The 57,671-nt window shown below is 42.5% G+C and carries 48 protein-coding genes and 2 tRNA genes (2 of these 50 cut by a window edge); 34 read left to right on the forward strand and 16 right to left on the reverse strand.

The window, feature by feature from the left end; all coding sequences use genetic code 11:
- The 4 genes in view from coaBC to OU421_RS12170 are tightly spaced (at most 1 nt apart) and all read left to right on the forward strand, a layout consistent with a single transcriptional unit that may run on beyond the window.
- Positions 1 to 1,069, forward strand: the 3' portion of a protein-coding gene (gene coaBC / locus OU421_RS12155) for a bifunctional phosphopantothenoylcysteine decarboxylase/phosphopantothenate--cysteine ligase CoaBC (protein WP_268186368.1). It extends 86 nt beyond the left edge of the window; 1,069 of the gene's 1,155 nt are visible here — the last part of the coding sequence; the start codon falls outside the window, past its left edge; its stop codon occupies positions 1,067 to 1,069.
- Positions 1,051 to 1,911, forward strand: a complete 861-nt coding sequence (locus OU421_RS12160; RefSeq protein ID WP_268186369.1) for a pantoate kinase — start codon at positions 1,051 to 1,053, stop codon at positions 1,909 to 1,911. Before coaBC ends, OU421_RS12160 begins: the two co-directional genes overlap by 19 nt.
- A 1-nt stretch (position 1,912) precedes the next feature.
- Positions 1,913 to 2,644 (forward strand): 4-phosphopantoate--beta-alanine ligase, encoded by a 732-nt coding sequence (locus tag OU421_RS12165; RefSeq protein ID WP_268186370.1) that lies wholly within the window; start codon positions 1,913 to 1,915, stop codon positions 2,642 to 2,644.
- Positions 2,631 to 3,635: an AAA family ATPase gene (locus tag OU421_RS12170; protein ID WP_268186371.1), complete on the forward strand. Its 1,005-nt coding sequence runs from the start codon at positions 2,631 to 2,633 to the stop codon at positions 3,633 to 3,635. Before OU421_RS12165 ends, OU421_RS12170 begins: the two co-directional genes overlap by 14 nt.
- Before the next feature lie 3 nt (positions 3,636 to 3,638).
- On the opposite strand, the gene OU421_RS12175 is transcribed toward OU421_RS12170, so the two are convergent.
- Positions 3,639 to 4,967 (reverse strand): AIR synthase-related protein, encoded by a 1,329-nt coding sequence (locus OU421_RS12175; RefSeq protein ID WP_268186372.1) that lies wholly within the window; start codon positions 4,965 to 4,967, stop codon positions 3,639 to 3,641.
- 74 nt (positions 4,968 to 5,041) lie between these two features.
- On the opposite strand from OU421_RS12175, the gene thiD reads away from it, so the two are divergent.
- The 7 genes from thiD to OU421_RS13095 all read left to right on the forward strand — a co-directional run bounded on the left by thiD (position 5,042) and on the right by OU421_RS13095 (position 8,870).
- Positions 5,042 to 5,857 carry a bifunctional hydroxymethylpyrimidine kinase/phosphomethylpyrimidine kinase gene (gene thiD / locus OU421_RS12180; RefSeq protein ID WP_268186373.1) on the forward strand — a complete coding sequence of 272 codons (816 nt, stop codon included), beginning with the start codon at positions 5,042 to 5,044 and terminating at the stop codon, positions 5,855 to 5,857.
- A gap of 97 nt (positions 5,858 to 5,954) precedes the next feature.
- Positions 5,955 to 6,407, forward strand: coding sequence for an Lrp/AsnC family transcriptional regulator (locus tag OU421_RS12185; RefSeq protein WP_268186374.1), 453 nt, complete (start codon positions 5,955 to 5,957; stop codon positions 6,405 to 6,407).
- A complete protein-coding gene (locus tag OU421_RS12190) occupies positions 6,400 to 6,687 on the forward strand; it encodes a hypothetical protein (protein ID WP_268186375.1) in 288 nt (95 codons plus the stop codon). The genes OU421_RS12185 and OU421_RS12190 overlap by 8 nt, the downstream gene beginning before the upstream one ends.
- 7 nt (positions 6,688 to 6,694) lie before the next feature.
- Complete coding sequence (locus tag OU421_RS12195) at positions 6,695 to 7,126, forward strand: hypothetical protein (protein WP_268186376.1); 432 nt, start codon at positions 6,695 to 6,697, stop codon at positions 7,124 to 7,126.
- 326 nt (positions 7,127 to 7,452) lie between these two features.
- Entirely contained in the window at positions 7,453 to 7,866 is a 414-nt protein-coding gene (locus OU421_RS12200; protein ID WP_268186377.1) for a type IV pilin N-terminal domain-containing protein, read from the forward strand.
- Positions 7,867 to 8,449: 583 nt separating this feature from the next.
- The gene (locus OU421_RS12205; protein WP_268186378.1) at positions 8,450 to 8,797 is read left to right on the forward strand and encodes a hypothetical protein; all 348 of its coding nucleotides are present in this window, start codon (positions 8,450 to 8,452) and stop codon (positions 8,795 to 8,797) included.
- A complete protein-coding gene (locus OU421_RS13095; RefSeq protein ID WP_407659802.1) occupies positions 8,793 to 8,870 on the forward strand; it encodes a reverse transcriptase N-terminal domain-containing protein in 78 nt (25 codons plus the stop codon). The genes OU421_RS12205 and OU421_RS13095 overlap by 5 nt, the downstream gene beginning before the upstream one ends.
- Positions 8,871 to 9,252: 382 nt before the next feature.
- On the opposite strand, the gene OU421_RS12210 is transcribed toward OU421_RS13095, so the two are convergent.
- The 3 genes from OU421_RS12210 to OU421_RS12220 are packed head-to-tail and all read right to left on the reverse strand — an operon-like array spanning position 9,253 to position 11,808.
- The gene (locus OU421_RS12210; RefSeq protein WP_326493505.1) at positions 9,253 to 9,867 is read right to left on the reverse strand and encodes a DUF447 domain-containing protein; all 615 of its coding nucleotides are present in this window, start codon (positions 9,865 to 9,867) and stop codon (positions 9,253 to 9,255) included.
- The gene (locus OU421_RS12215; RefSeq protein WP_326493506.1) at positions 9,837 to 10,655 is read right to left on the reverse strand and encodes a triphosphoribosyl-dephospho-CoA synthase; all 819 of its coding nucleotides are present in this window, start codon (positions 10,653 to 10,655) and stop codon (positions 9,837 to 9,839) included. Before OU421_RS12215 ends, OU421_RS12210 begins: the two co-directional genes overlap by 31 nt.
- Complete coding sequence (locus OU421_RS12220) at positions 10,642 to 11,808, reverse strand: methanogenesis marker 9 domain-containing protein (protein WP_268186381.1); 1,167 nt, start codon at positions 11,806 to 11,808, stop codon at positions 10,642 to 10,644. Before OU421_RS12220 ends, OU421_RS12215 begins: the two co-directional genes overlap by 14 nt.
- A gap of 1,274 nt (positions 11,809 to 13,082) precedes the next feature.
- On the opposite strand from OU421_RS12220, the gene cfbA reads away from it, so the two are divergent.
- The 10 genes from cfbA (at position 13,083) to OU421_RS12270 (ending at position 25,041) form a co-directional block, all read left to right on the forward strand.
- Positions 13,083 to 13,490: a sirohydrochlorin nickelochelatase gene (cfbA, locus tag OU421_RS12225; RefSeq protein ID WP_268186382.1), complete on the forward strand. Its 408-nt coding sequence runs from the start codon at positions 13,083 to 13,085 to the stop codon at positions 13,488 to 13,490.
- Positions 13,491 to 13,495: 5 nt separating this feature from the next.
- On the forward strand, positions 13,496 to 14,695 hold the full coding sequence (gene cfbE, locus OU421_RS12230) for a coenzyme F430 synthase (protein ID WP_268186383.1): 1,200 nt from the start codon (positions 13,496 to 13,498) through the stop codon (positions 14,693 to 14,695).
- Positions 14,696 to 14,700: 5 nt separating this feature from the next.
- Positions 14,701 to 15,765, forward strand: a complete 1,065-nt coding sequence (gene cfbD / locus OU421_RS12235) for a Ni-sirohydrochlorin a,c-diamide reductive cyclase catalytic subunit (RefSeq protein WP_268186384.1) — start codon at positions 14,701 to 14,703, stop codon at positions 15,763 to 15,765.
- Positions 15,762 to 17,141 carry a Ni-sirohydrochlorin a,c-diamide synthase gene (gene cfbB / locus OU421_RS12240; RefSeq protein ID WP_268186385.1) on the forward strand — a complete coding sequence of 460 codons (1,380 nt, stop codon included), beginning with the start codon at positions 15,762 to 15,764 and terminating at the stop codon, positions 17,139 to 17,141. Before cfbD ends, cfbB begins: the two co-directional genes overlap by 4 nt.
- A 62-nt stretch (positions 17,142 to 17,203) precedes the next feature.
- Positions 17,204 to 18,070: a branched-chain-amino-acid transaminase gene (gene ilvE / locus OU421_RS12245; RefSeq protein WP_268186386.1), complete on the forward strand. Its 867-nt coding sequence runs from the start codon at positions 17,204 to 17,206 to the stop codon at positions 18,068 to 18,070.
- Between the two features lie 98 nt (positions 18,071 to 18,168).
- Positions 18,169 to 18,241 (forward strand) — tRNA-Glu (locus OU421_RS12250).
- Between the two features lie 1,386 nt (positions 18,242 to 19,627).
- Entirely contained in the window at positions 19,628 to 20,713 is a 1,086-nt protein-coding gene (locus OU421_RS12255; RefSeq protein WP_268186387.1) for a glycosyltransferase family 2 protein, read from the forward strand.
- Positions 20,714 to 21,124 carry a hypothetical protein gene (locus tag OU421_RS12260; protein ID WP_268186388.1) on the forward strand — a complete coding sequence of 137 codons (411 nt, stop codon included), beginning with the start codon at positions 20,714 to 20,716 and terminating at the stop codon, positions 21,122 to 21,124.
- 68 nt (positions 21,125 to 21,192) lie between these two features.
- A complete protein-coding gene (locus OU421_RS12265) occupies positions 21,193 to 23,394 on the forward strand; it encodes a DUF2206 domain-containing protein (protein WP_268186389.1) in 2,202 nt (733 codons plus the stop codon).
- 183 nt (positions 23,395 to 23,577) lie between these two features.
- Positions 23,578 to 25,041: an oligosaccharide flippase family protein gene (locus tag OU421_RS12270; protein WP_268186390.1), complete on the forward strand. Its 1,464-nt coding sequence runs from the start codon at positions 23,578 to 23,580 to the stop codon at positions 25,039 to 25,041.
- Positions 25,042 to 25,168: 127 nt separating this feature from the next.
- On the opposite strand, the gene OU421_RS12275 is transcribed toward OU421_RS12270, so the two are convergent.
- The 11 genes from OU421_RS12275 to OU421_RS12325 form a co-directional block, all read right to left on the reverse strand.
- Positions 25,169 to 26,254, reverse strand: coding sequence for a glycosyltransferase family 2 protein (locus tag OU421_RS12275; RefSeq protein WP_268186391.1), 1,086 nt, complete (start codon positions 26,252 to 26,254; stop codon positions 25,169 to 25,171).
- Between the two features lie 106 nt (positions 26,255 to 26,360).
- Positions 26,361 to 27,653, reverse strand: a complete 1,293-nt coding sequence (locus OU421_RS12280) for a glycosyltransferase family protein (RefSeq protein WP_268186392.1) — start codon at positions 27,651 to 27,653, stop codon at positions 26,361 to 26,363.
- 129 nt (positions 27,654 to 27,782) lie between these two features.
- Positions 27,783 to 28,496 carry a sugar phosphate nucleotidyltransferase gene (locus OU421_RS12285; RefSeq protein ID WP_268186393.1) on the reverse strand — a complete coding sequence of 238 codons (714 nt, stop codon included), beginning with the start codon at positions 28,494 to 28,496 and terminating at the stop codon, positions 27,783 to 27,785.
- On the reverse strand, positions 28,493 to 29,302 hold the full coding sequence (rfbD, locus tag OU421_RS12290) for a dTDP-4-dehydrorhamnose reductase (RefSeq protein ID WP_268186395.1): 810 nt from the start codon (positions 29,300 to 29,302) through the stop codon (positions 28,493 to 28,495). The genes OU421_RS12285 and rfbD overlap by 4 nt, the downstream gene beginning before the upstream one ends.
- The gene (rfbB, locus tag OU421_RS12295) at positions 29,302 to 30,273 is read right to left on the reverse strand and encodes a dTDP-glucose 4,6-dehydratase (protein WP_268186396.1); all 972 of its coding nucleotides are present in this window, start codon (positions 30,271 to 30,273) and stop codon (positions 29,302 to 29,304) included. The genes rfbD and rfbB overlap by 1 nt, the downstream gene beginning before the upstream one ends.
- A gap of 22 nt (positions 30,274 to 30,295) precedes the next feature.
- Positions 30,296 to 30,772 (reverse strand): dTDP-4-dehydrorhamnose 3,5-epimerase family protein, encoded by a 477-nt coding sequence (locus OU421_RS12300; protein WP_268186397.1) that lies wholly within the window; start codon positions 30,770 to 30,772, stop codon positions 30,296 to 30,298.
- A gap of 688 nt (positions 30,773 to 31,460) precedes the next feature.
- Positions 31,461 to 34,988, reverse strand: a complete 3,528-nt coding sequence (locus tag OU421_RS12305) for a PKD domain-containing protein (RefSeq protein ID WP_268186398.1) — start codon at positions 34,986 to 34,988, stop codon at positions 31,461 to 31,463.
- A 1,099-nt stretch (positions 34,989 to 36,087) separates the two neighbouring features.
- Positions 36,088 to 37,674, reverse strand: coding sequence for a right-handed parallel beta-helix repeat-containing protein (locus tag OU421_RS12310; protein WP_268186399.1), 1,587 nt, complete (start codon positions 37,672 to 37,674; stop codon positions 36,088 to 36,090).
- A 219-nt stretch (positions 37,675 to 37,893) separates the two neighbouring features.
- Positions 37,894 to 38,412, reverse strand: a complete 519-nt coding sequence (locus OU421_RS12315) for a DUF1616 domain-containing protein (RefSeq protein ID WP_268186400.1) — start codon at positions 38,410 to 38,412, stop codon at positions 37,894 to 37,896.
- Between the two features lie 1,139 nt (positions 38,413 to 39,551).
- Positions 39,552 to 40,709, reverse strand: a complete 1,158-nt coding sequence (locus OU421_RS12320) for a PAS domain-containing protein (RefSeq protein ID WP_268187925.1) — start codon at positions 40,707 to 40,709, stop codon at positions 39,552 to 39,554.
- Between the two features lie 66 nt (positions 40,710 to 40,775).
- Positions 40,776 to 41,936, reverse strand: a complete 1,161-nt coding sequence (locus tag OU421_RS12325) for an iron-containing alcohol dehydrogenase (protein WP_268186401.1) — start codon at positions 41,934 to 41,936, stop codon at positions 40,776 to 40,778.
- Positions 41,937 to 42,225: 289 nt separating this feature from the next.
- On the opposite strand from OU421_RS12325, the gene OU421_RS12330 reads away from it, so the two are divergent.
- The gene (locus tag OU421_RS12330; RefSeq protein WP_268186402.1) at positions 42,226 to 42,591 is read left to right on the forward strand and encodes a hypothetical protein; all 366 of its coding nucleotides are present in this window, start codon (positions 42,226 to 42,228) and stop codon (positions 42,589 to 42,591) included.
- Between the two features lie 274 nt (positions 42,592 to 42,865).
- Entirely contained in the window at positions 42,866 to 43,534 is a 669-nt protein-coding gene (locus OU421_RS12335) for a flavodoxin family protein (protein WP_268186403.1), read from the forward strand.
- Positions 43,535 to 43,536: 2 nt separating this feature from the next.
- On the opposite strand, the gene amrS is transcribed toward OU421_RS12335, so the two are convergent.
- A complete protein-coding gene (gene amrS, locus OU421_RS12340; RefSeq protein WP_268187926.1) occupies positions 43,537 to 44,526 on the reverse strand; it encodes an AmmeMemoRadiSam system radical SAM enzyme in 990 nt (329 codons plus the stop codon).
- Positions 44,527 to 44,636: 110 nt separating this feature from the next.
- Between amrS and pyrH the strand changes: the two genes are divergently transcribed.
- From pyrH to OU421_RS12395, 11 genes are all read left to right on the forward strand, one after another.
- Positions 44,637 to 45,338 (forward strand): UMP kinase, encoded by a 702-nt coding sequence (gene pyrH / locus OU421_RS12345; protein ID WP_268186404.1) that lies wholly within the window; start codon positions 44,637 to 44,639, stop codon positions 45,336 to 45,338.
- A 56-nt stretch (positions 45,339 to 45,394) separates the two neighbouring features.
- Positions 45,395 to 45,469, forward strand: a tRNA-Pro gene (locus tag OU421_RS12350).
- A gap of 9 nt (positions 45,470 to 45,478) precedes the next feature.
- Complete coding sequence (gene nth / locus OU421_RS12355) at positions 45,479 to 46,120, forward strand: endonuclease III (RefSeq protein WP_268186405.1); 642 nt, start codon at positions 45,479 to 45,481, stop codon at positions 46,118 to 46,120.
- Positions 46,121 to 46,224: 104 nt separating this feature from the next.
- A complete protein-coding gene (locus OU421_RS12360) occupies positions 46,225 to 47,988 on the forward strand; it encodes a hypothetical protein (RefSeq protein WP_268186406.1) in 1,764 nt (587 codons plus the stop codon).
- A 428-nt stretch (positions 47,989 to 48,416) separates the two neighbouring features.
- Positions 48,417 to 49,859, forward strand: coding sequence for a lipopolysaccharide biosynthesis protein (locus tag OU421_RS12365; protein ID WP_268186407.1), 1,443 nt, complete (start codon positions 48,417 to 48,419; stop codon positions 49,857 to 49,859).
- Positions 49,860 to 51,530, forward strand: a complete 1,671-nt coding sequence (locus tag OU421_RS12370; protein ID WP_268186408.1) for an asparagine synthetase B family protein — start codon at positions 49,860 to 49,862, stop codon at positions 51,528 to 51,530.
- A gap of 1,001 nt (positions 51,531 to 52,531) precedes the next feature.
- The gene (locus tag OU421_RS12375; protein WP_268186409.1) at positions 52,532 to 53,626 is read left to right on the forward strand and encodes a glycosyltransferase family 4 protein; all 1,095 of its coding nucleotides are present in this window, start codon (positions 52,532 to 52,534) and stop codon (positions 53,624 to 53,626) included.
- A gap of 370 nt (positions 53,627 to 53,996) precedes the next feature.
- Entirely contained in the window at positions 53,997 to 55,133 is a 1,137-nt protein-coding gene (locus OU421_RS12380; RefSeq protein ID WP_268186410.1) for a glycosyltransferase family 4 protein, read from the forward strand.
- Complete coding sequence (locus OU421_RS12385) at positions 55,130 to 56,401, forward strand: UDP-glucose dehydrogenase family protein (RefSeq protein WP_268186412.1); 1,272 nt, start codon at positions 55,130 to 55,132, stop codon at positions 56,399 to 56,401. The genes OU421_RS12380 and OU421_RS12385 overlap by 4 nt, the downstream gene beginning before the upstream one ends.
- The gene (locus tag OU421_RS12390) at positions 56,401 to 57,237 is read left to right on the forward strand and encodes a UTP--glucose-1-phosphate uridylyltransferase (protein ID WP_268186413.1); all 837 of its coding nucleotides are present in this window, start codon (positions 56,401 to 56,403) and stop codon (positions 57,235 to 57,237) included. Before OU421_RS12385 ends, OU421_RS12390 begins: the two co-directional genes overlap by 1 nt.
- 3 nt (positions 57,238 to 57,240) lie before the next feature.
- Positions 57,241 to 57,671: the start of an SDR family oxidoreductase gene (locus OU421_RS12395; protein ID WP_268186414.1), read on the forward strand. The gene runs 526 nt beyond the window's last position; the window shows 431 of its 957 coding nt (coding positions 1–431); the start codon lies at positions 57,241 to 57,243; the stop codon falls past the right edge of the window.

The raw sequence follows: 57,671 nt of genomic DNA on the forward strand, positions 1-57,671 counted from the left end.
CGCACACGCGCTCCGGCGCCTGGGGGCTGATGTGCAGGGAGTAATGACGACTGCTGCCTGTGGAATTCTGCATGCTGATGCAATCACCTATGCAACCGGTCATGAGACGATTACCCGGTGCGGGGGACTTGTTGAGCATGTCACCTACTGCGGGGACGGGGGAAGTGCAGATCTGCTGTTAATTGCCCCTGCAACGGCAAATACGATCTGCAAGATTGCACATGGTATCGACGATACCCCGGTTACCACCTTTGCCACCACTGCCATCGGGAGCGGTATGCCTGTTGTTCTGGTGCCTGCGATGCATGAGAGTATGTACCGCCATCCCGGAGTATGTGCCTGCCTTGAAACTCTCAAAACGTGGGGAATAACGATTGTTGATCCCCGGATAGAAGAGGGGAAGGCAAAAATCGCAGCTATTGACACCATTGTGCATAAAACGGAACGGGCGCTCTCCGGCCTGCCTCTTGCAGGAAAGACTGTTCTCATAACCAGCGGGCCATGCCGTGAGCGCCTGGATGATGTACGGGTGCTCACCGCACGCTCCTCAGGTATTATGGGAAAAGAACTCGCACGTGAGGCCTCCCGACTGGGGGCGGAGGTTTGGATCGTGCATGGGGATACGCTCTCTGTGCCGCATGTACACAATGTATATGCAGAGTCTGCCGGCGAGATGCTCACCGCCATCCGGACACTGTGTGAAAGGCAGACCTTTGATTATTATCTCAGTGCCGCGGCAATCTCTGACTTTGCACCGGCGCCCAGAGAGGGAAAAATACCGAGCGGAGAGAATGTGACGGTAGAACTGCTCGTGCAGCCCAAAATTATTCTGGATGTTATGCAGGGAAAAAACCGTCCCAAAGTGATAGTCGCGTTTAAACTGGGATGGGACAGCAGAACAGAGGCAGAAAACCTGCTTGAAGCAGGGGCGGATATGGTTGCCGCAAATACTCCTGATGTACTGGGAAGGGATACCGGTGCATATGATCTTATTCGCAGAGATTGGTGCGTCCACGTAGAGGGCACAAAGACAGAGGTGGCAGAAACGCTATGGCAGAATCTGCTGTAGGATTTTCACCCGGACATATATCCGGGTATTTCCGGAGATTTGACGGGGACAGCATGGAGTCCACCGGAAGTTGCGGCGGGGGAATTGTGATTGACAAGGGGGTGTACGCAGTGGTCACGCCTGCTCGTGAGACCTCGGTTTCGGTTAATGTTGCACGAAGTGCAGATGAAGATACCTGTATTGCACGCACATCACCGCCAATCGAGTATGCACTGGAGAGACTCGGCGTAACGGCAACGGTGAAAACCATCACGTCCCTGCCGCCCGGAGCCGGATTCGGTCTCTCTGCTGCTGCACTTCTTGCAACCCTTACAGCTGCAAATGCGCTTTTTGAAACCGGACTCACAGATGATGCCATTGCCCGGCTTGCACACATTTCCGAACTGGAGCATCAGACCGGACTCGGTGATGTGGCTGCGTGCACCGGGGGCGGGATTGTGTGCAGGAAAGAGCCCGGAATTTCATCTTCTATTATCCGAATGAATGGCAGCGGGGTCACGCTTTCTGCGCTGAGTTATGGCGGGCTCTCCACCGCTGACGTCATCACCTCCCCTGCACAGATGGCCCGTGTCAAAGAGGCATATTCTGCGGAATGCGCTAAAAGCCCGCAGGATTTTTTCCGTATATCACGTGAGTTTGCAGAGAAGAGCGGGCTTATTCCGGAAGAAATTCGCCCGATACTGGATGCATGTGATGAACATGGAATACCTGCATCCATGACCATGCTTGGGAAGGGTGTTTTTGCCCTTGGCGACCAATCATTCTCTGTATTATCTGAATTCGGAATTCCCTGTGAACTGCATGTGGCAGAAGAGGGATTTCGGCTTATCGAAGTGAAATAACATGATACCTGACAATCATCCCCGGTACCGGTCGCTTGTGGCACGCGAACGTATTGCAGACGCGGTGCGTTCAGGAATTGTCGTCGTCGAGGGGGCAAGTGCGCATGGAAGAGGGGAGGCATTTGACTATCTCCTTTGTGAAAAAACATCGGAGTCAGCGTTGTTAGCGGAAAAAACGGCTGCAGCATATCTTATGGCGGCAGACCGGGCGATCATATCTGTTAACGGGAATACAGCAGCCCTTGCTGCAGATGAAATCCGTGAGCTCGCAGAGGCATCCGGGGCTGCGGTGGAAGTGAACCTCTTCCACCGGACCGATGAACGGATGGCGGCAATCACTGCCCACCTGAAGGCAGCGGGTGTCACCGTCCTTGAAGGGACGCCTGAACGTCTTCTTCCCCTTTCCCATGACCGTGCGCTCTGCCTGAGAGACGGCATCGGTACGGCTGATGTGGTGCTGGTGCCGCTGGAGGACGGGGATCGGTGTGAAGCACTGGTCGCCATGGGAAAGACGGTCATCACGATCGATTTAAATCCTCTCTCACGCACTGCACAGACGGCTACCGTGACGATTGTTGATGAACTGACACGTGCACTGCCGAATATCACCCGTGCATGCCGGGACATGACCCCTGAAACCGGAAACCAGCTGGTTGCGGCCCACGACAATACGGCCCTTCTCCGTGCCGCACTCAGGCAAATACAGGAGACTCTTGCCGATGCTCTGGATTGAAAAATACCGGCCGGAAACATTTGAAGATATCCGTGGGCAGGATGCCGTTGTCGGGATGCTGAAGGCGTTTTCCGCAGATTCACTGATTCCGCATCTCCTCATCAGCGGCCGCCACGGGACCGGAAAGAGCGTTGCTGTGGAGTGCCTCGCAAAAGAACTGTATGGGGAATTCTGGAAAGAGAATATGACGGTCATCCAGACCGGTGCACTCTTTCGGGGGGGGAAATCCTATCTGGAGAATGAGGAGAAATTTTCCCATCTTTACAAAAAGGATGCCAGCCTGATTAATAATTTCAAGTATATCGTGCGCTGGTTTGCCTCGGTGAAACCACTGGATGCCGAGTTTAAACTGATGGTCTTTGATGAGGCGGAGGCCCTGACGTTTGAAGCGCAGCAGGCACTCAGGAGAATGATGGAACGATTTTCCGGGACATGCCGGTTCATCTTCATTACCCGGACGCAGAGCGCGATTATCCCGGCCATTGCCTCCCGTGCCCTTCCGCTCTTTTTCCGGCCGCTCTCTGACGAGATTGTTCTTGAACTGATGACAGCGATCCTCGCACAGGAGAATGTTCCTGCATCCGCATATAATGAGGAGGAAACGGAACTGATCGCCGCCGCGGCACAGGGAGATGCACGTAAGGCAATCCTCTTCTGTCAGATGAACTGTGACAGCCGGATTGAAGGCGGGTTTGAGGAATATCTCGAATCAGAGACCGGCAATATCGCACGATCCGTCTTCCGGGTGCTCAGGAAGGGGGATATCGAAAAGGCAAAATCGGTCATTGAAATTCTTATGCTGGAATATGGCCTCTCCGGGCCGGAAGTGCTGGAAGAACTCTCACGTGCGAGGAAACAGGAGTACAACGATCCCCGTATCACTGTCGCTCTCGCGAATGCGGATATGATGATGCGGGATGCGGGCAATGAATATATCCAGATGGACGCCCTGCTCTCTTCAATTGTAAAAGAAGTATTTTTGGTGGAATAACAGTTATTCTGCCTGTCTGAGAGATGCAAGCACTCTCTCTTTTTTATCGCGTGCGGCATCTGCCGCCTGTTCCACCCGCTCCTTCATTGCGTCGAAGTCGTGGGGTGTTGTATCGACGACTTTCTTGATCGGTGTGTACGCCGATTCCCGGAAGCGGGGGATGAAGTCTGTCATCTCGCCGCCGGAGATCAATTTTGCATCTCCCGGCCCTTCGGTCACATAGCCAATCTTCTTCATGGTTACCCCGGTGGACGCAACCACATTAATGACCGCGTCTGCATCCTCAGGCCGTGTCACGACAAGCAGGGCATCAAGGGATACGCCCAGATAATCGATTTCGAGAGCGTCCAGCATGTTGAGCACGTCCGGGTCGACAAGAGATCGCAGGTCATCTTCAACAATTACGATGTCACACCCTGCTGTCTCTGCCATTTCATAGGCATCTCCCCGCAGACCGCCGTTCGTCACATCTGTCATGGTGTGTATTTTGGGGAGCACGTCACTTTTGAGGAGAGCTTCACATGCACGGAGGAACTGAATGTTGATGGTCTTCTCCACAACATCCGGGAACCCGGAATAAATGGCCGCGGTTGCAATTGTGCCGCCACCCGCCCCTTCGGTCATGAGGATGCAGTCGCCGGGTTCTGTTGCGGTTCGTGCGGTGAGATGATCGGCAACGCCGACTGCACCCACGCACCCGGTCATTCTGCTGCCAAGGACCATGTCGCCTCCGATTCTCAGTGTTGAGCCGGTCACAAGGGGGATATCCATTGCTTCACTGACAACCGAGATGCCTGCGGTATAATCGAATATCTTTGCCACATCGCCGTCATCCCCGACATGAATGTCAGAGAGCATGGCGACCGGTTTTGCACCCATGACATAGACATCACGCAGGGTGGCACGGGTGACATGGAATCCCGCAAGGAAGGGGTAATCCGAGAGGCGGGAGTGCATGCCGTCAACGGTGGTGATGATATATTTCCCGCCGGCTTCAACAGCGCCCGCATCGTCCATCTCATCGACGCCGACTGACGCACCGCTGCCACCGATTATTTTCGGGAACTGCCGGTGAGCAAAGAAATCCCCGATACCACGTGAACCTACACCAAATTCGCCCATGGTTACATCCGCTTTGGTATATTCAGTGAGTGCGGATGTGGCCAGATTGCTGTTTTTGACTTCTTCTACAACTGCACGGGCCATGGAGAGCGCATAGTCAGATGATGCACCCGGCTTCATCGAAAGAATCTGTTCTTTGAGATGGTGGGCACAGGTCTCTTCATCTGTTCCTGCTGAGAGGCATCGCCGTGTCAGCTCTTCAATATCCATAGGAAAGTGTTGTCTGCCACGTAACATAAAACCGGCATAAACCTTCAATCTGTATCGGGTGAAATACTACGGGTATGGAAGGACAGCGGGTACCGTTTGCATGTACGATTGCGGGTTCTGATTCCGGCGGAGGTGCCGGGATTCAGGCAGATCTAAAGACATTTGCCGCTCTTGGTGTGTGGGGATGTACGGTTGTCACCGCAGTGACCGCCCAGAATACCGTTGACGTGCTCGCCAGCCTGACTGTGGATACGCATATCATCTCCCGCCAGATGGAGGCAGTGTTTCAGGATTTTCCCATCCGGGCAGCAAAAACCGGTATGCTGCCGGATGCCGCAACGATCCGAACGGTTGCAGAGCATCTTCCTCCTGAGGTGTCCCTGGTGGTCGATCCGGTGATGGTTGCGACATCCGGGCGCCGCCTTGCGTCACCGGAAAGCCTGTCCGCGGTATGTGCACACCTGATACCCCGGGCTGCACTGATCACTCCCAATATTCCTGAACTATGTGTTCTCACCGGAAGGAAGACAATTACAACAACGGATGAGATGATCGCCGCCGGGCAGGAGATTCTTGCAATGGGTGCGGGGGCAGTGCTTATGAAAGGTGGACACCTGACCACAGAGAGGTCACCGGATGTTTTTCTGAGCGCTGATGAACAGTTCATCATCGACGGTCCCCGGTATCCCTATGAGGTGCATGGCTCGGGCTGCTCTCTTGCAGCTGCAATCACGGCATATCTGGTGCGGGGGGAAGCACTGCCGGATGCATGTCGTGAGGGGAAGATGTTTGTCTCCTGTGCCATCCGGGATGCGGTGCCCGCCCTTTCCGGGAGACGGATGGTTAATCCCGGAAGTATGATCTCTGATGCGATCCCCCGCCGGAAGTGAAAAATATTCACTCAATATTCTTTTTTTGAAAAAATTCTGCACAAATTATATCAGTGTTGATGAATGAAACATTCAATATAATGGTGTTGGGGAACGTATGGATACTATTGACCACGCGATTTTGAGTGAACTTGCCCGTGATGGCAGAATATCTATGGCAGAATTGGGGAAGCAGCTTGATATTGCTCCTTCCACTGTGTTCAAACGGATTGAAAAACTGAAAACATCCGGGGTAATTGAAGGGTTTACGATCGCAATTAACCCGGATTACTTCGCTGACAGCCTCATCTCGTTTCTGACAATCACTGTCTCCCCTGATGACAAAGAGGAGGTTGCATCCTTTCTTGCGAACCACGATAGTATCCTCGAGTTGTATGAGACGCTGGAGCCCAGTGATTTCATGGCAAAGGTGGTTGTGTCGTCGATTACCAACCTGAAAAATGAAATTCTGATCCCCTTATCCCGGTTCGCCGGGGTAAAAGAGATAAAACCGTTTATAACGGTAAAACGAATCAAAGAACAGAACTGGAGCGTCCGCCGTTATGATTGAGTCACAATTTATCCTCATTCAGCAGATTCTTGCTGTCGTCACCCTGATATTGGGTGGAGCCCTGATTATCTTCATTTACGATGCCTATAAAGTTGTAAAACAGCCGACCCTGCTATATTTCACAATCGGGCTGTTTACACTTGTGATCGGCATCGTTCTCCCGGACATTGTGCAGATGGCGGGGCCGGGAATTACGGGGTTGTACTGGGGAGAAGTGTTGTCCCGGATTCTTGAGATCATTGGCATTGGTGTGATGAATTTCGCTGTACTGCGGGGATGAATATCCGATGAAAAAAGGGCAGTTCTCACGTGACTGGTCCCTCCTGAAACTCGCCCGTACCTGGGAACCACGGGATATCGGTGGTGAGGTGGTTGAACGGGTGCTGCGGGAAGGGTCTCCGGAAGCAGTAGCGGATATACTCGATGTGATTGGGACAATCGGGTTTGAAGATGGCGAGAAGGCGAAAGAGCGGATGCCGTCCCTCATGCAGCCGGTGGAGATCATTGAGAGTACTCTTTTAGTGGCGGGTGTGGAGACCGAACGTCTGGACGGGGAGGAACGGCCCACCATCATGATAAATCTTGAGGCGCATGATCTCTTTGGCTACCCGTTTAGTATGACAGAGCCTGCTGTCGCCTATATAACCGGATTTGTTCAGGCCGTTTCCGGGGGTGCCGCAGTCTCACAATCCGAAGATCATCTTCTGATCCGGTTTTGATACGTAAAATGAGTATTAATGGGTATTTCCGCTCTATCTCAATATAAAGATGTTTGCAATTCCGACCAGAAGAAATAATATTCACTTTGTATGCCGCTATTAAGGTTGGTATTGATAACCAATAGATTAAAGCCGCCTTCCACGGGTGGAAATATTATTTCCCAAACACTGAATATGTGTGGCAAATATTTCCAATTATGGTGTGCAAATATCACATATTCGCTCTATCAAGAATTCATACACAAAGCATTTATATGGGTGGTGGAAATCTATAACTGCCTGAAGCGGATGTGACGTGTCACTCTGTGAGGGAGAGGTGAATTAATATGAGATTCCACGAAAATGAAGAAGCGGTTTCACCGGTTATCGGTGTAATCCTTATGGTCGCCATCACGGTGATCCTCGCAGCGGTTATCGCTGTGTTTGTGTTCGGTATGACCGACAATGTTGAGACAACTAAGACTGTGGCTGTAACTGCGAAAGTAAGCGATGATGATGTCCTTATTACGTTCCAGGGTGGACCAGATGCAGCTAAAGTATCAACATTAAACGCAACTGTTTATGATGCAGCTGGTGCTCTAGCTAATGGTACTGATAGTTATGGAAATATGAGTACACCGATTGTTGGTGATACATCAATAATTAAAGGTGTTGCCACTGCTGATGGGCAGGAACGTGTTCTTGTTACTGCTACTTTCAATGATGGTACCAAACAGGTAATTCTTGACAAGTTTGTCTAATATCATCCATTTTTTATTTTCAGCACATTGTTCTAATGTTGGAATGTGATAATCCCGACAGTCCATGATTATTTTTCATATGTCCCTTAATTGAGCAATTCTCCAATTGCATATCTCAGGATTTTGTTCCATCGAAATATCAATATTCTAAACTGCAAAGATACTGTACAGGAACGCATTGGCATACAAGTCTGTTAATTATCTTCGTCAAATATAAAGAAAAGAAAGTATTTATTTATTAGTTATTCGTTGTAGAACGCCATCAGGCGATTAGACGGCACTTTTTCAAGGGGGGATGGGCAGGCATCCTGTGTGACAAGAAGTCATATCAGAGATTGCGAACACACCGCCGCATCATCCGTTCGATGTGTTCCTACTCTGCCGTGCATCGCGAGTAATCGCTTTGTTCGAAGCGCAGACGACAACGCGGATGAAGTAGAAAGTCTGTTTCTACAATTCTGCAAGGGAAAGACGACATGGGCAAGCATACGCTGAATCACTACAGGATCGTAATGTCCGACAGGCGAAATCAGACTGAAACGCCTGAACCAAAATGGTATGAGACTCAGATGAATTGGTTGGGATGACAATTCACCGAACGGATATTGTAGTCTTCGGTCCAGAGGTGGGCCCTAAATCGTCAGAATTATCTCTGATATGGAACTTGGTAACCCGTATTGCCCCCTCAAAGAGGTATGAACTTCGCGAGAAGAACAAATGGACAAGACGGGAGAGGAAGCAGCAAAAAAGCCAAAGCCTGCCTGTAATGGGTAGGATAGGTGTGTCTACTCTAACCCGAAATGGTGCAGACTTGCTGCTGGTTCTTTACGGCATTGAAAGGAGGTATATCGATGAATGTACAGCATTCAATTACGCCACAGAGCGAGAAGCGTACAGACAGAGACCTTGCCAGAAAATGGAATTCCATTGACTGGAAAAGTGTTGAAGAATTTGTTAATCGACTACAGACCCGAATCGCAAAGGCTGTGCAAAAAGAGCAATGAAATTTGAAAAAAAATATGGAAATTCCGGCGCCCAGACAAAATTGTCCGATTTTTGCACTACCGCCCTAATTTAGGGTTGTGAAGAGCCTGAGCCCGGTGCCTCGAAAGGGGCACGCCGGGTTCTTAGAAGACGGGAGAGGAAGTAATTCCTCTCTTGTTATTCGACCCCTTGCTCCTCTGTTGTATGGACTTTGCCAAGTGGGGGAGATACAATGTTTAGATAATTATGAAATTGTCTGGATTATTCGTTGCAAAACGCCAGCAGGAGATCAAGGGCCACCCAGAAATAAGATCGGTTGTAGTTTCGAATGTGAGAAAAAAATAGTTTAATTCAGAGAACTGGCAGATGGAGAATTATCAAAATTTCTAAATCAAATGTTTTTCATTCCTGACAAAACGCAATCAACACCTCAAGCGCCGCCACATGCTCTTCTCCGCCGCATTTCCTCACTATCTCGGCTGATTGCTCAATCAATGCCCACAATTCCGGATCACGCGTCATCACATACCGTGTCGCATGTACTGTTGCCTCAATGATCCCTGCAAAGGCCCGGTTGGGAGGATGCGGCTGCAGGTCAAGAATTTCAGATGCAACCGGTGTTAATTCCACCACCAGCGTCTTCGGGTTGTCGCTCACAATGGTGGTGGTGAAGGCCTCCCATGCCTCACATCCTTCACCGACAGATAACCGTTGCATGGTCACCGGAATATCCACACCTTCGGTTAATATTTTGGTTGATATTTCGGTAAATGCTTCATCCGGCAGATCACCAAACGCTGACTCTACATATACCATCGGGTCAAACGTGAGGTTTGCCACCACCCACCCGGACGCCCGGATGTTTGCCTCGGTATGTGTGCCGTGAAAGAGTTGCATCATCGTGCGGCCGCGGCGAGCGATGATCCCCATCGGTGCCGCGTTGGGGATACCGGTTTCGGGGTTCACGGTCGTTGCGATGACTTCGTTTATGCCGTCTGCGAGGATTCCCAATTCCATCCCTCTCTGAGTGCAAGATAAATGCCTGCTATGGTGATGTCCGCAATCGATCCCGGATTGATGCCCCGTGCGAGGCATTCCTCATCGAAGTCCTCCGCACTGCGAATACCGGCAGATACCTCTTTTGCCTGTTTCATTGTCCATTCCGCAATATCCCTGCCATGCTTCTTGATAATGAAGGTGTCCGGCTCCGATTCGAGAAGTGAGAAGAATGCCCGGACTATGGCCTGTTTGCCGTCCGGTGCCGCAAGGAGGAAATCCGCTACCCGGCGGCTGAGGGCAAACCCGTTCAGCCACTCCCGGCAGACCATATCTCCCGGTGCAGAGTAGGAGATGATATCTTTGAGTGTCAGCTTCTCGTCACGGATGTGGCGGGCAGATTCCGGATCATTGACATCCAGATCATCAGTCTTATTCATCCGGACTTCTGTGAGACCGAAGGCCTCATAAAAATTAAGAGCATCTTCGACCGTTGTCCGTGCAGTGATATCCAGCGCTCCTTCGATACCATCCCCCATGATCAGGGGGAACAACAGAATATACGCGCCAAAATGAGTATTGCCGCCTTCATGTACCGCAGTCAGGGAGACCGCTTCTTTGAGGCATGCCCCCAGCCCTGCAGTACTGTATTCTGCTGTCACAAAAGCAGGGCGTGCAAGAATCGCTGATGCCAGAAAATGCTCAAGCCATGTATCTTCATAATCATGGCACCGGTCCACATTCCCCGGTTTGGGGTATGCACAGACCTCAAGCATCATCGCTATCTGTGCACATTCACTCCGTCGCATAGAACGCATCGCCTTCAAACACCCGCTTCATCAGTTTTTCCGAAAGACGCCTCTTATATCGCATGTAGTCAGGCAAACTCAGACCAGCCTCCTGCAGGGCCATATTGCGGAAGATACACGGCGTCGAACTCTTGCAGCACCAGGCAAGACTCCCGAAACAGGTATTCTCCCCTCCTTCGATGGGCGTGTTTTTCACTCCATTGAGTTTCAGGGACATGAATTCATTCCGTGAAATCCCGAGGGTTTCAAGAACCGGCAGAAGGGGACATTTTTTCACCGGCATGCAGCAGAAGGTCAGGCTGCGGATATCTCCGCCGCGGCAGAGTTGCTTCGGGGCGTTGTACCATCCCGTTTCATCCGCATACGCTGCAATCTTCTCGTTTAGGGACGCGAGTGTTTCCGGGTCTGCATGACGTGCAAGAGAGATCAGATCCGCCCCATGGGCAAGCATGTCCTTTGCAACCGAAAATGACGAGATGGAATTGTTTGCAATCAGAATAAGCGGGCATGCATTGCGGATCTGGCGGAGTTTGGTATGGCCGAAATCCATCAGGTCGATGTGCAGGATATCTGCACCGGCCTGCCAGAGAGCACGGGCCAGCGCACGGTCATCGTCCGCTACACCGGCACGAATCTTCACCGAAACCGTAACATTCTCTGCTTTCAGTGCCCGGACGGTCTCCTCCAGTTTCCCGGTGTCATGCAGCAGCGCTTCGCCACACCCTGTCGCAATTATGGGCTCCTGCCTGCAGTGCGCATCAATTTCATACACAAGGCCGGGACCGACTGCCCGCGCCACCGCTGCAAATGATTCCGGTGCACTTCCGCGCATATTTACCGCGACAACAAGACCGCTCTCAACAAGGATCTGTGCCTGTGCACGAATTTCAGCAATCGGGTTGTCTGTGAGGAATTCTTCCCTTCCTGACTCCACAAGAAGGCGGGATGCTGCCATTGTGGCTTCGTCAATTGAATACCCCCCGATACAGACCATGCCTGCATTTTCACTGCGTGCCAGTGCATATTCAGCATCAACCACACCAGCCATTGATGCCAGTGCAATGGGGGTCTGTACAACCGTCCCATTTACCATCAGTTCATACCGATCATAGGGGTCCATAATCATCCTATTGTATTCATTTTTCTTCGGCATATGTAATGGCTTCCTATATGCTCTCCCGTACGGATATCAATACCGTGGTGCGGGAAATAACTCTCTTTACCCATATCTTCGGGTATCGCTGGATAATACCGAATGGTGCTTTCCTTCATATAATACCGCCTTCGCATTGCTCCCTTGTGCGAACATATCTCGTGCTCCCGATTTACCGGATAATTCGTTCACAATTTTTCCACAGGGGATACTTCCAGCGCACAAAAACGTCTGCAATAATACCAGAAACAGCACGGAAGGCCTTCCCTTTCAGTGATGTATAGTACTGTGGGTTTATCAGAAGGAGGCATCCCTCCCACTCTGTTTGAATCTGCCATGCCGGTTTTTTGTCTGCTGATATTTTTTGCAGGTTCCTGAATTCGGGAGAACCTATGGCTGATCCGAATGTTGAGGGGGTGTTTGCGTGTATCTCTTAGCGCACACAGGTTGAAATGAATAGACAGATCATTATATACGAAAACACGCTGGAATTGTCTGTTTGTGCCAGAAATGATTTACTTTTCACCATATGGCGAAGAAATATGAAATAATCATATATCATTGTGTAAATAACCGGATGGTATCGTATGGGATAATTCTGTTTTCTCCTTTTTTTAATCGCCATTTTTCGGGAATTAGAGGATAAAATGGACGTATTTCAGATTCATCTTTTGTGAGTGAAATAATACCTGCAAATTGGCATTTATTTGTAAAAATGATGGATTATTGCGAGTTACTGTGCGGCCGTAACCCACAGATAATTTGAGAGGATGTATTCGTTGTCTGCAGATGAGATCAGACAACTCCGGGCTTCTGTGTGGATTTGATTTTTCTGATCAAATAGACGTCATAGATCCTGTTTAACCGAAGAATTGTCTCATTTTGGTATTTTTCAAATTGGTGCTGATCCAAATTTGGATTTGCAGGGGTGAGACTGGAGGGGGGTTCTATTCCTCTCATCCGGCGTGTCAGGTTATTTAAGATAAACTCAGGGACAAATAATCGGGTTCAGACGAATGAATTTGTTCATTAACGGCAGTTTATTGTCTAAGGGTCCGGTACATCATTGGTAGTGTCACCATATTGTGTAGGTAACCGGGACTCATAATAAAATATGTTCTCCCCAGGGGCCTGATTCAATAGAAAAATCCTTCTATACACAGACAATTTCCTGCCAAAAACAGCAAATGATTAATGTATAAATTAATGTATAAATGGGGAATTATGAAAAAACCGGTAACTATTTTACTAAATATCGTATTACATAGTATTATATGGCAAAGACAGGATTCTTACTGGTTGGACATGGTAGCAAGAAACCGTACAATAAAGAACTCATTGAAACAACAGCAGACCTGGTTGCATCAAAAGAAGACAGATTCCTCGTGAAATCCGGATTCATGAGCATTAACGAACCAACGGTGCAGGAAAAACTTGAGGAATTTAAGGGAGAAGACATCGAAAAACTCGTTGTTGTGCCACTCTTCCTCGCAAAAGGTATCCACATCTTAGTCGACATTCCTGAAATCCTCGGACTTGCTGAAGGTTCAAATGCCGGCACGTTCGCCCTTGCAAACGGAACCGAAATTCCTCTGCTCTACGCACAGCCTATTGGCAGTGACCCGATGCTTGCTGATCTGATGATTAAAAACGCAGATGCAGTACTGAACAATCAGTCCTGATTCATATGTATATTCTGGTGGTTGACACCATCCATGGCGGGACCGAAATATCCCGCCATCTTTTATTGCAGGGTCATCGTGTTGACACTGTTGATGTGTACCGTGGAGACGGCAGTATCTCAGTTGATGAGGCACTGAAACGGACATATGATATCATCGCAGCACCGGTCCATCTCGACCCTGGCCATCCCCTGATGCAGATGACAGCACAGTACCGGACGCATCACCAGATGACTCCCTTTTGTCTGGGAAAAACCTGTCCCCGTTTTACCGTAGAAATCACCGGAGCACGGGGGAAAACGACCACGGCGCATGCACTTGCATCTATTCTTCCGGGATCCGGTATTCTGCTCTCTTCTGTCGGGATTACTGAATTTCCGTCACAAACGGTGTTAGGCAAAAAAAGCATCACCCCTGCATCGACCATTGTCGCAGCAAAGATGGCCATTGCCTCCGGTGGCTGGCTGATTGCAGAGGAATCTCTGGGGGTCAGTGGCATAGGTACTCTTGGCATTCTGACATCAGATGAGGATTACCTCTGTGCAGGCGGAAAAAAGCATGCAGCAGAGATCAAAAAGGGGATGCTTCTCTCCTGCAAGACCATTCTCGCCGCACCCGGCATATCCTGGGAGGATGAGCGAATCCTCCACGCAGAAGATATTGTCTCCTGCGAAGATGCGGTTTGCACATGGTCATACAAGGGGAGGGAGGGATCATTCACCAATTCCCTCCTCTGTCTCACCGCTTACCGAAATGCCATACAGACTGCCGCCGCTGCAGCATGCATTTTGGGATACTCACCAGATCTTCTCAGAACATTTACCGCCCTTCCGGGAAGACTCCATGCCACGCCGGTTGGCTCATCGGTACTAATTGATGACGCAAATTCCGGTACATCACAAAAAACCGCCATTGAAGCAGTCCGATATGGTAGGACTATCCTCCCGGAATCACCGGTGCATCTTGTTATCGGTGCTGAAGCAGAGAATATCTGCGAAGGCTTTTCTCTCACAGATATCAAACACGTAATTGAAACAACTGAACCGGACTCTGTTATACTGGTGGGCAGTGCCTACCCGGATGATACAGAATCCCAGTTGTCATACCCATGCGTCCATCTTTCTACCCTTGCAGAGGGGGAGGAATATGCCAAGACCATATCACATGCAGGAGTTATCGTGCTCGCTGTGAAAACCTGGAGATAAAACATATGCAGTACATTCAGCCACGACCCAGTTCGATTGTTGCCGCCCTCTATACCGCCCGTGATCTGGGATGTGACCTTGCCATTCTACACGGACCATCAGGATGCTCGTTTAAACATGCACGCCTCCTCGAAGAAGACGGACTGCGGGTACTGACAACATCCCTTGGCGACAATGAGTTCATCTTCGGGGGACAGGACGCACTTGAACGTGTCCTGAGATATGCAGAAGAAACCTTTTCGCCCTCACGAATTGCGGTTGTCGGCACCTGTGTCTCGATGATCATCGGTGAGGATATGGAGGCGGCCATCCGCGATTCCGGAATCCATACACCAGCAATTGCTATGGATATTCATGCAGGATTTCGGGAAAATATTGATGGAGTCATGGCGGCACTCCGTCCTGCTGCAGATGCCGGATGGATTAGTGTTGAAGAACTGGACCGTCAGAAACGGCTCCTTATCGGTGCAAATGAAGTTGAACGGACACGGGGGGCTGCATGCAAACCATATATCGAACCTTCCCGCGGTGATCTCAAACATATTGCAGCAGGGCGCCTCCTCGAATGCATCGGTGCCGGAAAAAAAGGGCTTGTAATCCTGAATGCAAAAAAGGAGACCGCATATATGTTCGCAGACATTATGGTTGCCGTCCATGAATCGTCTCCTGAGGCGGACATCCGGTACTATGCAAATCTCTCTGATCTGGGCCTTGCAAAGGTACGACGGGATGCGGAAAATATCAGGAATGGTCTGAAGGCGCATGATATCGAACCGATTCTGACCGGTGCCCTTGATGAATATGGTGTCCTGGGAGATGCGCTGGGAGAAATCATACAGAAAGCCAAACCGGATTTCGCTGTTGTGGCAGGCGTACCTCATGCAATTCCCCCGCAATACACCGAAGGAGTTGAGATGTTTTCCATTACTAACGGTCCCCGGCAGGTTGAACCGTTACGTGACATCGGCCACCAGCACGTCGTTGTAGAAATTGACCTGCACCCGAAAACGCTTGGCGTTCATGAAATTGTTGCAAGTGAATTCGGGGAGACGATACGGAGTCTTTTATGAAGAGTCTTCTCATCACCGGAGACCGTTCAGGAAGTGGGAAAACAAGCATCACCCTTGCGATAGCAGCACTGCTTTCCGAAGAGAATATTGTCCAGCCGTTTAAAGTGGCCATGGACTATATTGATCCCTCATATCTCACCGGCGTTACCGGCAGGGCATGCAGAAACCTGGATAGTTTCGTCATGGACACTCCGCTGATTCATGATGTGTATGCGAATGGTGCAATCGGGGCGGACATCTCCATTGTTGAAGGCGTCCGGGGCCTCTATGAAGGATCTGATGCCCTGACAGACAGGGGGTCAACTGCAAGTATCGCAAAGACCCTTGATCTGCCGGTTATTCTGGTGGTGGATGCCCGAAGCATTACCCGCAGTGCAGCAGCACTGGTGAAAGGATTCCAAATGTTTGACCCGGCAGTCCGTATTAAAGGCGTCATTCTCAATCAGGTGAAAGGCGGGATACACCGGGAAAAAGCAACAAAAGCAATCGAACATGCATGCGGCATTCCGGTCATTGGTGCGATTCCCCGGAGTGAAGAGATGAAACTCACCATGCGGCATTTGGGCCTGGTGCCATTCCTTGAAGGGTCACAAAAATCAGTATTCACTGAAAAAATACAGGTAATCACCCGGATCATCGGGAATCATGTCGATTTTGACCAGCTTCTTGATATCGCAAAGGAATCACCCGCACCCCAAAAACAGCCCGCACTGTTTCGTCCGGCAGCCGAAACAGACATAAAAATTGGCATTGCCCTTGATGAATCATTCAATTTTTACTACAACGATCTCTTTGATATTCTCCGTGCACTGGGTGCAGAACCAGTGTTTTTCAGTCCGATACATGACCGACTGCCGGATGCGGACGGGTATATCATCGGCGGGGGATATCCTGAACTCTTTGCGGACAAACTGGAAGACAACACCCGGATGCGGGACGCCATCCGGGAAGTATCTGCAAATGGCGCCCCCATCTATGCGGAATGCGGCGGACTCATCTATCTCACAGAAGATCTGATTCTTGGTTCCGGGTATGACGGACGAACAACAGACGAACATTATGCAATGGCGGGTGTGTTCGAAGGTGAAACACGAATGCCGGTGAAACGGGTCATTGGGTATGTGGAAGGAATTGCATCGGATAAAAGCCCTCTTGGGGGAGGTTTTTTTGCCGGGCATGAATTCCATCATACTGATGTGCGCCTCGCAGATGACACCGAATATGCATATCGGCTTACCCGTGGGAAAGGCATCCGGGATAACCGGGACGGAGCGATTTGCAACAATACCATTGCAGGATATACTCATCTGCATCCATCTTCCGTTCCCGATATGTTCAGGCATTTCACCGAGACGTGCAGGAACCATTTTGAATAACTCTTTTTATTCCGGAATCTTCAGACACAAACCATTTGATTATCCACTGAGTATACTATTGTATGCTGATTTACCTGAACGGAGAGTTTGTCCAGGAAGAGGACGCAAAAGTATCTGTCTTTGACCATGGTCTGCTCTACGGAGACGGCGTTTTTGAAGGCATTCGTGCCTATAACGGGAGGGTGTTTCGCCTCCGGGAACATATCGAAAGGATGTGGGATTCTGCAAAAACCATCGACCTGAAGATACCAATCACAAAAGAGGAGATGGAGGAAGCCATTCTTGAGACACTTCGGAAAAATGACCTCAAAGACGCCTATATACGCCCGATTATAACGCGAGGTGTCGGTGATCTTGGACTTGATCCAAATAAATGCGCGACGCCCACCATTATTGTGATTGCAACCGGATGGGGCGCCATGTACGGTGACCTCTATGATAAGGGTCTCACTGCTATTACCTGCTCCATCAGAAGGAATCCGGCACAATCGCTCCCCCCGAATGTAAAGAGTCTCAATTACCTGAACAATATAATGGCAAAGATTGAAGCCAATTATAAGGGTGGCGACGAGGCAATCTTCTTTGATACAAACGGGTATGTTGCAGAAGGGTCCGGAGACAACATCTATGTAGTGAAAAACGGTGTCATCATCACGCCGCATACCCTGAATAACCTCAGGGGGATAACCCGAATGGTGCTCCTTGAAGTTGCGGATGAAATGGGCATTCCGGTGCTGGAACAGAACCTGGGGTATTTTGATCTCTATACCGCTGACGAAGTCATTGTCACCGGATCTGCAGCAGAAGTTGCACCTGTAACAAAAATTGATGGCCGTGAAATAGGCACAGGAAAACCAGGGCCGGTTGTCAAACAGCTGATGGCCGGATTCACACTCAAGACAGAGACAGAGGGCACTCCTGTTTACTAATTTTTTCCATATTTTCATCCGGATTTTTGTGGTAAAGTTCAATGCGAAAAATATAAATCAGAATGACCCGTATATATTCAGGCACAAGCGTGCCTACTGCTGATATAGTGTAGGGGCCAATCATGCTGGCCTTTCACGCCAGCGACTGGGGTTCGAATCCCCATATCAGCATACTTTTGTACCGTTAATTCTCAGTTATTCTAACTATCCTCCGGAAAGGCATAAGATGCTATCCCGGCATCAAAATATGTTTAAGGGGGAATCTCCGGTAATTATTTTCAGTAATAATTCCGAATCAGCAGAAATGGAAATGGGGTGTGAATTTGTTTTCATTGGGTCTTAGAAATTCTAAACCCGATTATATGGTTTCTCAATTTTTGATGAATGTCTATAAGAGGAAATAAAATCACTGTGAAAGTGTAAAACAGGATAATCGTCCTTATCTGGAGCGGGTTTCCTGGTGTGTATACTCCTCGGAAATTCCTATTGGCCCATATTCCACATTTGCTGCCTCACTTACATTCAAAGGTAGTCGGTAGTATTTCTTTTGAGAGTTTTTCAATAATAAGAAAATCATTCCTTCAAATTTTCCGTATTTATTGAACAGATTATCCAAAATGGATCACTGGAAAGAAAACTGGCATCACCTCACAGACATAAGTCCCGAAATCGCCTGATTATCAGTGATAATGCCAATGGTTTTGGATATTTTCGGACTATAAAGCACATTATCATTGGCAATTGGTAAATTTAGCTGGTATATCTTCACTTATCCCATTATTCTATCCTCATACACACCTTTTACCTCTGGAACAAGGAGAGCGTGTTCAATACCAATACGCAGAACTTCTGTATTGGCTATCTCATGAAAATCTCTGGAATGATCGAAGTGAACAATCCAAAATTATGGAGAAGGCTAAAAGAATCAGGAGGATGATTAATGGCTGAAGGGCAACCGGTAAGATAGACGATAAAATGATTGTACCTAAAAATTCAGGCATCCTGAAATTTCCTGTCAAACCGAAAGAAAAGAATAATCATTGTGTGGGCGTGGATCGATCCCGTTGATTTTATAGAAACCTTTATGGCGGAATGGTTTTTTGCCTAATCGTGGCAAAATCTAATGGTCCCCGCCATGATGGGTGAGTGCCAGTCGGTGTCTTGAGCACAGACACTTTGAAATATTAGCATGGGCTGGTCACTGGCGGTTATTCGGGCAGATTCTGTTATATGTACTGGTAATAGTTGTGATGACAATGAAATCTGTCAGGTGCTCAAACGAATGTGTGTTGGGAATAAAAACGAATATTATAAATAATATAATACATTTCCACAATTTGAATTAATGAAATAACTAAATTTTATTTAGTTCCATTTGTCCGCCAATTTCTGTATTTGTGCCCAATTTGCCAGTATTATTATTTAATAAAATAAATATGGGGATTTGGTTGTTTTTGGAATTTGGAATACATATTTATACTATAATGCCACCACTACGCACAATGTTACCAATCTCAGCATTTGCATCAGAACAGTAGTAAATTTCACTCAGGATTAATGAAAAGGGAGGAATATATGCAACAAATACAGAATCAGGTAGTAAGTAAATCGAATCCGACAAAGACTTCAATCAATATGGATCCTATGCAGAATCAGATCGTAAATAAATCGACCCTGATAAAGCCCCCCGTCAATTTGGATCCTATACAGAATCAGGTAGGTAGAAAATCAACTCCGACAAAGACCCCCGTCAATTTGGATTCGATACAATACAATAAACTGTCTGCAATTATCCCGGCTTACAATGAAGCTTTGTCGATTGGAAGTCTCGTCCTGAAGACGAAGAAGTATGTTGATCATGTCATTGTCATCGATGACGGTTCAAATGACAAAACAGCAGATATTGCCAGGCTTGCTGGTGCAACGGTAATTCAGCTTGAAAAAAATCAGGGTAAAGCACAAGCTCTGATGTATGGGTTTGAACTGCTAAAACAGGAGGGTTACACAACAGCAGTGATGTTTGACGGAGATGGACAGCATAATCCTGACGACATTCCTGCCATCGTTGAACCCGTCCTCAGAGGCGAGGCTGATCTTGTTATCGGTTCGCGATACCTTGGAAAGGAATCTGCTATTCCTGCTTATCGAATGATCGGGCAGAAAACACTGGGTGCATTCACAAATTTTGGAGCAAAGACAAAAACAACCGATTCGACATCAGGGTTCAGGGCATTGAGCACTAAGGCCATAAATAACCTTGATTTCAGCTCCGAGGGCTACAGTATTGAATTTGATATGATCAATCACTTCGCCTCACGAAATTTGCAGATCACCGAAGTCCCCATAGAGGTAGCATACGGTGATCCGAATTTTCATAAGAAAAATGCATTTACGCAAGGTCTTGGACCTCTGTACGATCTGATAGGGACCGTTGGATATAAGCGTCCAATGTTGGTATTTGTATTTACCGGCGCGTTAATTGCTCTATTTGGACTTTTAGCCGGATATTTCGCGTTTCCTATGGAATTCCCGTTCATTCTTACGATGGTGAGTGCTGTAGCGGTACTTCTTGGATTCCTCCTCATATCGTCAGGACTGTTACTCAATTCGCTGGTCCAGATTATGAAAATCTACAGGAAATGAATGAAACAGGCAATGAAAATGGGGTTTATTATTCACAATGATCTCGTTCCCTGTGATCCGGAGATGTCATTATTTGAGAAACACGGAGTGTTTTCCTTTTACCATAGCCAAATCTCTGAAAATGATATCATTATACGGACATACGGATTTGGAAAACCGGTGAAAATGGCAGATGTTAACAACAGTATTTCAGAGGATTTGCTTGAAAGGGGGGCTGGAAAATTCATGTCGCCTTTGGATCCTAAGAGTCTGGCCAGGATGATTTTCACGCTGTTAAAGAGCAATGCTCAAAGAAGGGATACGAGAACAAATATCCTGATTAAATTAAAACCGGATTTATTACAGGAATCCTTGTTGAACACGCGATTGTTCCGGAATTCCGGGAATTCCTCTCAAAGAGAAATGGGATAAATTTGTTTTTGTCAGAGAGACTCATTTAACCAGATTTCCTATGGGTAGGTAAATTTATGGAGAACAAAATGAAATTATCAGATCCTTTTCAAATGAATGATTGGCCAATTATTCCTTTACTAAAACTAGTTATTGCCCTCCATCTCGTTTTAGTGGGTCTGATAACCCTTGAATATTTAGGATTCTCAATCCCGGTCTTACGACAACTCATCAGTTTTTTATATATCATATATATCCCTGGGATGCTGGTTCTTAGAATTCTTGGGATGCATAACCTTAAGTCATCAGAAACGCTGCTCTATTCAATTGGATCAAGCATTGCAGTGTTAATGTTTACCGGATGTGTCATGAACATTGTTTATCCGTTTTTTGGAATTCAAAGGCCATTTTCGACAATTCCGATGATACTCACAATAAGCGGGATTATTCTAATCCTTTGCATTCTTTGTTATATTCGTGATAAAGAATTTGCAATTCCACATTTCATCAACATTGATAGAAAGGACTATCCGGTAATTTTTGGTTTGCTTCTCATCCCCTGTCTATCTGTGCTGGGGACACACCTGATGAATGTTCATCATAATAACATTCTCCTGATGTTCATGATCGTTGTAATTGCACTGGTTGCCATATTGATCGGTTTTGATAAGGTTATTCCGACAAAATTCTATCCTTTGGCTATTTTTGTGCTGACACTTTCTCTTTTGTTTCATAAATCACTCATATCGATGAATCTATGGGGGTGGGACATCTTTCATGAATATTACCTTGCTAATCTGGTGATCGAGAATTCATTCTGGGATTCAACAATTCGTGCAAATACCAATGCAATGCTAAGTATTGTTTCTCTTATACCCTTTTTTTCATCTATATGTGACATGGATCCGGTCTGGGTACTGAAAATAATTTATCCCTTCATATTTTCATTGGTACCTCTGGGATTATATGTTGCAGTAAAAAAACAAACGAATATGAAAATCGCATTCTTTTCAATGTTCTTTTTCATCTCGATTTTTACTTTCTATTCTGAAATGCTCGCATTGGCACGGCAGCAAATAGCAGAATTATTCCTTGTCCTGACAATTTTGGTGATGATCGATAAAACGATGGACAGAAGAAAGAGTCTACATTTACTGTACCTATTTGGTGCTTCAATTATCGTATCCCATTATGGCCTGACATGGATATACCTGTTCTCTCTCATTGCTGTGTGGATACTCTTGATTTTAATGGAAAATTCGAAGATTTGGGCATTCAAAGAGATCATTTATTCCAAAATACGAAAAATTGTTGATAAATCTCAGGGAAATTCCGGTCAAATACCAGTACCGTTCAGGACAATAACTCTGGCTTATGTATTGTTCTTTATAATGTTTACCATTTTTTGGTACATTACCTTCTCGAGTGGATCCGTTCTTGACTCGGTTATTGCTATTGGCGAACGGATTGTGACCAGTATCTCTGATGACTTTATGAATCCTGAGGCTGCGCAGGGAATGAGTGTCATCGTCACGGAGGCCACATCAATGTTGCATACCATTACCAAATATCTGCATTTTGTGACAATATTTTTTATTATTGTTGGACTCTTTATCTGCGTGATTTTAAGAGACAAATTCAAATTTGAGAACGAGTATGTTGCTTTTTCTGAAATAAATTTTTTAATCTGCGTTGGCGGCGTTACCATACCATATTTTGCCAACGCACTCAATACAACAAGGCTGTACCATATAACCCTCATTTTTTTGGCACCGTTCTGTATAATCGGTGCGTTGATCGTCTTTAGTATTATTTTCAGACATTTCTTCAAAGGCAATTCATATGGGGCGATCTCAATATTTTTCGTGATTTTTCTATTATTTAATTCCGGATTTGTTGATGAAATTGCAACGGGCAAATCAACGTCTATAGCGTTGGACCATACAGCCATTGAAAGCACCACAGACTCTGAACTCTTCAATGATCGGGAAGTTTCAGGTGCCCAATGGCTGGACAGTGTGCATAATGATCTGATCTTTGTTGATGAAATACGGAGAAATTTATTCAAAAGTTTTGGATATTTATACACGGAAACTTTGCCTGATAATTCGAGTAAAATGTGGGGGCACGCGTACCTCTATTTGGGGACATACAATATTATGGAAAAACAAAGTCGAACTGAAGAACATGAAACGACAGCTACGACCATAATGAATAATGATTCAATGAGCGTTTTTCTGAATCGAAATAAAATCTTTGCCAACGGTGGTGCAGAGGTGTATTACAAGTGATCTCTCATGCCGGAAGGAAAGGTACTATGAGAAAACCGGAAAACAACTTTTGCCTATCCGATGATTTATCATGGGACAGATATTGTATTGATGTCGTAATGTCCTGGTTTGATCAATATATTTATTTGATCTTATTAGTTCTTACAGATGGTTTTATTCCCAATTGCAATAGCTATAGATTAAATGACCTTGTTTGATAGCCAGTCTTTTGCCAAAGATGTTTTAAAACTTGTAACCGGCACCACATTTGCCCAGATTATCATAGTTTTATCCTCACCGGTTCTCACTCGTCTCTATGGTCCTGAAGCCTTTGGATTACTTGCTATCTTTACTTCAATTATGGGCATCATAGGAATCATTGCCTGCGTACGGTACGAACTTGCGATTATGCTTCCCGATGATGATCGCGAAGCTGCAAATCTGTTGGGTATTTGCCTACTCTGTGCGGTAATGGTCAGTATACTAACTATACCAATTTTTTATTTTGGTGGAGATTTCCTTATTTCCCTGCTTCAGGCGCCTGATCTTGCACCATACCTAATCATAATTCCACTATTTGTTTTTGTTAACGGTGTCTTTCTGTCACTGAACTACTGGAATTCACGTACCAAACTTTTCGGACGCCTTTCGATTGCTAATATTATCAGTTCTGTTACAGGAACGGGTGTAAAGTTGGGGGCCGGATTAGCAGGGTATACAACAGGAGGAAGCCTCATTGGTGCAAACCTAATAGGTTCTTCTGTCTCAACTGCAGTGCTTGGAGGACAGATCTGGCGAGACGATCGTGTCCTTCTGCGTGAAAGCATCTCCTGGAAGAAAATGCTGGAAGGGCTAAAGCGTTACAAAAAATTCCCTCTGATTGATAGCGGTTCGGCACTGTTAAACACTCTTTCGTGGCATTTACCGACGTTTATCCTGGCAGCGTTTTTTTCTCCGGTTATAGTTGGTTATTATTCACTTGGTTTTATGGTACTTCAACTGCCTATGACTTTGATCGGTGGTTCGATATCTCAGGTATTTTTTCAGCAGGCGTCAGTAGAATACAGAAGCGGTGATCTCGCCTCATTTGTGGAAACAATATCTGAAGTTCTCCTTAAAGTTGGGTTACTCCCGATGTTGATCGTTGGAATTGTCGGGCCGGATATTTTTTCGGTGGTATTTGGAAGTGCATGGGAGGAGGCAGGATTATATGCACAAATATTGAGTTTTTGGACCATAATCTGGTTTTTATATGCGCCATTAAGTACAATATACGTTGTACTGGAAAAACAGAGTTTTGGACTAATATTTAGTGGATTTAATTTCATTACACGAATTATATCTCTGTTTGTTGGTGGCATGATGGGAAGTGTGGTTATTGCTCTTGGCTTATTATCATTTTCTGGAATTTTGATTTATGGTATTTTTTTTGTGATGCTTGTAGGTATGGCCGGAATGCCGCGGAAAAATATAATTCGAGTAATTGGGAAGTCATTTGGTATAACGATTCCAGCAATTGTAATTCTTATATTTGCTAAATTACTTGCGCTAAATTCTATAATTATATTAGTATTATCGTGTTTAATTTTTATTGCCTATTACCTATATGTTGTCCTGGCAGATCCGAACATTAAAAAGTTCATTCCTTTTTCATTTAATTTGAAATGATTTCATGGTTTCACTCTCTTAATACCCAGAGATGATCAGTCTGCTTCCAAATAATAGGTATAGCCGTCGTATGATTGGATCATAAGCCAGTATGGGCTAAATATTTTATAAATTAATTATACATGAATTATTCAAAATTCATTAATATTTTCAATCCGTCCTTTGTACCGTTCAGGTAAGCTTTGGTAGAATTTACGTTTCTTTGATGGATTAACAGTATCCCAATGGTATACCAAAATTTTCGAATAAAAAAATTGCAGAGATAAACGAATTGCTGAGAATTTTTTGCATGTTTTTTCATAAATAAAAACTCATTTCGGACCATGTAGTATATTGCAATAGATCTTCCTTTCCCAATTTTTGTTGAACCACCTCCTTTATGCCAAATCTTCGAACGATATGCATAAACAGATTTCCAACCTCCTCTAAATCCCCGTATGCCCCAGTCATTTTCTTCTCTAAATGAAACGTAGGTATTATCCAACATACCAATCTTTTTTACCATACTGACCTTTGCTAATAAACATGAACCATGCACATAATCAACATCATAGTTTTTGTCATATTGCCCAACATCAATTTCATTTAATCCAATATGCCTGGTACGGAAAATCCAGATATTTTGTTTGCCTCCTGCAAATTGGATCGTATTTTTGCTCCCATTATAATTATACTGATAAATTTTGGGTCCGACAAATCCAATGCAATTGCCACGTTCACCAACATGTATTAGTTCTGTCAGAAAATTTCTATCAACGACTGTGTCATTATTGAGAAGCAAAACATAATCTGAGTTCAGATAATTAATAGCAAATCTCATCGCAATGTTATTGCCTTCAGTAAAACCTTCGTTTTTATCATTTTTTACCAATCTTAATCTCTTATTTGGCGGTATTGATTGCAAGAATGTTTTCTGGGACAATGATGTCTTAGGGTCACTTGCCTCATATTCAATAATGTGAATAGGTTTGTTATCAATCTGGAATTTTACAAAATCCGACTGAATGGGAGTATTACCCTGGCAATAATTTCTGATCTGCTCTAATGAATCATTTTCTGATCCATTATCCACAACGATTACATCATAATTGGGATATGTTATCTGATAAACAGACTCCAGACATTCAATCGTATCCTTCCATCCATTCCAGTTCAGAATAATGATCGATACATGAGGGGTTGTTTCCGTATTATTTTTCAGATTGAATTCCATCAGACATCATCCTTACAACAATAAACATTTAATTATGCTCCACAGGACCTCCATATCACAATTGGAGGCAAACAATGGCAATACTGGTAATGGGTTGAAGATAAAATCATGTGACCAATTCCATACTATATGTCGGTTCTAAATCTCCAAGTAATTCCAAATACCTGCTATTCTGTGCATTTCGGGACAGACTATCAAGATCCAACCCCTTATCATTCCTCAGTTCTTCGAGCGTCCCATCCTCCCATTTCTTATAAAGCAGTTCAAGGCTGTCCAAAATGTGTGTGGATTGAGATAAACATCCAATTCCCAGATGATGTTTTCGGATAAGTTCGAGAAAATAGGTATTATCGCTACCAGCGACACCAAAAATTACTTTCCCACTTCGAATATAATCAAAAAATTTTCCTGTTAACACATATCGACTTGTTTTAGTGTCTGTGTGAATCAGAAACAGCACATCGCACTCCAACATATATTGTAGAGATGTTTGTGTATCAACAGGGGGCAATACTTCAAGAGTTCCAGGGAAGTGATTTTTAATGTCTTCAATTTTTTGGGATGTCTCGGCGCCGACAAATCTTAGCAGGACATTTTTGTTTTCCTGAAAAATATCATATGCATCCAGGAATGAAGAAATATTTCTGTATCCCCTATTATCAAACGAAATTCCTCCGATGTATCCAATAATCATCCTATCTGAATATGTTTGCCCGGAAACAGTCCCACGATTTTTTGCGTTCTTCAAAACCTTGTCCCAATTCTGTTTGGAATAGCCGTTTAGGACAACCTCACATTTTTCTTTTGAAAGGTTAAATTTCGATGAAGCATCTAAGAGCATTCTCTCATTTAAAAATACGACTTTATCTGCATGCTTTAGAGCATTCTGCTCAATATGCTTTGAAATAGGATATGATAAATGAGGAGTGTTCCATGGATCCCGGTAGTCCATAATAATATTCACTTCCGGGAAACGCTTTTTTATCTGTTGAACCAGACAAAAAAGCGAAAATGGAGGCCCGCTTATTATGATATTCTTAATCCCTTTTTCAGATATGGTATTCAATATTTGTTCCCGTGCATTTCTGATAAATCTGTAACCAGCCACTCCCATACCACAATTTGGCTCGTTAAAAATTCCCTTTTCAAGTGAAATGATATTTGATTTATAAAAAATATGTTTCGCACTGCCAATCATTTTCTTTTTTAAATAGCTTTCATTTTTCTCACCCTCAGATTCCAGATTGTTCTCTGAAGATATTGGCATATTTGGAGAACCAACTGGTATTGAATGAAATCGAATTGTGTTGCCATAGTTACCATAATATTCTGCATTTTGGGAGTGGACGACATATACATTATAACAATGGTCCTGAAGATAATCCGCCAGATAATACATCCGTTGGCACCAGCCCCATTGGCTATAAGGAATCATATTAAGCGTGATAATCATTACCGATTTCTCACAGTTTTCCATCTTCTATTCGCCTCTCTTTTTTGAATCAAATTATCAAATGATTGGAGGAGATTATTCAGTCATTGCTTTTTTCTGGACCAATATGCTCGCCTTCAGTAAACTGTCAAACGTCCCTGCATCGCTCCAGAATCCCTCAAGCATCGCAAATTGCATTGCACCCCGCCTGATGTAAGAGTTGTTGACATCTGTAATTTCAAGCTCGCCGCGTCCGGAGGGTGTGAGCTTTTTAATACTGTCAAACACACGGCCGTCATAGAAGTAAAGGCCGGTGACAGCATTGTTCGATTTTGGCTCTTTCGGCTTCTCTTCGATGCCAACTACCTGATCGCCGTCTACCTCGGCAACGCCGAAGCGATGGGGATCGGAGACTTCCTTGAGGAAGATCTTCGCCCCACCATCGAACATCTCGACATCCTTCCTGACATTATCCTGAAAGATGTTATCCCCAAGAATAACTGCCACGTCCTCCTTCCTGGCCCATCGCTCCGCAAGCCCGAGCGCCTGTGCAATGCCTCCGGCCTCGTCCTGGATCTCGTAGGTAATACGAACACCAAACTCCGAGCCGGAACCAAGGAGTTCAAGGAAGTCACCGGCATGGCCTTTACCGGAGACAATCATGATCTCTGTTATCCCTGCGTCAATGAGAGTCTCAAGCGGATAGTAGATCATCGGTTTGTCATAGACGGGCAGCAGGTGCTTGTTTGTCACCTTGGTGAGGGGGTGGAGACGGGACCCGGTCCCGCCGGCGAGAATGATTCCTTTCATAATGATGTCTCCATGTTTTTTGTTCCCAGGTATTCTTTCAGGGCAGCCTGCCACGGACGCATCGGGCAGGTCTTTGTATTCTCAAGGACCGAAAACTTCGGCCGTTTTGCCGGCCGGATGAATTCCTCAGACGAACAGGGCTCGACATTTGGGATAATTGCCGAGGCAAACTCGAACCAAGAGCAGACACCTTCATTTGTGATGTGATACATTCCCGGTTCACCGTTAGCGATTACCAGTGTCTTTGCAGCGAGATCGACAGTATAGGTAGGTTTCCCATACTGATCTTCAACAACCCGGACCGTCTCCATCTCATCAGAAATCCGGAGCATCGTGTCAACAAAGTTCGGGCCGTTCTGGCCGAAGAGCCACGAGGTCCGGATGATCCGGTAATCTTCCATTGCAGCCATGATCGCCCGCTCACCCCGGAGTTTCGAGGCACCATAGACATTGATCGGGTTCGGGATATCCGACTCTGTATATGGTTCCTGCGACCCGTCAAAGACATAATCAGTGCTGTAGTGGACAAGGGTCGCTCCCACCTCATGGCAGACAGCAGCAATATATCCCGGCCCTTCCCCGTTCACCGCAAACGCCAGATCCTCGTGATCCTCACACCCATCGACATTTGTGAAGGCCGCTGCATTGATGACGAGCGATGGTTTCAGATCTGAAATGAAAGAAAAGACCGCTGCTTCATCGGTGATGTCGAGCTCATGGCCCCGGCAGACTGCATCCGGATACACCTTCTGCAGGTCAGTACCAAGCATGCCGGACGCCCCGAGGATCAGCACCTTTTGGGCCATTATTGGCTCCCTTCCTTCAGGGGCCGCCACCACCACTCGTTATCGATATACCACTGCACGGTCGCCGTCATCGCCTCGTCAAAGGAGAAGGCGGGCTCCCAGCCCATCTTCCGGAGTTTCGAGAAGTCAAGGGAATACCGGAAGTCATGACCTTTCCGGTCCTCAACATACTCAATCACCGACTCGTCTTTGTCGAGCAGCCGGAGGATTGTATCCGTAATCTCAAGGTTCGTTTTTTCTTCGCCGCCGCCGATATTGTAGGCCTCACCAGGTTGCCCGTTCTCAAGCAGGAAGTCGATTGCCCTGCAGTGATCAATCACATAGAGCCAGTCACGAATGTTTTGGCCAGTGCCATAAACAGGGACTTTCTTGCCCTCCATGAGATTTGTCACAAAGAGGGGTATGAGTTTTTCAGGATACTGGAAAGGGCCATAATTATTCGTGCACCGGGTCACGATCACCGGGAGCTGGTGGGTATGCCAGTACGAGAGGGCGAGAAGGTCAGACCCTGCCTTGCTCGATGAATACGGACTCGAGGGATTCAGGTTGTCGGTCTCGACAAAGGATCCCTCAGGAGTACTCCCGTAGACCTCATCGGTTGACACATGGACAAAACGGTCGATCCCGTGCGCAAGCGCTGCGTCCAGCATCGTAAAGGTCCCAAGCACATTGGTCTTCACAAAGACTGAACCATCGGCGATGGACCGATCCACGTGACTCTCCGCCGCGAAGTGGACAATGGTATTGATATGGTATTGATCCAGGACGCCATCCACAGCTGACCGATCACAGATGTCGCCCTGCACAAACGTGTAGCGGGGATCGTCCTTTATATCTTTGAGATTTTCCGTGTTTCCTGCATAGGTGAGGACATCCAGGTTTGTGATCGAAATATCGGGATGACTCTCGAGCATGTGGCGGATAAAGTTGCTGCCGATAAAACCGCAGCCCCCGGTGACGAGCAGATGCATCTTCTCTCACTCCCAAAATGGATTAGCCGTGTTTTACGCCGGGGACAAGGCCCCAGTCGTAGGGTATTTCGTCAGTGTCGGGTGGCAATCTGAATTCATCCGGATCAGCATAGTTATAGGGGAGCGTGGGGACACTTACGAAGAAGGCAGTTTCATCTCCGATTGCCTTGAATCCATGATATACTCCTGGCGGCACGGTGATAAGAGCCGGATTTTTCTCCCCGATGAAGAGTTCGATAAGGTTTTGGTATGTAGGTGAATCCTCCCTGCCATCATAAAGAGCGACCTTCATCATCCCGTGGACACAGGTGAAGTTGTCCGTCTGCTTCTTGTGGTAGTGCCATGCCTTGACAACACCGGGATATGCTGTTGTACAGTACACCTGCCCAAACTGTGTGTAAATTTCATCATCAGAACGCAGGATTTCCATCAACCACCCGCGTTCATCGGGTATGACTTTTAGTTGTTTGATATACACCCCGTTTATATCAGTATTCATTGACACTGGATTGCACTTAATGTATATAAATCCACACGTGCACAAATAGCTATTAGATAAAATTAATGTCAAATAATGTTTGCAGATAAATAAATAATATTTTAATATCTTAAATGTTCATTATCCATCAATTATCTGAATATTTCAACTAATTCTTCCAATAGTAAGAGTAGATTTGATCTATCGTTATTGATCTGATGTTCATTGTCCCAGTTGTTATTAACTGGTATTTGGTCTGGCAGAATGAAGATTATATTTTCTCATTGCTCTGACTTTGCTTAACTCTGCTCTGGGATCCACTTCATCCAGGAATAAGAGAGATACAATGGCAATAACAATTCTCTCTATTTGATTCTATCCTGATAATTCTGAATATGGTAGTTGAACCCGACCGCATGGAGGGAAAATATAAATCTGTGTCCGGGTTTTGCAAATGGATCTGGATGGATCAGGGAATAAAACCGGCGCAATTGTCTCTAAAGGAACACCACAAACCTGGTGATGTGAAAGAGTGAACGAAAGGTCATTTAATTAATTGTTGCAAGAAGTGGGTTCGATGAATTTTTTGGAAATAGAAATATTAGAATACGCGTTTTTCTCCCAAATACCCGATTAGAGTTATTGCATAATGTTCAGAATGGAACAGATTCCCGTTCTTATGAACAAAAAAAGAGTGTTGATCTAATCTTCATTCATCGGTAACTGTGATGAATTCTGATTTCTGTTCAAAGTCAATTCCTTCTTCATTGAGCACAACGAGTGTTACCCGGTATGTACCTGGCTCTGTGTAGGTATGTGTTGGGGCCTGCTCAAATGTGGCTTCCCCGTCTCCAAAGAACCATGTCCATGAATCGGGGATGCCCTCGCTCATGTCAGTGAAAGATACCTGTAATGGTGCTGGCCCTGTTACCTGGTCAGCATCAAACGCTGCCACAGGTTCGGTAGGTACCGGAGCGTCTACGGATATGTAGCTGGTTTTTGTTTCGATGTCTGATCCATCAGAATTTGTAACTTCCAAAGTGACAGTATATGTACCTGCTTCGGTGTAGGTGTGTGACGGATTCTGTTCATTTGCCATCCAATCGTCACCAAAGTTCCATAACCATGTGTCAGGACTGTTAATGCTTTCATCTGAGAAGATAACTTCCAGCGGTGCGGTTCCTGATACAACATCCGCACTGAACGCTGCTTCTGGAGGATTCAGAACTGGTGCTGGTGTAAAACCAGCAGACCATGCAACTGCTGCATCAAATAATGCCCAGCCATCCGTTGTCAGCATTGAGGGAGATGTATCATAAAGGAAGAAGCCCACACGCTTTGCGGGGGCGTTCATACCCACCATTGCTGCACCCTTTTCATACCCATAAACAACGTATTTGTTTGGGTCATCTGAGAGAGATGCTACGGCGGCGCAATCATTGCCTGGTACACCGTAAGCCTGAAGATTATCTCCACTGGTCACCGTAACGGTGCCACTCAGGCCGGCCGCTAGTGGATGAGACTGGTCAGTAATCTGCACCTGGGTCTGACCTGTTTCCCAGTTATAATCTTCTGACAGGACAGGGCCGGTCATTTTCATATCGTCAGAGATTTCAGGTTCCCAGGTAATTACCGGGACTGATACGTCCACGAATTTGCTGTTGACGTATCTCGATAAGACAGTGGAAGAAATAATGACCAGATCCTTACCTTCTGCATCTGAGGCCGAGCTGGCATAATCGTCCACAATTGCCAGTGTATAACCATTGGCTTCAAGCTGGCTCTTTACTGCTGTATCACCTGCATTCAGGTCTGTATTACCAACAACAAACAGCACCTCACAAGAGGGCTCAACCGGTGTTGGTGTTGGTGTTGGCGTTGGTGTTGGCGTTGGTGTTGGCGTTGGTGTTGGCGTTGGTGTTGGCGTTGGCGTGGTACTTACAGACCATGCAACTGCTGCATCAAATAATGCCCAGCCATCCGTTGTTAACATTGTGGGGGATGTATCATAAAGGAAAAAGCCCACACGCTTTGCGGGGGCGTTCATACCCACCATTGCTGCATCCTTTTCATACCCATAAACAACGTATTTGTTTGGGTCATCTGAGAGAGATGCTACACCGGCGCAATCATTGCCTGGTACACCAAAGGCCTGAAGATTTTCTGCACTGGTCACCGTAACGGTGCCACTCAGGCCAGCCGCTAGTGGGTGGGACCGGTCGGTAATCTGCACCTGTGTCTGGCCTGCCTCCCAGTTATAATCTTCTGACAGGACAGGGCCGGTCATTTTCATATCATCATAGATTTCAGGTTCCCAGACAATTACGGGGACAGATACATCCATGAACTTGCTGTTGACTTTCTTTGATAGGCAGCTTGAGGAAATGATAACCAGTTCCCTACCATCTGCATCCTGGGCAGAGCTTTCAGCATCGTCCACGACTGCCACTGTGTAACCGCTGTCTTCAAGACGGTCTTTTACCGCTGCATCATCAGCAGTCAGAGTGGTCTTCCCGACGACAAACAACACCCCTCCAGAGGGCTGGATCGGTGTTGGTGTTGGTGTTGGTGTTGGTGTTGGTGTTGGTGTTGGTGTTGGTGTTGGTGTTGGTGTTGGTGTTGGTGTTGGTGTTGGTGTTGGTGTTGGTGTTGGTGTTGGTGTTGGTGTTGGTGTTGGTGTTGGTGTTGGTGTTGGTGTTGGTGTTGGTGTTGGTGTTGGTGTTGGTGTTGGTGTTGGTGTTGGTGTTGATGAAACAACATTACAGTTTTCGATCTGGACTGCGCCAGAAGGAATCGCACTGGTCAATGTAACTCCTGTTGAACCTACCGGGAGTGTATTTGATAGTATTTCAACATCATGAATGAGTGTGCTGCTGGTGTCAGATCCATCAAAGACAATCGGTTTAGCAACATCCGACACAATACTCCCGGTGTAATCCGAGTCTAAAGAATTGTACACTTTGATAACATTTGATGCCTGGTTCCCTGATGCGTGGATATCAAAGCTAGATCCTGGCCTGATTCTATCAAGTTCTATGGCAGTTCCATCAACGCCTGCTGCATTAGTCACAACCAGGTTTTCTATCTGAGCCTGCGTCAAATATTCTTTTGAGCCTATATAGAGGCCTCGTCCATTTGAGTTTGTACTCGTGCAATCCTTCATCACAATGGGATTATTGGGCCAGGTGTTGATGATGAAGAACGAGGCTGGCTTATACTGGGAAAAGTCGTTTCTTGTAATTGCAGTATTTTCATCAGTGCAATTGTATAATTTCACCCCAGATCCATCATCGATGAAAAATCCGGCTAAACCGTTCCCCTCCGTATGACAGTTCTGCAATGTGACATCTCCCCTTCCAATGAAAAATCCAGACATGAAATCCTGTTTGAATGTTGTTGGATATGGTTTCTGTCCATTGTTGTTCGCTATACAATCGGTAAATATGATATCAGTGCCAATTCCAGAATATTCTATGTGGAAACCTGATTCCCAGCATCCTTCCGCAATGCACCTTGTTATCCTAAGATTTTCAATATCATGCTCATTTTTTATTAAAAATCCTCCGACCCATTCATAAACCCGTTCATATTTTCCACAGTTGATCGCCTGACAATCCGTATACCGAATGTTTCGTATCAGTTTGTATGTGCCACTGGCAGAAGTTCTGAACCCCCATCCGCCACTATCAATGGCCTTGCAGTTTATAAACTCAATGTCTTCGATAATTTTGTTGTATCCGCTTGAATCGGACGATTGCACCAAGAACACAGCCATCTGAGTCGTATCGCATGTTCCGGTCAAATCATGGACGGCACAATGTCCCGCCCTTATGGTGATGACCCCCCCGGTGCCCCAATTGCGGGATTTTCCAGAATAATAAAATTTTTCGAGTGTGACATATTCTTTGTCAACGATAATTGATCCATTTTTCGTTAACTTCAGGAATGTTTTCGAATCACCCTGTCCGCTGAGTGTGATACCTGTCTGAGGATAAATCACTTCATCACAAATGAATGTTCCTTCGGAAAGGATCACCTCGCCCCCCTGGGGAAGTGCATTAATTGCCGCATTAATCTCATTCTGGTCATGAATTCCGTCACATACATAGTCAGCCTGACTTTTCCATAGTTCGCTGCTATCGCTTGCAGCAACCAGAAGCGAGGCTGCACTTACCGCCTGTACAAGGCAGATAAGAAATGCCGCTCCCAAGAGCAATTTGGTCACATGTTTTTTCATAGTATGACATCACCTCATGTCATTGGTGATATGTGCGTGTGATATACATATGAATATATCTATCTTGTTACGGGGGTTCATATCACACATGCAAATATATACTGCATATCCTTGGCGATTATCAGTACATGATAAATGTAACAAAAATTAATGCAAAAATTTAAATAATTAAATATTTGTGGGATATAATATCTTCTTTCAATCTCTTTGAGGATTTGGAATTATCTTTTGAAATTTTACGATATTTGATATGCCTTTCTTCCTAAAATTCACGCATCAAAAATGAATGCCCTCCATCACTATGATATAAAATATTGCCAGAGCCTTGCCATTTAATTATTACAAATTTCATTATGTTTGGATTTGTATCAATAATTAATATTGAGGAAAATAGCTAAAATCTAAAATTATGGCATCTAACCACTTTCTTTCAGATACCATAAGATTCATTCCCAACATCTCTTTTGACGATTTCAGTAGTAAGCGTCCCCCGATTTATGATTCTTTAAGAACTTTCATAGAGTGATTCCCTCCATTCTTAAAATCCAAACCATTTTGATGGTTATTCAACCCAGACATATCTCTTCTCGCCCCCCCCGGGTTTTTCTCACCCAAATCACGTTCTGAATATGTCGGGAGCAAACCTCAAGTATGGCGGAAAAGTGTTTCTTTTCATCAGAAACCTGAGAAAAATTATCCCGGTGTAATGGAAGATTCCATTTCGGAAAATAGGCGACAATGTGATTGATCCAATGTAAGAATGGGGAATATATCAGACTGGTAAGAGTCAGCCTTTCATATCCTGAAAGAGACTATGGGAGGTGTCCCAGCGTTTGATTTCTATGGGGGAGGTATGTCTTAAGCGAAATTTTTGTTTGCCAGACTCATAATTGTTGGCCGGATATCCACTCAAATCTTTACAGAGGGCCAGGGTAGTGGGTATGGGATTTGAATTCAGGTAGGTAAGGGACTCCCTCAAGCGACGTACTGGATTTTAAGAGAGTAAAATCCATACCGATCTTATGCTTCCTTGTGCACCAAATTCTGAAGAAATCGTATATTTGCAAAATAATCATATTTCCAATGATAGGTTCATTAACTACCATCCTTCTGAAAGGAAACCAAAAAATGAATTTGGTGAAGTCACATGACAGTTTATTATCTGTACTGCTCCCTTTGGCACATTGCCGGTCATAGTTATTCCTGTTGAACCTACCGGGAGGGTATTTGATAGTATCTCAATATCATGAACGAGTGTGTTTTTGGTGTCAGATCCATCAAAAACAATCGGTTTGGCAACATCTGAAACAATACTTCCGGTATAATCCGAGTCTAAAGAATTGTACACTCTTATAAGAGTTGATGCCCGGTTCCCTGAAGCGTGGATATCAAACTCAGATCCCGACCTGATATGATTAAGCTGTATGGCAGTTCCATCCACTCCTGCTGCATTAGTCATGACAAAGTTTTCCACCCGTGCTTTCGTTGAATATTCTTTTGGACCCACGTAGAGTGCACGCCCATTTGAATTTGTACTTGAGCAATTCTTCATCACAATGGGGCTATCAGGATATGTATTGATAATGTAGAACGAAGCTGGTTTATATTGGGAAAAATCGCTTCTTGTGATTGCAGTATTTTCATCAGTGCAACCGTATAATTTCACCCCGGTTCCATCATCAATGAAAAATCCGGCTAAACCATTCCCCTCTGCATGACAGTTCTGTAATGTGACATCTCCCCTTCCAATAAAAAATCCAGACATGAAATCCTGTTTAAATGTTGTTGGATATGGTTTCTGTCCATTATTGTTCGCTATACAATCGGTAAATAGGATGTCAGTCCCCGTGCCGGAATATTCTATATGGAAACCTGATTCCCAGTTTCCTTCTGCAATACACCTCGTTATTCTTACATTTTCAATATCATGTTCATTTTTTATTAAGAATCCTCCGACCCATTCATAAATGCGTTCATATCTTCCACAGTTAATTGCCTGGCAATCCGTATATCGAATGTTTCGTATCAACTGGTGTGTGCCACTGGCAGAAGTTCTGAACCCCCATCCTCCACCATCAATGGCCTTGCAGTTTGTAAACTCAATGTCTTCGATAATGTTATTGTATCCACTTGAATCGGTGGATAATACCATGAACATGGCTTGTACAGTTTCGTCAGATGTTGCAGTTACATTGTGGACAGTACAATGGCCTGCCCGTATGGTAATCAGCCCGGCAACAACTTCATCACAATCATTACCTGAAATATGAAATTGATCGAGGGAGACATTTTCTTTGTCTATTAAAATTACTCCCGATGTCGTTAACTTCAGAAATGTTTTCGTATCGCCCTGTCCACGCAGGGTAATATCTGTCTGGGGATATATTGCGTTATCGCACCTGAATGTTCCCTCGGAAAGGATCACTTCGCCCCCTTTGGAAAGGGCATCAATTGCCGCATTTATCTCTTTTTGATCATGAATTCCATTACAAACATAATCAGCTTGGGATTTTGCTTCCCTACTGCTGTCATGTGCTGCAATAAAGATGGAATTCGTGCCAGACATTTTGCCATAGGGTAAAGTAGTTGACATTGGTGTTATGGGCGTCGGCATCACATCCACCCCGGTGATCTCAAAAACACAAGGAATAATTAAAATACCAACCAGCCCTGCCAGAATTGCCACTTTCATTCCTATTCCTATATCCTCAACGATATCCTCATCGGGTATATTTAGGCACCCCCCATAAATTCAGTGATACACCGGTTCTGATTCCTGCATTATTATTTCAACTTGATAATGATCGGAATGATTCTGCGTATTTTTGATGATGGAACCAATGTTAATATTTGGAAAGGGATGTTTAAATTTATAAAATATTCCACAAGAGAAAAAAGGGGGTCTTCACTCTTCTATCTGTATAGAGAGGTAAAGATCGCGATAATTGGCATTGATCCGATCTTTTCCCATCACCTGATCGGGAGGAGCATTCTCATCAAAGAGAAGAAATTCAAGGCGGTTGTATCCCGTTTTATCGACAATGAATGTGTATACCAATTCCTCATGTTGATCATGCTCCAGAGAAACTCTGAACCGATCTAGGGGCTCCATGCTGTTGATAATTACCTCATTATTTTCAGTAGTCTGGTTCAGAAGATATATTTCCATAAGGTAAGTAATATCCCGGTACTCATGATTGTGAACACCAACGATTATCGTTTCGGGCTCTCCGATGTGAATTCGTTCTGGATAATCTGCTGCAATCCCATCTTTTCCAAGAATATAAAAATCCGTGTAATGTTCGCCCTCAGCAGGTACAAGGATAACAAATACAATTGCGGCAACCGCTACAACCAATAATAATCCAAACACCAGGATCAGGAACCATTGGAAGATTGAAACTTGCTCGTTTCCGTCTGTCATCTACTACTCACCATACAAATATTCCATCCTGCATACCTGTTCTCCCAACTATCATTCTGATTACCACAACCTGAAATATTACCATTCATCCCCCCATCCTGTGGTTCACATTCGCTGATACCGCCCGTGTTCTTTTTCAGCCCGTCCACAATACTATTAATATCTGGCTCAAACCGAGGTGGATTCCTTATCATACAACGAGAGAGAAGAGAACGGCCAATCTTTATCGAAAGGGAGGATACATTGAGCTGATTGTCCAACACTTTCATCATATGGGTGGGAAGGAAATCAGTCAGATAAAGGATATTACTCCACCCCCAATTTGAAAATCAATTATGCATCACTTCATAAGGTGTTTTCCCTGCCATGACAGATCTAGGACAAAGTTTTGATTATCCCAATCCTACGATTACTCAATACACACATACTTAATTCCGTTTAATGGCATTCAGTGTCATCGCCACATTGCACAAATACTATTGCTGGCAAAAACCTGAACACAATAACGTTAAACAAAGCCATCCCAATACGTCATTACATTCTTCTCTCTACCATAGCATATCCCCAATCAGTATTTATTTTTTCCTCATTTTTACGGATATGACAATTTAGTCAATTATTCAAAAGTCTTTTCAAAATAGGTGCACAATATTGCCTTTGATTTAATCATTCGAATTCCCATATCAATTGATTCATATGGATTTTGGAAACAATTATTGTAGACCATAATAATATTACGGATATGTCGATAGAAATAATTTGCAAAAAATATGGTATCCAATTATGAAGGATTACGACAATTCCATTATCGAAATACCCAATATGGATACAAATTCACCCGGTATAATTTTAATATTTGTGCGAATTTTCCCCCGGAATTGGACATAATTTTCCCAGTCAGTACGTCTCTCAACGTTTCCAAATTATCGTCCGGATTTAGAAATATGCTTATATTCTTGTTTAATTGCATAATTAGTAATATTTGGAATGAATTCGTGTAGGGCCCGGATGCAAAAAGTACTTCAAATAAACGGGAGTTTTAGAAATTCTCTTTTTTTAATTGCTCTGTATCAATGGCATTATTTTCCAGAATAGTAATAATGGGTTATAAATTCTGCACAATCAGCATACCATCACTGTTATGATTCACATTTATCCTGCAGATACCGAATGATATCAGAAATATCTGAACGATCAATTAACGAAATACCATAATGCCTCACAATCATATTTCTGACCTTTTCTGACTCAATCCAGCCGTTATCCAGATTATTTATAAGATTATCAATCTCTTTGATGTACGGAAGAATCTTTTCAGTCACTTCATCACTACATTCAAGGTCAATAATACTGAGAATTACCTGCAGGGGATTTCTTATATGGTCATTTAAAACAGCAAACTGCTCCATATTTTTGTCAATCTGGATAAATGCCTCTTTTTTCATATTTTCAAGAACAAAATATTCTGTTGTATCCCTCATGTACAACACAGACTGCTTAAAAACACCATTTTCAACCATTGGCATATTTCGCAAGGAGTATATTGCAAATTTCCCATTATAGCGGTATTTAATCTCTTCTTCAAAATAATCCTGTAATACAAAAGAATTCAAAAAACCCGAATCCTTCTCATAAGAGAAAAATGAACCCATTGCTTTAAGATTCATCCCCTGAATATCTCCCCGAACTCCACTATTTCTACACAGTGTTTCAAATGCATCATTGTAAATGATAATACGAAATGACTCGTCAATGACAACAAGAATATCATGAAGGGTATTAATTGTTGTTCGGTATTGAAATTCCGAATACCGTATTGCCGCTTCCATCTCTTCGCGTTCTGTAATATCACGGCATAAAACAGTTATATAATTATCCTTCTCAAAATGGGCAGAACTAATACTCAATTCCATTCGTATTACCTGCCCATCTCTCACAACCACCGGTGTCTGGATTATTTCTGATGAACCGGGTTCAGATCCTACCATTGCAAAAATCTTATGAAGCCTGCCATGATCTGCCAGATCAAAAATGGTCATATTCAGGAGTTCTTTGCTGGTGTAACCAAGCATTTTCTCAGCCTGACTGTTGGCGTCAATAATGTGCCCCGTTAAAGGTTCAAGAATAAATACAATGTCACGGGTGCTGTCAAGTGTTACTCTGAACCGTTCCAGTTCCTCCTGTTTATACTGGAGCTGAGGATAATAGCTCTTTTTTATCGAGGATTCACCAAACCCGATAATCCTGTTTCGAATCTCTTTAAGATCTTCCTCATATCGCTTATTACCACTCGCCATTTCCACGCACCAGTTTTAGGAACAAATTAGACAGTTACCAAATTATTCATCACGTAATGTGGATTTTCAAAGGACACCAGCAAACAGATGAAAGAGATCATCTGAATCAGGTATCCTTGGATTTGTTGCAATACAAGGATCAACAGCAGTATGTGCTACTAAATATGGAATATCGTCTTCTGTGGCACCATATTCAGAAAGCATCAGCACATTATCCGTCATCTCACTCATCCAGGATATTTTATCTACCATTGCCGTTACTACTTCTTTATCATCGGAAATGCCTGCAGAAATACCAAGGATATCTGCTATTTTTCGGTATTTTCGTGGAGATGAGGAATAATTATATTGAATAACACTCCGCATCGCAATTGAACTTGCAAGCCCGTGTGGCAGATCAAAAAAGGCGCCAATAGCATGAGACATTGCATGGATCAGTCCAAGTCCTGCATTGGAAAATGAAATTCCTGCATACATACTTGCCATAAGAGACTGAAACCGATAATCAGCATTATCTGCATCATCTCGTGAAAACGGAAACAAACCAGCGGTGACTTTTATTGATTCAATCGCCAGCATGTCACTAAAATGAGACGAACCATTGGATACGTATGCCTCAAGTGCATGTGTGAAGGTATCGATGCCGGAATGAATGGTGACATCATCGGGTTGTGTCATCAGGGGGATGGTATCAATGAGAGACACATCAGGAACAAGGGATTTTGATATAATGAGATTCTTAGTTTTCTGTTTTGTATTACAGATGACTGCATATTGTGAAACATCTGCTCCACTTCCCGCAGTCGTTGGAACGCAGATCAACGGGGGCATTGGATTTCTGACGAGATCAACGCCAATATAATCCGTAATTGTTCCACCATTTGCGGCAATTATTCCTATTCCCTTTGCACAGTCTAAAACACTGCCTCCCCCGATTGCAAGAATTCCGGTACACTCTTCACACAGATATGTGTCCGCACCTGCCATTACATTATAATCCCGGGGATTTTCCTCAATTTCTGAAAAAATAACATATTCTGTCCCGGTTTCATCCAGACTCTGAAGGATTTCACGCATCCAGTTCTGGCAGAAGAGATTCTCATCTGTCGCGATAAGAATATTATCAGCATGAAAATTTTTGGTGTATCTGCCGGCAAAAATTCGTGAATTGTCCCCGGTAATAATTTCCGGAATAACATATTTTCTGTGTTCACGAACTATTTCCATATAGCATATCCCCAGGGAAAAATCTGATCAGATATTCTCTGTTGATATTAAATAACATCCCATTATTGCACATGAAAGGCGTGAATGGGCATTATAATCTCATATGACATTACTTTCAGATATACGATATAATGGCTGATTCTGTGTTCATACCCTATAGAAATATCTATATTCTTATCATTAAGATGAGTTCTTTATGAGAATACCAAAGAAAGATACATTCCTATGGATTTCAATAGCCTTACTGTGCACCATATTTCTAACAGTATGTGGTGGCTGCACGGATTCTGTGCCTGATGGAATAACAGATGATGACATCATGGTTATACCCAACACTGTCACACCCACATCATCAACCGGCGAACAGGTATACGGAAATCTTGTCATTGATGTGCCGGATTTTGTTCAGCACTGGAAGCCTGACGGCACATGTTACTGGGAAGGACGTATCCATGTCACGAACACCGGCAATGAACCTGAGATGAATACTGTCATTCGTTCATATCTCATTCGTGTATCCGATGACCACAAAGAATACGTCGACAGTAAATCACTTTCCCGAATTAATCCGAATGAACCGCTATCATATGTTTCACAACTATATGGCAGCTGTGATGAAGACTACTACATTGTGGTAACTGCAGATACCGAATAATATCTCCGCATATGATTTCTTAAAAGAATAAAAAACAATCAATAACAGAATTAAAAGTCTTTCAGTATCAATCACATTTTTTACCTGATTTGCATTCATATTAAGATAAACCTGTCAAAGACCGCCCCCAGATCATCCCAAAAATGGTTTTCAGGGGGTGAAACATCTGAAATGGATGACTGGAAATTCAATCTGCTTACACAAGTATCGAGAATCTTGTCATATGCCGGAATAAATCCAAAAATTATTATTGTTTCTCCTCTTCAGTCCTGTTATGAAGATTCTTGCAATAAATGCAAGCCCCCGTGGAAAAAACAGCAATACGCTTCAGCTCGTAGAGGCAGCAATTGCAGGAGCAGCAGATGCAGGTGCACAAATAGAATATCTTGATATTTGCAGGTATGACATCAGATACTGTACAGGATGCGGGAAATGTTACCAGACAGGAGAATGCCCAATTCAGGATGATTATGCAGACATATTATCTAAAATGCAAAATGCTGACGGTCTGATAATTGGAACTCCGGTATACATTAATGCCGTTACTGCCCAGCTTAAAACCATGCTGGACCGGATGGCAGACATTATTCATTGTCAGGCATTCACCCGGAAATACGGTATTGTCATCACTACCGGTGGTGGAGGCGGTACAGATGACGTGATTTCATATCTTGGAAACACCCTCCAGGTACTTGGAGCAAACATGTGCGGCAGTGTTGGGGCAATTATGGCAGAGGGCCCTGAAAAATTTGAACAGCAAAAGAATGAAGCCACAAAAATGGGGAAAATTCTTGTAAATGCTATTACAAACCAGATTGAATTTCCCGAACAGGAGGAATTGCATGCACAGATGCGGGTCCGTATGTCTGCACTTGTTAGTGCAAACCGCGAAAACATGCAGCATGAATACCAGTACCTGAAAGAAAAGGGATGGATTGAATAATTTCAGATGACGATTGGAATGTTCTCTCCACATGCCGAACAGGTTGTGCCGTCAAGACCGACAATCTTAGTCCTGTATCCATTTCTTTCTATGAGTTGTGCACCGCAGGAATGGCAATACGTATTCTGATAGTCGGTATTTCCTACATTTCCGGTGTATGGGTACAGAATACCCTCTTCTTTTGCAATTTCACATGCTCTTTCAAGAACTGCCACAGTCGTCGGCATTTTATCAGTCATATGATATTGTGGATAAAATCCGGTGAAATGCATGGGAGTATCCGGCCCAATATTTTCCACTACCCAGTGGATAAGAGCACGGATTTCATCCGGACTATCATTCATTCCGGGAATAATCAGGGTCACGGTTTCAATATGCATCCCGCACTCCTTTGCAACAATGGTAGAGTTGAGGACAGGTTCCAGACGGGCGGAACAGACAGATCGGTAAAAGGAATCAGAGAATGATTTGATATCAACTCTGAAGGCATCAAGCATTGATGATATGTCCTTCAGCGCCTCTTCGGTGATATATCCGTTAGTTACATAAATCGTCTTCAGGTTTTGTTTTTTTGTAAGTGTACCCATATCTTTGGTATATTCATGCCAAATGGTGGGTTCATTATATGTCCAGGCAATACTTTTGCATTCATTCTCCACAGCACGGCGCACTCCCTCTTCAGGAGAAATATCCCGAAGATATCCCCGATATTCTGATATCTGTGATATTTCCCAGTTTTGGCAATGTTTACATCGAAAATTACACCCAATTCCCCCAAGAGAATAAGTATACGTTCCCGGAAGGAAATGATTCAGCGGTTTCTTTTCAATTGGATCAATTGCTTCAGCACTTACTTTCCCATAGGTGAGGGGCGTAAGAGTCCCTGCAATATTTTTTCGCACACCACAGATTCCGGTTTTTCCATCATGGATTTTGCACCGGTGTGCACATAAATCGCAGCAGATTACATCCTCCCCACAGATATGACACATATCAGCTTTTCTTACCGTCACGATCCTCCTCCTACCAATCGGTTGCCATCTGAAAAATGGCAGGGAAATGTAATAAACCTTTAAGTCCTGCAGACAAATTAATATCCTGAATGAAAACCGTAGTGATCTCACTGGGTGGCTCTGTTTTGGTACCGGATATCGCAAATAATAATATTATAAAATATCGGGATCTTCTGATTAGTCTTAAAGACACATGCCAGATTTTTATTGTGGTGGGCGGGGGTGGCGAAGCCCGTCGTTACATCGGGGCAGCGCGTGATCTGAACATTGATGAAGGAACAGCAGACGAAATAGGGATCCTCATCACCCGGCTGAATGCCCGTCTCCTGATGCATGCATTAGGTAAAGAAAGTTACCCTGACATCCCTGAATCATATAATGATGCGCTCATTGCCGGTGAAAGCGGAAAGATTGTTATTATGGGTGGTGTAACTCCCGCACAGACAACAGATGCCGTTGCAGCGGTTCTTGCAGAGCGCGCAGGAGCAGATCTTCTGATCAACGCCACGGCAGTTGACGGAATATACACAGCAGATCCACGAAAAGACGCATCTGCGATGAAAATCCCGTATCTTACTCCGGATGAACTGATTGAAATCGTTCAGAAAGGAAGGATGGATGCAGGGTCCAATAATGTGATCGATCTTGTGGCGGCAAAAGTAATCCAGCGCAGTAAAATTCCAATGGTAGTGCTTGATGGAAGATATCCGGATGGACTACTTGCTTTGATCAAGACTGGTTCAAAAACGGGAAGCCTGGTATCCTATAATCCGGATCAGACAGAATTTTGAAAATTAAAATCGGCAACTATTTTTACCCAACTCGCCAATATAATGTGCAACACAAGGGGGCAGTAGGGTAGCCTGGTCCATCCTAGAGCGTTTGGGACGCTTTGACGGCAGTTCGAATCTGCCCTGCCCCATTTATTATTATGATTCAGGAAGAAGCAAACCTGATTCTTGCTATTCTTGCAGAAGATTATCCTATACATAATGGCATAGTATCGTTCCTTAAATTTGAAAATCCATTTCAGATACTTATTTTGACCATTCTCTCTGCTCAAACAACAGATAGGACAGTAAATGGTATCTCCAAGGAGCTATTCGGAAAATATCCTGATGCAGATGCAATGGCACATGCCTCTCCTGAAGAAGTGGAATCACTAATCCACTCAACCGGGTTTTACCATACAAAGGCAAAAAACATCATTGCAACCTCCCGCATTCTCGTTACACAATACAATGGGGAAGTTCCGCAGACTATGAGTGATCTTGTCACCCTTCCGGGGGTCGGAAGAAAGACTGCAAATATTGTACTGAACCATGCGTTCGGACAGAATGTTGGAATAGCTGTTGATACGCATGTGAGACGGCTTTCCCAGAGAATTGGCTTTACCGATGCAAACACTCCTGATGCCATTGAAACAGATTTAATGAATCTTTTCAATCAATCCCAGTGGAAATATATTAATTATCTTCTCATATCACATGGGCGGGCCGTATGCACTGCTAAAAAGCCCCACTGTGGCGTGTGCAGAATTTCAGCCCACTGCCGTTTCTTTAAAGAAAAATAACAGTGCGAAAACCCATTCGATTTTATGAAATGTAAGGATCAGTCATCCCCATATTTCATGTGAAAGAAAGACATTAATATTAAAGAACAGATCAGAAGAACAATATGAGAAGTATTGAAAAAATACTAGATATATATCTTCTGTTTGGGATTCTTTTCATCATTTATGTGCTATTGAATATACAGGGATTTGATGTTACCGATTTTGGTTATCATTTTACCAATCAATATTCACTTCAAAATTATCCAATTGATACAATATATTTCAGTCCGTTGTATTTACTTAGTGATATTGCCGGAGGTTTGTGGCTATCACTTATCGGATTTCCATCTGTTTTATGGGCCAAGATTGGTGGGGCATTGCTTTATGCAACCTGTGCCTGCATAGTATATTCGATTCTGGTTAAATATTTTGATAAAATAATGGTTTTTTGTGTCGTACTGATTTCAACTCTTTTTTTGACAATGGGTAATAGTTGCTATATTCACTATTTTACTTTTCCAGCGTTCCTGATTTTAGGCGAATTATGGATATTCAATGTTCTTTTATTGTCCAATCCTGAATCAAACAAATATAAAATATTTGGATTTTTATTGGGATTTCTGCTTATTCCAATAATATTAAGCAGAATTACACTTGTTTTAATACTTCTCATTCCAATTGCATTCAGTATCTTTCTTATTTTAAAAAAGGAAAATTTAGATGAATATAAACGATTGGTATTTTATGCAATAATTGGTGTTTTTTCTTCACTCATAATATTCACGTGCGTGTATGTGTATCTGGGTATTTTTACTTCATCGATGGTAAACATCTTATCGATATTTAGTGAATCTGCAAGTGGAAATGTAACTAATTTCAGTGAAAGCCATACAATGGCAAGCTTAATTTATTCCTATTTAATTGATTACAATACTATCCTCATTCGAACAGGAATTATTGTATTTGGGCTGTTTTTTATATCATATATAAAGGAAAAAACGGGAAATTTATTTGCCAGTATCCTTTTGCTATTTATTCCATTGACGGGTATTTTATTCATATTTATTTCTGATAACCCATTCGATTTCTTTTCAACAAATATACTAAAAGTCACAATTGGATTAATATTATTATTGACAACCCTCTTCTTTTTTGTTGATAAAGGTAAGAACAGGAATCTTTCATTGTTATTAATTGCTGGTGCAATAATAATGATTATCAGTCCAATTGGATCAGATACAGGAGTTGTAAAGTCATTATATGGATTTTGGTTTATATTGCCACTCTCATTATTGTGTGCATACCAAATTAGAACATCAATTAAATATCCTCGAATCTCTTCAATATTGTCGATGACACCCGTCATACTGATTGCATTGTTGATCGTTGCAATATTCTTTCAATCAGTAAATATATATCGTGATGATCCAAACCGAATGAATCTGAATGAAGGTTTTTCACATCCTTCGTTATTTGGGATTTATTCAACAGATAAGCGGGTAAAAGTTGTTGATGAATTGCTAATAGCAATTGAAGATAATTCACAAAATGGTGATGAATTGTTGATGGTGAATGCTATCCCTATGTTTTACTATCTAACTGAAACAAAACCTGCTTTAGGCAATCCATGGTTATTTTTAGAACCAATTGAAATGATCAAACTTGAGCAGAAAAAATTAGAGAATGAGCGTAGATATCCTAAGTTGCTCGTAATATCAAAAGTAAATACTTTGTATAGATATTGGCCTGAAGATAGCCCAATAACAGTACAGAATCCATATGTAGAAAAGACACAATATATAAAATCCACCTATATTAATGATTTGAATTATTCCTTATTATGGGAAAATGAGGCTTTTGAAATATATAATCTGCCGGATTCGTAGTCTTTTTTTAATTTTTATTGTTTTAAAATGTATTTCTACAAAGAGTATTCTTAAAAATATATCCGCGACGGTTCAGATTTTAGGGAATATACATTTTATGGAAGTAATTAGGAAGTTAAGTGACTGTTTATAATGATGCAGATATGTAGAAGATCAGAGTTACATTCTGATCCTGTGCGGACTCAGAAATATTTTTAAAAATATGGGATTAAAGTTCATATCTGGTAAAATCAGACCGTTGGCATTTGAGGAGTTTTAAAAATTGCTCGAAGTAATTCATTCGCAATTCTGTTTTTTATGAAAAAATTCCACCAAAAGTAATTAATAAAATAAAATAATACTCAGTTTGAATTTAAACAATGTTTTGAAAAATACATTGGCGGATATAAATAACTGAAAATTGATTTATTGTTCAAGGCTTATTGATCATGTCATCTTTTCTAAAAAATACCCTAAAACTGGTGTCAGGCAGTGTAATAGCTCAAACTGTAGGCATACTTTTAATTCCCATTGTTACACGCTTATATTCACCAGATGACTTTGGCATTCTTCAGTTATTTATTTCAATTACTGGTATCCTTGCAGCTGTGTCCTGTTTTGCGTATCAGCTTTCAATAATGCTCCCAAAAAAGGATGAGGATGCCGCAAATATTGTTGGATTGTGTATAGGACTGATATCTGTAACATCAGTAATTAGCGGATTTATTTTGATTATTTTTGCAGAACAGGTTGCCTCTTTACTGAATGCTCCCGAAATTGCAAATTATATGGTATTAATTCCTGTTGTTGTTTTTCTTAACGGGGTTTTCCTGGTATTTAATTACTGGTTGTCAAGACATGTTAGATTTGGATCCGTTGCAACTGCCAGGGTCGCGAATTCATTAACGGGAAAAGTTGTTCAGATTGGGGCAGGAATGGGTACCCCATCCGCACTCGGACTTATTGGAGGTACTATTGCAGGATACAGTTTTGGAAATCTGATTATGTTGAAAGAAATTTGGAAACATTCTGAATTGTTTAAACAGATTTCCTGGAAAGCCATCAGGATAAATGCAATAAGATATAAGAAATTTCCAATCTACACGACTTGGTCAACAGTTGCAAATACCATGTCTCTCCAGATTGCACCCTTTATGCTATCAGCTTTTTTTACTGTTGCAGTCGTTGGCCAATATTCTATTGCAAATCAGGCAGTTCATCTTCCGATGGGATTAATTGGTGGTGCTGTTGGCCAGGTGTTTTTCCAGAAAGCCAGCGAGCAAATGAACAAAACCGGGAATATAAATGGACTTGTAAGGGATGTTTACACAAGGTTAATTTCAATCGGAATATTCCCAATACTTATTTTGATAATTATTGGCGAAGAGTTATTTGGATTTGTCTTTGGAGCGAATTGGATTACCGCTGGATTATATGCAAAAATTCTGGCTCCATGGTTGCTTCTTGTTTTTATAGCATCGCCCCTCTCAACTCTTTTCAGTGTTCTTGAAAAACAAGGTGTAGGATTATCGTTTAACATAGCGATGCTTTTATCCAGAGTAATTGTTCTTTATGCTGGTGGAATGTTTGGAGACCCTCTGATTGCCCTTGTGTTATACTCAATAACAGGAGTGTTTTTTTGGGGGGGTATGAATATTTATATCCTGGAAATGTCAGGTGTTAAAAAAGCCGATGCTATTAAAAAATTCATAGGATATATCCTGTTAGCATCATTTGTTTCATTACCATTAGTTATTGCAAAATATTTGAATTTGGATTTATATCTTCTGTTTGCTATTGCTTTGATGGTGACTGTTGTTTATTATTTTATTGTAATTATCAACGATAATGTGTTAAAATACGAATTTACAAAAATATTAAAGAGGGATTAAATGACCAAAGGAATCGTTCATCTCAAGAATCAGTATTTACCATGGAATGAATTCAAATCGGGTCAGATTACGTATTGGTTCAAAGGAAACATATTTTATAAAAATAAACTATTGAATAATTCAGAAACCGTCAATTTACTTATTTCAATAGTTCCATTTGAGGAAATACTAACAAAAGTACTCAATGAATTAAATGGTGAATATGCAATTGTAATTGAAACACCAGAAACAGTCGTTGCTATCGTTGACCGTATCCGAAGTATTCCTCTATTCTATGCCATGAACGGGATAGGAGTTGTTTTCTCTGATGATGCAAATTACCTTAGAGAGAGTCTGAACTCCTCATTTAATGAAGAGAACGGTGCTGAACTTTTGGTAACTGGATTTGTTACCGGTTCTGAAACCCTTTTTAATGGCATATCACAACTACAGGCAGGGGATTATCTCAGATATGGAAAAACAGATGGTTCCCTTACTACTTCACATTACCATCGTTTCTGGCACGGAAATTATTTTCTGGATTCTGAAGAAGAATTGATGAACCGTTTAGATGAAACCTTTGTGCATGTTTTTCAGCGACTTATTGAATCAACAAAAGGTCTCCAGATTGTCGTACCACTAAGTGGAGGACTGGATTCGAGGATTATCGTTTCAATGCTGAAGCGGCTCGGTGTGGATGATGTAATCTGTTTTACGTATGGAAAGAAGGGCGATAAAGAGGCTGAAATTAGCAGGCAGGTCGCAGAAGCACTGGGTTACGAGTGGCACTTTGTGGAGTACACAAAAGAAAAATTATATAAATGCTATCACTCTGAGATAATGGAATCATATCATGCATTTAGTGGAAATTTAATTGCATTACCTCACATACAGGATTTCATTGCCATTAACGAACTGAAAGAAAATGGAAAAATCCCTGAAAATTCAGTTTTTGTCCCTGGGCACAGTGGTGATATGCTTGCAGGGAGCCATATACCTTTGGACTATGTGCAGCCTCAAACCTATACCTATGAAAAATTTCTTGAGGATAGCCTGAATAAACATCACACTCTATGGAAATGGGAAGATGAGAAACTTGAATCTCTTTTCAAACAAAGGATCCGAAAAAGTGTTGGAGATATTTCAATCCACGACAATGAATCCTGTGCTAATGCAATGGAACTATTTGATTTTAACGAAAGGCAGGCAAAGTACATAGTAAACTCAGTTAGAGCTTATGAATTTTTTAATTATGGATGGAGACTTCCCTTGTGGGATTCAGAATTAATAAATTTCTATTTAAGAGTCCCGTTAAAATATCGAATCGCTCAGGAATTATATATCAAATATGTAAACAAATGCCTGTTTGGTGATAATTTCAAATTTTTGAGAAATATTGAATGTACAACAAGTATTGTAGAAAAAGAAAATTCACCCAATAAAATATTACGATATATGTCTTTGATAAATAACACAACAAAGAACTTTTCGGATATAAGATGGTATAGATATTTTAAATTTCCATTACTATCCCGATTATATCTGGTGAGGAAATATGATCTGCGCAACATTAATAAATTTAAATCTATTAAAATATGGTCACAAAATATTCACCAGATATTTGTATCCCTGGGAGGTTATCAATCGATGACATACCTCATACAAACAATAAAAAAAGCAAATAATGATTGAATATTCTTTCACATTTTCATAGACAATTGTTTTGAATGATCTTAGTTGCTAAATCACTTATAGTCATTATCAGCCACAATTGTATGACCCAAAATTTGCCGGTTTGAGTGCAATTATTCAAAGCGACAATCCACTACAGCGATCAGAATTTTCATTTTTTTATCCGGACACTCTCTCAGACAGTTAACATATCTTCCTGATATATCATGAGAGCACTCATAATTATGATGGAAAATTAGCGTGTTAATGGCATTAAAATTCGGATGGATGGAAAAACAAAACGGGTGATAATACTATATTTTATACAAATTCAATCTTCTTATTGACAGGAATTACGATTTGATTCGAAGAATTCCTCCACCAACTGCCTCTTTTCATGACACCCATTTGGATCTGTCTGATGAAGAAAGACTGTTTGCAGTATCAAACAGTATATTCAGTATGGACCGGTGAAAGTGACTGATCTAGAGAGCAGGGGCAAAAAGAATACATTATCTATATTTTTTACAACCTATTTTAGATGATAACAATTGAAAAGCAAAGGATATGGGAGAGGATACCTGAAAAGAGAGATCTTTAGCTTGGATAAACAGGATTTACAGAGCTGGACATTGAATTTTTTCATTCATATTTTATATTCATATGGTATTTCAACAAATGGAATCTCCAAACCATTCGGTGATAAAAAAAATTTATAATTGATCATTCTGCCATAATTTTTGCGGTTCTACATGGTCAGACTGCGAAATCATTATACAATTTAGAAACCTAAACGGACGATCTAATGTGGAATTGATAGTTCCACAAATTCACTGCAAAAAATCATCAACACACACAGGCATATATCATAGGATATCTTTGCCTGAAGTCAATCAGAATATCAATGCAGAATTTAACAAATGGGCATAGAGGTCGTGTAATTATGCAATTAAATTTGCAGAAAACAATATAGACTGAAAATCATTGGAAATGGATATCAGGTACGTTTGTGGGGGCAAATAATGAAAATATTGATGATAACCAATAATACATCCGGGGGTATGGTCCATTATACTTCACAACTTGCGAATAGTCTGTCTGAAAACGATTCAGTTACGGTAGTGGCACCAATTGGTTTGGATGAGAAATATTTTTCAGACCGCATTAATATAAAGACAATGAAAATGGGAAATGTCAAAAAGAATTTTCTTATTGATACATTGATATTTACCCGCCTTTTGGATTTTAAGAATATGATCTACAAAGAAAACCCGGATATTATACATTTCCAGGAATGTCCACTTTGGATCGCCCCATTATTGCCATCATTGAGTAAATTTCCAATTATTACAACAAAACATGATACTAATCCACATCCTGGAACCAGAGTATTCGATCAAATACTCAGCAAACATATCTATACTAAATATTCGGACTCAATTATTGTCCATGGAGAAAAAGCAAAACAAGACATAAATACGTATAAAAAGTGTTTTGTTATCCCTCATGGCGATTACTCCTTTTTTTTAAAATATATTGATCAGAATATCAAGGAGGAAAATTCAATCCTATTCTTCGGTAGAATTGAAAAATATAAAGGATTAGAATATCTTTTTGAATCCATGCCACTAGTAAAAAAAGAAATCTCAAATATTAAGTTAATAGTTGCAGGTAGTGGAAATTTAGATGATTATCATAATTTATATGATAATTTATCTGATATCGAAATACACAATAGATATATAAAAGACGAAGAAATACCGATTTTTTTCCAGAGGTCAAAAATTGTCGTTTTACCATATATCGAAGGTACACAAACCGGAATTATACCTATTGCTTATGCTTTTAAAAAACCAGTAATTGTAACGAACGTAGGGAGTATTCCTGAGGTTGTTGAAGAAGGAAATACCGGATTCATTGTTCCTCCAAGAGATCCGGATGCATTGGCCCATGCAATTATTCGGTTATTTAATGATGAATCTCTTTGTAAACAGATGGGAATAAACGCATATATTAAAATGAATAATGAACTTTCCTGGGAAAGTATTGCAAAAAAAACCATATCTGCCTATAAATTTACAATTCAAAACCATTACTCAATGGATTATCATACCTGATTATATCCTGTCAATTTTTGAATAATTCTTTTACCTATTCGGGGTTTGGTTGACTATTTCTAATGTCTTTAGAAGCGATTCATAATTGGGTGCGAACAATCAAATACACAACATTAATATATACGTAATTTATGGGAGTTCGTATTATTTTATGAGAATTCAAAATTTCAATTTTAATTATTATCCCATATATTCTTGAATTAAAGGTATTATGCCAATATACAAAATAATAATAAATGATTATGAAATCAAAAAATAATATGGTGATTTGAAATAATGAGAAAACTATATTAAGCATTAGAGTCATGTGAGGGACTAATGAAAGTATTGGTCTTGGAATTTTTTAATGGAGTAAATTTCAAAATGCAATATGTATTCAGATGAATTACCAGGAGATTTTGATTTGAAAATTCTTCGTGTTATAAGTGATCTTTATCCTGATGTTGTAGGGGGCCTTGGACTACATGCGCACGAAATGTCCAAATTACAAGCAAAGTCAGGTCATCAGGTAACAATTTTCACATCACGGATAAATGGAAACCCAATAAATGAGAATGTCGATGGGTATCAAATATTCAGATTTAAAAATACCTTCAAATTGTTAGGAAATTCAGTGAGTATATCACTGGTAAGACAGTTGCTTAAAGAGAGAAATAATTATGATATTATCCATGCACACTCTCAACATTTTTTCTCAACAAATGTATGTGCACTCATCAGAAAATTTGGAAGCCCACCACTTGTCATAACGAATCATGGCTTGGTTTCACAGACGGCACCCTCGTGGATACAAAAAATTCATACTTCTACAATTGGAAAATGGACATTTAAAGCAGCAGATGGAATTATCTGTTATACCGAAAGTGAAAAAGGCAAACTTGTTGAATTGGGAATAGCGCCTGACAAAATATTTGTTATCCATAATGGAATCGATACAAACAAATTTATTCCTGCTGAGAAAACCGAAACTACCGGACAAATATTATGGATAGGAAGATTCACCCCCGGCAAAGGAGTGGATTACTTAATTGAAGGATTTAATCTTTTATTAAACAAACATCCTGAAGTCAGACTTATCATGATCGGGAGAGGTCCGAAAAAGAAAGAATCTCTCCAAAAAATTCAGGAACTTGGTTTATCAGACAAAGTGATTATTAAAGACTTTGTTGAAAATTCAGAACTTACTAAAGTATATCAGAATTCAGATGTTTTTGTATTACCTAGCTTATCTGAGGGCATTCCAAGAACAATTCTTGAATCAATGTCATCTGGTATTCCCGTCGTATGTACTGACCTGCCACAACTGGTAGATATCGTCAATGGGTGTGGTCTTTTAATCCCCCCCATGGATTCACAGGCAGTTTCAGACGCGATATCGAAAATCCTTTCAGATGTATCCCTTGCTCATGAACTGGGTCAAAATGGAAGAAAAAATCTAATGTCGAATTTTTCGTGGGAAGATACGGTTGAACAAACATTGTTTTTTTACGGGAATTTGATAAAATGAAGATAAGTGTAATCGGATGTGGATATGTTGGCGCAATAACAGGAGCATGTCTTGCTGACCTTGGAAATGAAATAACCCTTGTCGACGTAGATCAGACAAAAATTGATGCAATAAATACATCCTGTTCTCCAATATTTGAACCTGGTCTGGATGAACTATTACAAAAAAACCACCAGAGAATTATTGCTACAAAAGATCTCAAAACAGCGGTTCTCAATAGCAATATAAGCTTTATATGTGTGGGCACACCATCAAAGGATGACGGGTCTATTGATCTAGGGTATATCGAATCAGTCAGCAAAGAGATTGGATGTGCACTCAGGAATAAAGATTCATTTCATACTGTTGTTGTAAAAAGCACCGTATTTCCGGGGACTTCTGATAATATTGTTGCTCAAAATATTGAACGCGAATCCGGTAAAAAACTGCATACTGATTTTGGAATCGTATCCAATCCTGAATTTTTACGGGAGGGTGTTGCTGTTGATGACTTCTTCAACGCAGATCGCATAATCTTAGGAACCAGTGATACGAAATCCAGACAAAATATTGAAGAATTATACTCTTCTTTTGATTGCCCGAAATATTTCACTGATACAAAAACCGCTGAAATGATAAAATATGTAAGCAATGCATTTCTTGCAACAAAAATTAGCTTTGCAAATGAAATTGGTAACCTCTGTAAAAAAATTAGTATTGATTCACGGGATGTCTTTGATGGAGTAGGTCTCGATAAAAGAATTAATCCGGCATTTTTCAATTCTGGAATTGGGTTTGGAGGATCTTGTTTCCCAAAAGATGTCATGGCTCTTATCAAAGGAGCTGAAGATCAATTTGGCGAACATGCACATATATTAAAATCGGTTATAGCAGTGAATAACGAACAGCCACTACGGCTGATAACTCTGCTTGAAAAACATGTTCCTAATCTCAAAGGAGCCAAAATCGGGATTCTTGGTCTGGCATTCAAACCTGAGACCGACGATATCCGTGAAAGCCGGGCAATTCCAATTGTGAAACAGCTTCTGGATAAAGGTGCGGAAATCACCGCATATGATGCCCAGGCAGCGAATAATTTCAGGGAATTATTTCCTTCGGTTACTTACTGTGAAAGGTGTAGAGATGTCCTGAATTCAGATGCTGTTCTTATTCTTACTGAATGGCAGGAATTTGAAAATATGGATTACTCAGGTAGAATTGTTATTGACGGACGAAGGATACAGAAAGCCATAGAGACTGCCGGGCAGTATGAAGGGGTGTGCTGGTAATGCCGGTAAAAAAGGCAGTCATCCCTGCAGCAGGATTTGGAATACGTTTTTTACCGGTTACTAAAGCACAGCCAAAAGAGATGCTCCCCGTAGTTAATAAGCCTGTTATTCAGTATGTTATTGAAGAGACATACCAATCGGATATCCATCAGATTTTGTTAATAACCGGTAGACATAAGAGAGCGATCGAAGATCATCTGGATAAAGCCAATATTAACGGTCATTCTGATTTGCTTGAAGAATTCGAAGAATTACTGGAAAAAATGCAAATATTCTACATCAGGCAGAAAAAACAGTCCGGTCTGGGAGATGCGGTGTCGTATGCTGAATCCTTTATAGATGGGGATCCCTTTGCATTACTATTGGGGGATAATATTACTCTCCCTAACTGTACGAAGGAACTCGTTGACATTTATGAACAGTACAATGCACCTGTTATTGCAATTGAAGAAATACCTGATGATAAAATAAAAAATCATGGGGTTATTAAAGGAAAGAAGGTTTCTTCAAATATATTTAAAATTGAAGAAATGGTCGAAAAACCCGATGAACCAATTTCAAATCTGGCAATTATTGGGCGTTATATTCTAACTCCGGATATTTTTGATTATCTGTCAAAAACAGATAGAGGATTAAATGGAGAACTCCAGTTAACAGATGCACTGAGGGACATGGTTCTTGATGGAAAAGAGATGTATGCCGCGATTCATACAGGAAGGCGCTATGATCTGGGGAACAGTTTCGACTGGCTAAAAGCTAATATTGAACTCGCACTCGAAGATAACGAGATTGGTGTATCACTGAGAAATTGCCTTAATGCAAAATTAGGGAACTGAGATATGGCAAAAATTGTAATAACCGGAGGAGCAGGATTTATTGGATCTCATATTGCAGAAAGTCTGGTAACTGATAATGAAGTTGTTGTCATCGATAATCTTGATGGTTATTATTCTCCTTCATTAAAACAGAGAAATCTGGACAGTATTTCTGCGAAAGGTGATTATACATTCATTAATGGTGACATAACAGATCTCAAATTTGTAAGGAGCGTTATCAGTAGTGATGTTGACTATGTCTACCATGAAGCAGCACAGGCAGGAGTCCGAATTTCAGTAGAAGATCCGTTCAAACCAAATGATGTTAATGTAGTAGGCACTCTGAATGTCCTTCAGTCATCCCTTGATGCTGGTGTAAATCGTGTTATCAATGCATCATCTTCTTCAGTTTACGGCAAAGTCGAATATCTTCCATTCGACGAAAAGCATCCAAC

Source organism: Methanogenium organophilum (assembly GCF_026684035.1).
Lineage (GTDB): Archaea > Halobacteriota > Methanomicrobia > Methanomicrobiales > Methanomicrobiaceae > Methanogenium > Methanogenium organophilum.

What these genes read in the sequence shown, in the direction of transcription:
- OU421_RS12160 (WP_268186369.1), top strand. Translation starts at nt 1,051, where the DNA reads ATGGCAGAATCTGCTGTAGGATTTTCACCCGGACATATATCCGGGTAT.
- OU421_RS12165 (WP_268186370.1), top strand. Translation starts at nt 1,913, where the DNA reads ATGATACCTGACAATCATCCCCGGTACCGGTCGCTTGTGGCACGCGAA.
- OU421_RS12170 (WP_268186371.1), top strand. Translation starts at nt 2,631, where the DNA reads ATGCTCTGGATTGAAAAATACCGGCCGGAAACATTTGAAGATATCCGT.
- OU421_RS12175 (WP_268186372.1), bottom strand. Translation starts at nt 4,967, where the DNA reads ATGGATATTGAAGAGCTGACACGGCGATGCCTCTCAGCAGGAACAGAT.
- thiD (WP_268186373.1), top strand. Translation starts at nt 5,042, where the DNA reads ATGGAAGGACAGCGGGTACCGTTTGCATGTACGATTGCGGGTTCTGAT.
- OU421_RS12185 (WP_268186374.1), top strand. Translation starts at nt 5,955, where the DNA reads ATGGATACTATTGACCACGCGATTTTGAGTGAACTTGCCCGTGATGGC.
- OU421_RS12190 (WP_268186375.1), top strand. Translation starts at nt 6,400, where the DNA reads ATGATTGAGTCACAATTTATCCTCATTCAGCAGATTCTTGCTGTCGTC.
- OU421_RS12195 (WP_268186376.1), top strand. Translation starts at nt 6,695, where the DNA reads ATGAAAAAAGGGCAGTTCTCACGTGACTGGTCCCTCCTGAAACTCGCC.
- OU421_RS12200 (WP_268186377.1), top strand. Translation starts at nt 7,453, where the DNA reads ATGAGATTCCACGAAAATGAAGAAGCGGTTTCACCGGTTATCGGTGTA.
- OU421_RS12205 (WP_268186378.1), top strand. Translation starts at nt 8,450, where the DNA reads ATGACAATTCACCGAACGGATATTGTAGTCTTCGGTCCAGAGGTGGGC.
- OU421_RS12210 (WP_326493505.1), bottom strand. Translation starts at nt 9,867, where the DNA reads ATGGAATTGGGAATCCTCGCAGACGGCATAAACGAAGTCATCGCAACG.
- OU421_RS12215 (WP_326493506.1), bottom strand. Translation starts at nt 10,655, where the DNA reads ATGCGACGGAGTGAATGTGCACAGATAGCGATGATGCTTGAGGTCTGT.
- OU421_RS12220 (WP_268186381.1), bottom strand. Translation starts at nt 11,808, where the DNA reads ATGCCGAAGAAAAATGAATACAATAGGATGATTATGGACCCCTATGAT.
- cfbA (WP_268186382.1), top strand. Translation starts at nt 13,083, where the DNA reads ATGGCAAAGACAGGATTCTTACTGGTTGGACATGGTAGCAAGAAACCG.
- cfbE (WP_268186383.1), top strand. Translation starts at nt 13,496, where the DNA reads ATGTATATTCTGGTGGTTGACACCATCCATGGCGGGACCGAAATATCC.
- cfbD (WP_268186384.1), top strand. Translation starts at nt 14,701, where the DNA reads ATGCAGTACATTCAGCCACGACCCAGTTCGATTGTTGCCGCCCTCTAT.
- cfbB (WP_268186385.1), top strand. Translation starts at nt 15,762, where the DNA reads ATGAAGAGTCTTCTCATCACCGGAGACCGTTCAGGAAGTGGGAAAACA.
- ilvE (WP_268186386.1), top strand. Translation starts at nt 17,204, where the DNA reads ATGCTGATTTACCTGAACGGAGAGTTTGTCCAGGAAGAGGACGCAAAA.
- OU421_RS12255 (WP_268186387.1), top strand. Translation starts at nt 19,628, where the DNA reads ATGAAAAGGGAGGAATATATGCAACAAATACAGAATCAGGTAGTAAGT.
- OU421_RS12260 (WP_268186388.1), top strand. Translation starts at nt 20,714, where the DNA reads ATGAAACAGGCAATGAAAATGGGGTTTATTATTCACAATGATCTCGTT.
- OU421_RS12265 (WP_268186389.1), top strand. Translation starts at nt 21,193, where the DNA reads ATGAAATTATCAGATCCTTTTCAAATGAATGATTGGCCAATTATTCCT.
- OU421_RS12270 (WP_268186390.1), top strand. Translation starts at nt 23,578, where the DNA reads ATGACCTTGTTTGATAGCCAGTCTTTTGCCAAAGATGTTTTAAAACTT.
- OU421_RS12275 (WP_268186391.1), bottom strand. Translation starts at nt 26,254, where the DNA reads ATGGAATTCAATCTGAAAAATAATACGGAAACAACCCCTCATGTATCG.
- OU421_RS12280 (WP_268186392.1), bottom strand. Translation starts at nt 27,653, where the DNA reads ATGTATTATCTGGCGGATTATCTTCAGGACCATTGTTATAATGTATAT.
- OU421_RS12285 (WP_268186393.1), bottom strand. Translation starts at nt 28,496, where the DNA reads ATGAAAGGAATCATTCTCGCCGGCGGGACCGGGTCCCGTCTCCACCCC.
- rfbD (WP_268186395.1), bottom strand. Translation starts at nt 29,302, where the DNA reads ATGGCCCAAAAGGTGCTGATCCTCGGGGCGTCCGGCATGCTTGGTACT.
- rfbB (WP_268186396.1), bottom strand. Translation starts at nt 30,273, where the DNA reads ATGCATCTGCTCGTCACCGGGGGCTGCGGTTTTATCGGCAGCAACTTT.
- OU421_RS12300 (WP_268186397.1), bottom strand. Translation starts at nt 30,772, where the DNA reads ATGAATACTGATATAAACGGGGTGTATATCAAACAACTAAAAGTCATA.
- OU421_RS12305 (WP_268186398.1), bottom strand. Translation starts at nt 34,988, where the DNA reads ATGAAAAAACATGTGACCAAATTGCTCTTGGGAGCGGCATTTCTTATC.
- OU421_RS12315 (WP_268186400.1), bottom strand. Translation starts at nt 38,412, where the DNA reads ATGACAGACGGAAACGAGCAAGTTTCAATCTTCCAATGGTTCCTGATC.
- OU421_RS12320 (WP_268187925.1), bottom strand. Translation starts at nt 40,709, where the DNA reads ATGGCGAGTGGTAATAAGCGATATGAGGAAGATCTTAAAGAGATTCGA.
- OU421_RS12325 (WP_268186401.1), bottom strand. Translation starts at nt 41,936, where the DNA reads ATGGAAATAGTTCGTGAACACAGAAAATATGTTATTCCGGAAATTATT.
- OU421_RS12335 (WP_268186403.1), top strand. Translation starts at nt 42,866, where the DNA reads ATGAAGATTCTTGCAATAAATGCAAGCCCCCGTGGAAAAAACAGCAAT.
- amrS (WP_268187926.1), bottom strand. Translation starts at nt 44,526, where the DNA reads ATGTGTCATATCTGTGGGGAGGATGTAATCTGCTGCGATTTATGTGCA.
- pyrH (WP_268186404.1), top strand. Translation starts at nt 44,637, where the DNA reads ATGAAAACCGTAGTGATCTCACTGGGTGGCTCTGTTTTGGTACCGGAT.
- nth (WP_268186405.1), top strand. Translation starts at nt 45,479, where the DNA reads ATGATTCAGGAAGAAGCAAACCTGATTCTTGCTATTCTTGCAGAAGAT.
- OU421_RS12360 (WP_268186406.1), top strand. Translation starts at nt 46,225, where the DNA reads ATGAGAAGTATTGAAAAAATACTAGATATATATCTTCTGTTTGGGATT.
- OU421_RS12365 (WP_268186407.1), top strand. Translation starts at nt 48,417, where the DNA reads ATGTCATCTTTTCTAAAAAATACCCTAAAACTGGTGTCAGGCAGTGTA.
- OU421_RS12370 (WP_268186408.1), top strand. Translation starts at nt 49,860, where the DNA reads ATGACCAAAGGAATCGTTCATCTCAAGAATCAGTATTTACCATGGAAT.
- OU421_RS12375 (WP_268186409.1), top strand. Translation starts at nt 52,532, where the DNA reads ATGAAAATATTGATGATAACCAATAATACATCCGGGGGTATGGTCCAT.
- OU421_RS12380 (WP_268186410.1), top strand. Translation starts at nt 53,997, where the DNA reads ATGTATTCAGATGAATTACCAGGAGATTTTGATTTGAAAATTCTTCGT.
- OU421_RS12385 (WP_268186412.1), top strand. Translation starts at nt 55,130, where the DNA reads ATGAAGATAAGTGTAATCGGATGTGGATATGTTGGCGCAATAACAGGA.
- OU421_RS12390 (WP_268186413.1), top strand. Translation starts at nt 56,401, where the DNA reads ATGCCGGTAAAAAAGGCAGTCATCCCTGCAGCAGGATTTGGAATACGT.